Consider the following 55,249-nt stretch of genomic DNA (forward strand, 5'->3'; position numbering starts at 1 on the left):
GTGGACGGCGCTCCGGATTCCGTAGCGACCGACGACCGTTCTCCCGACTGGACCGCCACCGGCCAACCGCCCGCCGCGGCAGGCAAGGCCGGCGCAGGCTCCTCGATTTCCTGAGAGGCAAAGGTAAGCGCATGAGTTTGATCCCCAAGAAGGGCACGGTCTATGTGGTGGACGACGACGAGGCCGTCCGCGACTCGCTCCAGTGGCTGCTCGAAGGCAAGGACTACCGGGTCCGCTGCTTCGAATCCGCCGAGTCCTTCCTGGCCCGCTACGACCCGCGCGAAGTGGCCTGCCTGATCGTCGACATCCGCATGGCCGGCATGTCGGGCCTGGAACTGCAGGACAAGCTCATCGAGCGCAAGTCGCCGCTGCCCATCGTGGTCATCACCGGCCACGGCGACGTGCCGATGGCGGTGGATTCGATGAAGAAGGGCGCGATGGACTTCATCCAGAAGCCCTTCAACGAAGAGGCACTGGTGTCGCTGGTCGAGCGCATGCTCGAACATGCCCGCACCGCCTTCGCGCAGTACCAGCAATCGGCCAGCCGCGACGCGCTGCTGTCCAAGCTCACCGGCCGCGAATCGCAGGTGCTCGAGCGCATCGTCGCCGGCCGCCTCAACAAGCAGATCGCCGACGATCTGGGCATCAGCATCAAGACGGTGGAGGCGCACCGCGCCAACATCATGGAAAAGCTCAACGCCAACACGGTGGCCGATCTGCTGAAGATCGCCCTGGGCCAGACCGCGAAGGCCTGACGCCGCCGCAACGTTCCGCCGCTCCCTCACCACGCCCGCTCGGCCTTGGCCGCGGGCGTTTTTCATTCCACTTTCCAGCACATCCCATGACCGCACAACTCATCGACGGCAATGCCGTGGCCCGCACGATCCGCGCCGAAGTGGCCGAGCGCACCGCCGCCCTCAAGGCCCGCGGCATCACGCCGGGCCTGGCGGTGATCCTGGTCGGCGAAGACCCGGCCAGCCAGGTGTACGTGGGCAAGAAGGTCGAGGCCTGCCAGCAGGCCGGCATGCACTCGGTGCTGGAGCGCTACGAGGCCACGATGACCGAGGCGGACCTGCTGGAGCGCGTGCGCGCCCTCAATGCCGATCCGGCGATCCACGGCATCCTGGTGCAACTGCCGCTGCCGAAGCACATCGATGCCGACAAGGTCATCGAGACCATCGCGGCCGAGAAGGACGTGGACGGCTTCCATGTGGCCAGCGCCGGCGCGCTGATGACCGGCCTGCCGGGCTTCTGGTCCTGCACGCCGTATGGCTGCATCAAGCTGCTGGAGAGCACCGGCGTGCCCATCAAGGGCAAGCATGCCGTCGTCATCGGCCGCAGCAACAACGTGGGCAAGCCGATGGCGCTGATGCTGCTGGCCAAGAACGCCACCGTCACCATCTGCCACAGCGCCACGGCCGACCTGGCCCACCATGTGCGCCAGGCCGACATCGTGGTCGCCGCAGTGGGCCGCCGCAACACGGTGACGGCCGACATGGTCAAGCCCGGCGCCATCGTCATCGACGTGGGCATGAACCGCAACGAGCAGGGCAAGCTCTGCGGCGACGTGGACTTCGCCGCCGTCAAGGAAGTCGCCGGCTGGATCACGCCAGTGCCCGGTGGCGTGGGTCCGATGACGGTGACCATGCTGCTGGTCAACACGCTCGAATCGGCCGAGCGCGTCGCCGCAGCCTGACAGGACGCTGAGGCCGGCGCTCAATAGCCGGCCTGCATCGCGGCCATGGCGGCGTCTGGCGCTTGAAGGCGCGGCCTTTGCCTCAAAATCGGCAGCATGACCTCCAATCCGCTGCTCGACTTCTCCGATCTGCCCCTGTTCGACCGCATCCAGCCCGAACATGTGGCGCCCGCCATCGACGCCCTGTTGAAGCAGGCCGAAGCGGCCCTGGAGCAGGTCACGGCGCCCGACTTTCCCTCCGAATGGACGGCCATCGCCCGTGTGCTCGACGTCGCCACCGAGCGCCTGGGCCGCGCCTGGGGCGCGGTCGGTCACCTCAACGCCGTGGCCGACACGCCCGCGCTGCGCGCCGCCTACAACGAGGCCATGCCGCGCGTCACCGCCTTCTGGACGCGCCTGGGTGCCGACGAGCGCCTTTATGCCAAGTACAAGGGCATCGACGTGGCCACGCTCAATGCCGAGCAGCGCAAGGCCCACGCCAATGCGATGCGCAACTTCGTGCTCGGTGGCGCCGAGTTGCAAGGGGCCGCGCGCGAGCGCTATGCCGAGATCCAGGAGCGCCAGGCCGAGTTGAGCCAGAAGTTCAGCGAGCACGCGCTGGACGCCACCGACGCCTTCGCGCACTACGCCGAGCTGTCGGAACTGGACGGCGTCCCTCCTGACGTGGTCGCCGCCGCCCGCGCCGCAGCCGAAGCTGAGGGCAAGGCCGGCTACAAGCTCACGCTCAAGATGCCCTGCTATCTGCCGGTGATGCAGTTCGCCCGCAGCAGCGCATTGCGCGAGCGCCTGTACCGCGCCTACGTCACCCGTGCCAGCGAATTCGGCGACCCGACCTTCGACAACACACCCCTCATCCTCGAGATCCTGAAGCTGCGCCAGGAAGAGGCGCAACTGCTGGGCTATCGCAACTTCGGCGAACTGTCGGTCGTGCCCAAGATGGCCGAATCGCCCGAGCAGGTGATCGGCTTCCTGCGCGACCTGGCGGCCAAGGCCAAGCCCTACGGCCAGCGTGACGTGGTGCAGCTGCGCGACTTCGCCAGCCGCGAACTCGGCATCGCCGATCCGCAACCCTGGGACTGGAGCTACATCGGCGAAAAGCTCAAGGAAGCCCGCTACGCCTTCAGCGAGCAGGAGGTCAAGCCCTACTTCCCGGCGCCCAAGGTGCTCGACGGGCTGTTCAAGATCGTGCAGAACCTGTTCGAGGTACAGATCCGCCGCGACGAGGCGCCGGTGTGGCATCCCAGCGTGGTCTTCTACCGCATCGAGCGCCAGACGCCCGAGGGCGTGCAGAAGGTGGGCCAGTTCTACCTGGATCCGTCGGCCCGTGCGGCCAAGCGCGGGGGCGCCTGGATGGACGACGTGCGCGCGCGCTGGCTGCGCCCTGACGACCAACGGCTGCAGACGCCGGTGGCGCACCTGGTCTGCAACTTCGCCGAGGGCGTGGATGGCAAGCCGCCACTGCTCACGCACGACGACGTCATCACGCTCTTCCACGAGTTCGGCCACGGCCTGCACCACATGCTGACGCAGGTGAACGAGCACGATGTCTCGGGCATCAGCGGCGTGGAATGGGACGCCGTGGAACTGCCCAGCCAGTTCATGGAGAACTTCTGCTGGGAATGGGACGTGCTGCAGAACATGACGGCCCATGTCGATACCGGGGCGCCGCTGCCCCGCGCGCTCTACGACAAGATGATCGCGGCCAAGAACTTCCAGAGCGGCATGCAGACGCTGCGCCAGATCGAGTTCGCGCTGTTCGACATGCTGCTGCACACCCAGCTGGATGCGAGCGCGGCCCAACCCGGCGCCGTGATGGCGCTGTTGAACGAAGTGCGCACCGAGGTGGCCGTGCTGCCCTCGCCGGAATTCAGCCGCACGCCCATGACCTTCACCCACATCTTCTCGGGCGGCTATGCAGCCGGGTACTACAGCTACAAGTGGGCCGAGGTTCTGTCGGCGGACGCCTATGCGGCCTTCGAGGAGACGGTCGATGCCCAGGGCCTGCCCAGCGTGGAAACCGGCCGCCGCTACCGCGAAGCGATCCTGGAAGCGGGCGGCAGCCGCAGCGCGATGGAATCGTTCAAGGCCTTCCGTGGCCGCGAGCCGAGCATCGATGCCCTGCTGCGCCATCAGGGCATGAGCGAGCCGCTCGCAGAAGAAGCGTTGGCGTGAGCGCCGTGCCCGCCGCCCCCACCCCGCGCCGGACTGCGTGGCTGCTCGCCGTGGGCCTGGCTGCCGCCGGGCTGTGGGGCACGGCGTGCGCCCAGCCCCTGTACCGCTCCGTCGACGCGCAGGGCCGGGTCACGTTCTCGGACCGTGCGCCCTCGGCGGCCGCCCGCCCGGTCGAAGCCCCCAGCGGCAACGACATCGACATGGGCGCGGCCGCCCTGCCCTTCGAGCTGCGGCAGCTTGTGCAACGCTACCCGGTCACGCTCTACACCCAGCGGGACTGCGCGCCCTGCGATGAAGGGCGCTCCATGCTCCGCAGCCGCGGCATCCCCTTCCAGGAGCGCACGGTCAATACCAATGCGGAGATCGAGGCGCTGCAGCGCCTCAGCGGCCAGACCGGCCTGCCGCTGCTGGCCATCGGCAGCCAGCAACTGCGCGGCTATGCCGATGCACAGTGGTCGCAGTATCTCGATGCGGCCGGCTATCCGGGCCGCAACAGTCTCCCGCCGGGGTACACCCCGCCCCAGGCCCGCCCGCTCATTGCGCCCGTGCCCGCACCGGCCGCGCCGCCAGCCCCCGAGGCGCCGGCGCTCATCATCCAGCCACCCACCGGGCCGACGCCCGCCAATCCGGCAGGCATCCGCTTTTAAGCACCGAGGCGGGAGTGCCCCGGCTGGCGGTCAGTAGCGCAGGGTCTCCACGCCTTCCGGCGTGGCCAGCAGGCACAGGCTGGCCTTCTGGTGCGCAAAGACGCCCACGGTGACCACGCCCGGCCACTGGTTGACCTCCGACTCGAAAGCCAGGGGCTCACGGATCGACAGGCCGGTCACGTCCAGGATGTGCTGGCCGTTGTCCGTCACCAGCGGCTGGCCGTCCTTCATGCGCAGCATGGCCGTGCCGCCCTGGGCCGCAAACTGGCGCGCCACCCGGCGGGCCGCCATCGGGATCACCTCCACCGGCAACGGAAAGCGGCCCAGCACCTCCACTCGCTTGGAGGCGTCCGCGATGCAGACAAAGCGGCGCGACTGGGCCGCGACGATCTTCTCGCGGGTCAGCGCCGCGCCGCCGCCCTTGACCATGTAGCCCCGGCCGTCGATCTCGTCCGCACCGTCGATGTAGACCGCCAGTTCATCGACCTCGTTGCTGTCGAACACGGGAATGCCCAGGGCCTTCAGGCGCTGCGTCGAGGCTTCCGAACTGGACACGGCGCCCTTGATCTGGTCGCGGATCGTGGCGAGCGCCTCGATGAACTTGTTGACCGTGGAGCCCGTGCCGATGCCCACGATCTCGCCCCGGACCACGTGGTCGAGGGCGGCGCGGCCCACCTGGGCCTTGAGTTCATCCTGGGTCATGGCGGCGTTGGGCATCGGGGAGAATCCTGGGTTGTCCGAAAAAACGCGAATTATCAGATGCCCGCTCCCGCCACCGGCCTCTACGGCCTTGCCCGTCCCTTCCTGTTCCGCATGGATGCGGAAGCGGCCCACGAGCTGACGCTGGCGCAACTGGCAAGGACGCAGAACACGCCCCTGGCCGCGCTGTACACGGCCAAGCGGGTGGAAGACCCTATCGAACTGGCGGGCCTGCGCCTGCCCAACCGCGTGGGGCTGGCCGCGGGCCTGGACAAGAATGCCCGCTGCATCGACGCCTTTGCGGCGATGGGCTTCGGCTTCGTGGAGGTGGGCACGGTCACCCCCCGGGCACAGCCGGGCAATGTGCGCCCCCGCATGTTCCGGCTGCCCGCGGCCGAGGCCCTGATCAACCGGCTCGGCTTCAACAACGAAGGCCTGGACAGCTTCGTGACCAACGTGAAGCGCGCGCGCTTCCGCCAGCGCCGCGGCAGCCTGCCGATGCTGCTCGGACTCAACATCGGCAAGAACGCGAGCACGCCGATCGAGCGGGCCGCCGACGACTACCTCGCCTGCCTGGACGGCGTCTATGCCCACGCGGACTACGTGACCGTCAACATCTCGAGCCCCAACACGGCCAACCTGCGCAGCCTGCAGAGCGACGAGGCGCTCGACGCCTTGCTGGGCGCGATGGCCGACCGGCGGGCGCAGTTGCACGAGCGCACCGGCAAGCGCACGCCCATCTTCCTGAAGATCGCCCCTGACCTGGAAGACGCCCAGGTGGCCGTCATTGCCGGCGCGCTGCGTCGCCAGGGGATGGACGGCGTGATCGCCACCAACACCACGCTTGCGCGCGATGCGGTGCAAGGGCTGCCGCATGGGCAGGAAGCCGGCGGGCTTTCCGGGGCACCGGTGCGCGACGCGAGCAACCGGGTGATCCGGCAGCTGCGGGAAGCGCTTGGAGCGGATTTCCCGATCATCGGCGTCGGCGGCATCCTGAGCGGTGCCGATGCGCAGGCCAAGATCGCCGCGGGCGCCGATGCGGTGCAGATCTACACGGGTCTGATCTACCGCGGTCCGGGCCTGGTGACCGAGGTGGCCAAGGCACTGCGCCGCGCCCACTGACCTGCACGGTAGCCGGAAAAAGCGCGAGGCCGGCACTGGGGCCGGCCTCGGCGGCGTTCAGCGCAGTTTCCAGAGGATCGGCAATGCCCAGCCGGCCCAGCGGACCAGCCGCCGCGGGCCCAGCACCGCCACCACGGCAGCGGCTGCGGCACCGGTCGCGATGGGATGCTCACGCGCCATGCGCATGGCAGTGGCCGACAGAGGCTGCGTTGGCGGTTGCGCTGCAGCACGGGCAGCAGCCTCGGCCTCGGCGGCCGCCCGGCGCTCCTGCAGGAGCGCCCGCCGCGCGCGCTGCTCGGCGATCCTGGCCAGGACCTCTTCACGCATCGCCGCGACCTGAACGGGATCGGGCCGCGCCGGGGCGGCATCGGGCTCTGCACCGCCGGACAGGTCGCGCCGCAGTTCCTCCGCCAGCGGATGGACGGCCTGCGAGGCCTGCCTCACCCGCGCCAACAGCAACGCCAGCAGCACGACCCAGACGACGGCCCACGCCAGAGCCACCCACCAGGCAGCGCGGACCCGGAACGGGCCATCCCAGTAGTGGACGACCACGGCTGCCGAAAGAACGACACCCACCACGACACTGACCAAGGCCAGCAGCGCCGACAGCAGTGCCGAGTGCGCCAGCGGCGCACGGGCATCCTGCCAGGCGAGGCCGGCCAGCTGCGCGCGGTCATGGACCCCCAGTGCGGCCTCCGCACCGGCCGCCTTCCAGCGCCGCAGCCGCGGACCGAGGCCCAGCATGTCGAGCAGTCGGCTCATGTCCGACGTCCTTCGCAGGGGCGCCGGTGGCGAGTCAGGATGGCCGCCATCAACGGCGGCTGCCGATCAGCAGGCCCACCAGCACGCCGACGGCCAAGGCCGCACCGGCGATCTGCCAAGGCTCATCGTGCGCATAGGCATTGGCGGTCTGGGCGGCCTCCTTGGCCTTCTTGGCCGCTACCTTGCTCTTCTCTGCGGCCAGTTCACGGGCGATCGCGAGCTTGGTGTCGACGCGCTGCTTCAGCGCCTTGAGCTGGGGAACGCCTTCGAGGTCCTTGTTGGACAGAACGCCGCGGACATCGCTGGCAAGGTCTTCGACCACGGCGTTGGCGGCGGCTTCGAGATTCTGGGTGACGGACATGGAATACCTTCCCTCGTATTCAGGACATCGGCGACGCGCCGACAACGAAAGCCACCTGAAGGCGGCATGGGAAGGATATTAATGCCCGCATCGCATCACATTGCCCACGGACAGGCGCACGGTCGGCATTAGCGACCCGGCTTGCGTCGGCATGCACCACCTGTTAGGCCAGCACAAAGCCGGCCCGCCGATGGCGCCAGCGCTCAGAGGGTGCGCCACCTGAAGGCGGCGGCACGCATGAAGGAGTGATGCACCCGCATGCGCAGCGACACCTTGCCTCGCATGGCTGGCACGACTGGCGACGGGGGCTGCTGCCCCGGCGTCGGTGGCGTGCCGCGGTCGGGCTGGACCGGCAATTCGGCCGGGTCGGCCGGCGGCGTGCTCATCGTGGACAAGCGGGCGGAGACTTGCAGCATCACGGTCGAACTCCTTCAATGGTCGGCTCTGGACAAGGCGGTCACAGCGGACTTTCTTGTGGGGTGTTCGCACTGTTTCCTCTCGCCGGCGCTTACAGGCCGGGTATTGCGCGCCAAGACGTGTCAGCGGGCGAAGCCATCGCCTGAGGCAGGGTCGCCCACGGGCATGAAGGTCATTTCTGGCATGGCGTGCCTTTGGGGTGCAAGTCGTGGATTTCCCGGATTGCAATCCGTAAATTTTCTTCAGAGGCGAAGGCATTCGGCGCACTTCTTGCGTAGCATCCCCCCATGGACATCTCCGGTCGCCCTCCCTTGCCGTCGCTGCGCCATTCCCGTTTCGAGGATATCCAGGCCCTGTGCGCCGGCACGCTGTTCGTGGCCATGGCGCTGGTGCTCTTCGGCCAGGCGGGTCTGCTCACGGGCGGCACCGCCGGGGCGGCCTTCCTGCTGCACTACGCCACGGGGATCGGGCTCGGACAGGGGTTTTTCCTGCTGAATCTGCCTTTCTACGGCTTTGCCTGGAAGCAGATGGGCGGCGAATTCACCGTCAAGACCTTTGCGGCGGTACTGCTGCTGTCCGTGTTGACGGAGCTGGCGCCCCGGTTCATCTCGATCCAGGCGCTGCACCCGGCCTTCGCCGCCGTGTTCGGCGGCCTGATGCTGGGCACGGGTTGCCTGTTCCTGGCCCGCCACCGGGCCAGCCTGGGCGGCGCCACGGTCATCTCGCTCTATCTGCAGGAGCGCCGCGGCTGGCGGGCCGGCAAGGTGCAACTGGCCATCGACTGCGCCGTGCTGCTGGCCGCCCTGTTCGTGGTGGAGCCGGCACGGGTCGGCTGGTCGATCCTCGGCGCCGTGGTGATGGGCGGGTTCCTCTGGATCAACCACCGGCCGGGCCGCTACGTCGGCAGCTGAACGCCCGATTTCTGCGACGTTCAAGGACGCGCGCGCCCCTTTCACCTCCCGATCCGCGACTTGTGCCGCGCGGCGCCACTGCCGCAGCCGCCCGCGCGCCCTCGCGTCAGGACCCGCTGCTATATTGCGGCGCAGCGAAACTTGCGCCTCCCGACCCCATGCTGTATCACCTCTATGAAGCCCAGCGCTCGTTGATGGAGCCCTTTGCGGACTTCGCACGGGCCGTCTCCAAGCTCTACGGCAACGGCTCCATGTTCAGCCAGTTGCCGATGGCCCAGCGGGTGGCCGCCGGCTACGACCTGCTCTACCGGCTGGGCAAGGACTACGAGAAGCCCGAGTTCGGCATCCAGTCCGTCGAGGTGGACGGCGCCGACGTGGTCATCCACGAGATCGTGGAGGTGGACAAACCCTTCTGCCAGCTGCGTCGCTTCAAGCGCTACACCGACGACCCGGAGGTCCTGGCCACGCTCAAGAGCCAGCCCGTCGTCCTGATCGTGGCGCCCCTGTCGGGCCACTATGCCACGCTGCTGCGCGACACGGTGCGCACCATGCTGCAGGGCCACAAGGTCTACATCACCGACTGGAAGAACGCCCGCACGGTGCCCCTGTCCGACGGCGAGTTCCACCTGGACAACTACATCAACTACGTGGAAGACTTCATCCGCCACGTGCAGGCCGAGTACGGCAACTGCCATGTGATGAGCGTCTGCCAACCGACGGTGCCCGTGCTGGCGGCCATCTCGCTGATGGCCAGCCGCGGCGAGGCCACGCCGCTCACGATGACGATGATGGGCGGCCCCATCGACGCGCGCCGCTCACCGACCTCCGTCAACAACCTGGCGACGAACAAGAGCTTCGAGTGGTTCGAGAACAACGTCATCTACCGGGTGCCGCAGGGCTTTCCGGGCGAGGGCCGACGCGTCTACCCCGGCTTCCTGCAGCACACCGGCTTCGTGGCGATGAACCCCGACCGGCATGCCACCAGCCATTACGACTACTTCAAGGACCTGGTGAAGGGTGACGACGCCAGTGCCGAGGCCCACCGCAAGTTCTACGACGAGTACAACGCCGTTCTCGACATGGACGCGGATTACTACCTGGAGACGATCAGCACCGTCTTCCAGGAGTTCAAGCTGGTGCATGGCACCTGGGAAGTGCGCAACGAGGCCGGTCAGATCGAGCGCGTGCGGCCGCAGGACATCAGCCAGTCGGCGCTGCTGACCGTGGAAGGCGAGCTGGACGACATCTCCGGCTCGGGCCAGACCCGTGCCGCGCACGACCTGTGCACGCAGATCCCGGCGGAGCACCGCGAGCACTACGAAGTCGCCGGTGCCGGCCACTACGGCATCTTCAGCGGCCGCCGCTGGCGCGAGATGGTCTATCCGAAGGTGCGCGCCTTCATCGCCGCGCATGACCAGCCCCAGACGCGCGATGACACGCCGCTCGCCGCAGAGGATGTGCGCCGCGGCGCGCGTGCGGCCAAGCCTGCCGCTGTGCCGGCCGAGCAAGCAGCGCCCGCCCCTTCTGCAGCGGCCCCGGCGCCCCGCAAGGCGGCCGTCCGCAAGACGTCGCAGCCCGCCCGCAAGGTGGCCGAGCCGCCGCCTGTGGCAACCGCCTCGCCATCGGCAGCTGACGCTGCCCCCCGCAAGTCACCTGCACGCCGGCGCACCCGCGCCTGAGCAACGCACATGCGAAGCCCATGACCCGCATGCAGAGGGACCGCCTGCTCGACGCCCTGCCCCAGACGCAGTGCACCCGATGCGGCTACCCGGACTGTGCCGGTTATGCGGCGGCAATGGCCGATGGCAGCGCGGACATCGACCGCTGCCCGCCGGGCGGCGCCGAGGGCGTGCGGCGGCTGGCGCAACTGCTCGGCCGGGACGAACGCCCGCTCGACCCCGGATGCGGCAGCGAGGGCCCCCGAACCCTGGCCGTGATCGATGAAGCCTGGTGCATCGGCTGCACACGCTGCCTGGAGGTCTGCCCCACGGACGCCATCCTGGGGTTCCACAAGCGCATGCACACCGTGATCGAAGCCCACTGCACGGGCTGCGAACTGTGCGTGCCGGTGTGCCCGGTGGATTGCATCGGCCTGGAAGTGGTCACACCTGGCCTGAGCGGCTGGGCCGCCTGGTCACAGAAGCAGGCGGACCATGCCCGCCAGCGATACGCTGCCCGTCGCCGCCGGCTGCAGGCGGCCGGCGCAGAACCGTCCCCCGAGAACACGCCGACGCAGGCTCCGGTGCCGGCCGACGCGGATGCGGACGCTGCGCGCAAACGCCGCATCGTCGAGGCGGCATTGGCCCGCGCGCGCGCCGCGCGCCAACCGGCAACGCCGGACTGACGGAGCACGCGCGGAGCCCGATCCGCGCCTGCGCCACGTTCAGCCGGCCGCGCTCGCCGCCAGCGCGCCGAAGGCCTTCACCACCTCGGGCGGTGCCTGCACCAGCTCGATCAGCACGCCCTCGCCGGAGATGGGGAATTCCTCGTTGCCCTTGGGGTGCAGGAAGCAGATGTCGAAGCCCGCCGCGCCGCGGCGGATGCCGCCCGGCGCGAAGCGCACGCCATGCGCTGTCAGCCATTCCACGGCGCGCGGCAGGTCGTCGATCCACAGGCCCACGTGGTTCAGCGGCGTGGTGTGCACGGCGGGCTTCTTCTCGGGGTCCAACGGCTGCATCAGGTCGACTTCCACCTTGAAGGGACCGCTGCCGATGGCGCAGATGTCCTCGTCGACGTTCTCGCGGTCGCTCTTGAAGGTGCCGGTCATCTCCAGCCCCAGCATGTCGACCCACAGCGTGGCCAGGCGTTGCTTGTCGGCACCGCCGATGGCGATCTGCTGGACGCCCAGGACCTTGAACGGACGTTGGGTGCTCATTCGCATGCTCCTTCATTGGCAGCCACGTCATGGCCGCGCAGACCCAGCCTGGCCAGCAACTGCCGGTCGGCCTCTACATCGGGATTGCCGGTGACCAGCAGCTTGTCGCCGTAGAAGATCGAGTTGGCGCCAGCCAGGAAGCACAGCGCCTGCACCGCGTCGCCCAGCTGCTGTCGGCCGGCCGAGAGCCGCACGCGGGCCTTGGGCATCAGGATGCGCGCGACAGCGATCACGCGCACGAAGTCCAGCGGGTCGATGGGATCGCTGTCGGCCAGCGGCGTACCCGGCACACGCACCAGACTGTTGATGGGTACCGACTCCGGATAGGGCTCGAGGTTGGCCAGCTGCGCCAGCAGGCCGGCGCGGTGCACCGGCGCCTCGCCCATGCCGACGATGCCGCCGCAGCAGACGCTGATGCCGGCGGCGCGCACATGGGCCAGGGTGTCGAGCCGGTCCTGGTAGGTGCGGGTGTCGACGACGTCGCCGTAGTACTCCGGCGCGGTGTCGAGGTTGTGGTTGTAGTAGTCCAGGCCGGCGTCGCGCAACGCCTGGGCCTGGTGCGCCTCCAGCATGCCGAGTGTGGCGCAGGACTGCAGGCCCAGGCCCTTCACGGCCTGCACCAGTTCGGCCACCTTCTCGATGTCGCGGTCCTTGGGCGCACGCCAGGCGGCGCCCATGCAGAAGCGCGTCGCACCGGCCTCCTTCGCAGCCTGGGCGGCGGCGGTGACCTCTTCGACGCTCATCAGCTTCTCCGCCTTGACGCCGGTGTCGAACTCGGAGGACTGCGGGCAATAGCCGCAGTTCTCCGGGCAGCCCCCGGTCTTCACGGAGAGCAGCGTCGCCAGCTCGATGTCGCCGGCTGGCCAATGTTCACGGTGCACGGTCTGCGCGCGGAACAGCAGCGCGTTGAAGGGCAGGTCCAGCAGGGCCTGCACCTCCTCGACGCGCCACCGCGGGGCGGTGGCTCCGGCGGCCGCAGGTGCCGCACGGCGCAGCGCCACGGGATGTTCGAGGGTGGTTTCCATGCGCTCGATCGTAGGCACGCCCATTCAGTTGAACTCCAGGATCACCTGATCGACCGCCAGCGATTCGCCCTTGCCGGCGGTGATCTTGCCCACCACGCCGTCCTGTGCGGCGAAGAGCACGTTCTCCATCTTCATGGCCTCGATGACGGCCAGCTTCTCGCCGGCCTGCACCTGCTGGCCTTCCTTGACGGCAACGTCCACCAGCAGCCCGGGCATCGGCGACAGCAGGAACTTGCTCATGTCCGGCGGCGCCTTGTAGGGCATCAGCGACTGCAGGCGGGCTCCCAGCGGCGACAGCACCATGGCCTCGATCTGCGTGCCGTTGTGCTGCACGCTCAGGGCCAGCGGGTTCTTGCCCGCGCCGCGCTCGACCTGCGCGGTGAACGGCTGGCCGTTCACGCGCCCTTCGATGCGGATCCCGCCCAGCGGCGAGCGGCTTTCGAGCTGGTAGCTGCGGCTGCCGACCTGCACCGCGCTCGCGCCCGTGGCGCCCTGGAAGTCGGTGACGCTCACCGGCGTGTGGCGATGCTCGCCATCCGCCCCCAGCGTGACGACCACGAACTGCTCGCCCACCTTCACGCCATGGCCCGCCAGTTGGCCGCTGATGCCCGAGGCACGCGCACGGTAGCGCCGGTGCGCGTAGGCCGCCAGCGCGACCAGGAAGTCGGGGTCGTCATGCGGCACGTCCTCGGCCCGGAAGCCATGGCCGTAGTGCTCGGCGATGAAGCCGGTGTTGAAGTCGCCGCTGACGAACTTGGGGTGCGCCAGCAGCGCCGCCTGGAAGGGAATGTTGCTGTGGATGCCGCGGATCGCGAAGCCGTTGAGCGCCTCGCGCATCAGCGCGATGGCATGCGCCCGGTCCCGCCCGTGCACGATGAGCTTGGCGATCATCGAGTCGTAGTACATGGGGATCTCGCCGCCCTCGTACACGCCCGTGTCCACGCGCACGCCGTAGGCATCGGGCGCATTGGGCTCGGCGGCCGACAGCGACTCGGCCGGCGGCTGGAACTTCACCAGCCGGCCCGTGGAGGGCAGGAAGTTGCGGAACGGGTCTTCCGCATTGATGCGGCATTCGATGGCCCAGCCGTCGCGCTTCACGTCGGCCTGCGTCAGCGGCAGCGACTCGCCGGCCGCGACGCGGATCATCAGCTCCACCAGGTCCAGCCCGGTGATGCATTCGGTGACCGGATGCTCCACCTGCAGGCGGGTGTTCATCTCCAGGAAGTAGAAGTCCTGGTCCTTGCCGACCACGAACTCCACCGTGCCGGCCGACTGGTAGTTGACCGCCTTGGCCAGCGCCACCGCCTGCTCGCCCATGGCCTTGCGCGTGGCATCGCTGATGAAGGGCGACGGCGCCTCCTCGATCACCTTCTGGTGGCGCCGCTGGATCGAGCATTCGCGCTCGTTCAGGTAGATCACATGGCCCTGGCTGTCGCCCAGCACCTGGATCTCGATGTGCCGCGGCTGCTCCACGAACTTCTCGATGAAGATGCGGTCGTCGCCGAAGGAATTGCGCGCCTCGTTGCGGCAGGAGGTGAAGCCCTCCAGCGCCTCCTTGTCGTTGAAGGCGACGCGCAGCCCCTTGCCGCCGCCACCGGCACTGGCCTTGATCATCACCGGATACCCGATGCCCTTTGCGATCTCCACGGCCTGCTCGGGCGTGTCGATGGCGTCGTTGTAGCCGGGGATGGTGTTGACCTTGGCCTCGTTCGCCAGCTTCTTGGAGGCGATCTTGTCGCCCATGGCCGCGATCGAATGGTGCTTCGGGCCGATGAAGACGATGCCCTCCTCTTCCACGCGCCTGGCGAAGGCCTCGTTCTCCGACAGGAAGCCATAGCCCGGGTGCACCGCCTCGGCACCGGTCTTCTTGCAGGCCTCGATGATGCGGTCGGCCATCAGGTAGGACTCGCGCGAGGGCGCGGCGCCGATGTGCACGGCCTCGTCGGCCAGCTCGACATGGCGGGCGTCGCGGTCCGCGTCCGAGTACACGGCCACGGTCTTGATGCCCATCTTGCGGGCGGTCTTGATGACGCGGCAGGCGATTTCGCCGCGGTTGGCGATCAGGATCTTCTTGAACATGTGCAGCTCTCCCTGGCTCATCAAAGTGGAATGTTTCCGTGCTTGCGCCACGGGTTTTCCAGCTTCTTCTCGCGCAGCATCACGAGACTGCGGCAGATGCGCTTGCGCGTCTCGTGCGGCAGGATCACGTCGTCGATGTAGCCGCGTGCACTGGCGACGAAGGGGTTGGCGAAGCGGGCCTTGTACTCGGCCTCGCGGGCGGCGAGCTTCTCCGGGTCCTTCTTCTCCTCGCGGAAGATGATCTCCACCGCGCCCTTGGCGCCCATCACCGCGATCTCGGCGCGCGGCCAGGCCAGGTTGACGTCGCCGCGCAGGTGCTTGGAGGCCATCACGTCGTAGGCACCGCCGTAGGCCTTGCGCGTGATGACGGTGATCTTCGGCACCGTGCATTCGGCGTAGGCGTACAGCAGCTTGGCGCCGTGCTTGATGATGCCGCCGTACTCCTGGCTGGTGCCGGGCATGAAACCGGGCACATCCACGAAGGTGACGACCGGGATGTTGAAGGCATCGCAGAAGCGCACGAAGCGCGCGGCCTTGATCGAGCTCTTGATGTCCAGGCAGCCGGCCAGCACCAGCGGCTGGTTGGCGACGATGCCCACGCTCTGGCCTTCCATGCGGGCGAAGCCGATCACGATGTTCTTCGCGTAGTCGGGCTGCAGCTCGAAGAAGTCGCCGTCGTCCACGACCTTGAGGATCAGCTCCTTCATGTCGTAGGGCTTGTTGGGGTTGTCGGGCACCAGCGTGTCCAGCGACAGGTCGGCGCGGTCGGCCGGATCGCCGCTGGGGCGCACCGGCGGCTTCTCGCGGTTGGACAGCGGCAGGTAGTTGTACAGGCGGCGCAGCATCATCAGCGCCTCCACGTCGTTCTCGAAGGCCAGGTCGGCCACGCCGCTCTTGGTGGTGTGGGTGATGGCGCCGCCCAGTTCCTCGGCCGTGACGCTCTCGTGCGTCACGGTCTTCACCACCTCGGGGCCAGTGACGAACATGTAGCTGGAGTCCTTCACCATGAAGATGAAGTCGGTCATGGCCGGCGAGTACACGGCGCCGCCCGCGCAGGGGCCCATGACCAGGCTGATCTGCGGCACCACGCCCGAGGCCATCACGTTGCGCTGGAACACGTCGGCATAGCCACCGAGCGAGGCCACGCCTTCCTGGATGCGCGCGCCGCCCGAGTCGTTCAGGCCGATGACCGGCGCGCCCACCTTCATGGCCTGGTCCATCACCTTGCAGATCTTCTCGGCGTGGGCCTCGGAGAGCGCGCCGCCGAAGACGGTGAAGTCCTGGCTGAAGACGAACACGAGGCGGCCATTGATCATGCCGTAGCCCGTGACCACGCCATCGCCCGGGATCTTGTTGTCCGCCATGCCGAAGTCGGTGCAGCGGTGCTCGACGAACATGTCCCATTCTTCGAAGGTGCCGTCGTCCAGCAGCAGTTCGATGCGCTCGCGCGCCGTGAGCTTGCCCTTGGCATGTTGCGCGTCGATGCGCTTCTGGCCGCCGCCCTGGTGCGCCTGCGCACGGCGGCGTTCGAGTTCTTCGAGGATGTCCTTCATGGTGTCCTGTCGGTTGGGGATGAGGCGGGCGGCGCATCGGTCGCCGTCCGGGATGGGGGGGATGGGGGCTCAGCTGCCAGAGCCAGAAGCTGGCGCGCGGCGGTCGACGCGGCCACGTGGCCAGCGGCCACCTCGGCGGACACGCCGGCCAACTTTTCGCGCACCTGCGGATGCTGGCGGAAAGCCTGGCGCAAGCCGGCCTCGATGCGCTCCCACATCCAGGCCAGGGCCTGCTTCTCGCGGCGGGCGGCCATTCGGCCGTTGGCGGCCTGCAGCTGGCGGAACTCGGTCACGGCAGCCCAGAAGCGGTCGACACCCACGCCGGTCAGCGCGCTGAGCTGCATCACGCGCGGCAGCCAGTGGCGCACTTCGGCGCCGCTGTGGGCGTCGTGCATGGCCTGCGCATGCTGCGGATTGCCATGGTGCCCGAAGAGCCGCAGGGCCGAGGTGATCTGCGCCTGGGCCCGGGTGGCGGCATCGGCGTCGATGTCGGCCTTGTTGATGACGACCAGGTCGGCGATTTCCATCACGCCCTTCTTGATGGCCTGCAGGTCGTCGCCGGCGTTGGGCAGTTGGAGCAGCACGAACATGTCGGTCATGCCGGCCACGGCCGTCTCGCTCTGGCCCACGCCGACGGTCTCGACGATCACCACGTCGTAGCCGGCGGCTTCGCAGACCAGCATGGCCTCGCGCGTCTTCTCCGCCACGCCGCCGAGCGTGCCCGACGAGGGGCTGGGGCGGATGTACGCCTGCTCGTGCACCGAGAGGCGCTCCATGCGCGTCTTGTCGCCCAGGATCGAGCCGCCGGAGACGGTAGACGACGGGTCGATGGTGAGCACCGCCACGCGGTGGCCGTGCTCGATCAGGTGCAGGCCCAGGGCCTCGATGAAGGTGGATTTGCCGACGCCCGGGACGCCGGAGATGCCGAGGCGGAAACTGTGGCCGGTGTGCGGAAGCAGCGCCGTGAGCAGCTCGTCGGCCTGGGCGCGGTGGTCGGCGCGGGTCGATTCGAGCAGCGTGATGGCCTTGGCCATGGCGCGGCGCTGGGCCATCGGCGTGGCGCCGTGCAGGATGGCGTCGAAGTGGGAAGAAGGCGCCTGGGTCATGGGGCTGCCCCGGCTGACGGGTTTGTCGGATGCGTGACCGCATCGGCGTCCCCAGTCCGTGCGGGCTGTGCTTGTCGTGACTGGTCGTCCCCAGTCCGTTCGGGCTGAGCCTGTCGAAGCCAGGACACGACCTCCGCCAGCGCGCTGTTCTGCCCTTCGACAAGCTCAGGGCGAACGGATTGAGGGCTCGGGCCGAGTCTCGGGTTTGCCGTCTGAAACGAACCGCCATCAGCACCTCCTTGCGTCCGCGAGCGCGCCAACTGTTGAACCGCGATCCAATCTCCGCGCACCAGCGCCTCCTTCTTCGCCCGCGACCATCCCTTGATCCGCAGCTCGAAGGCCAGCGCCGCTTCACGCGTCTCGAACTCGCCCTGCCACGACACCGTGAACGGCTTGCGCGTGGCGGTGTAGCCGATCCGGCCCGACACATGCTGCTGCAGGCGCGCATCCAAGTCATCGGTATGGCCCGCGTAATAGGAGCCGTCCGCGCAGTGGAGCAGGTAGACGAAGAAGGGCTTCACACGATTGGGAGAAAAGGCTTCGACAAGCTCAGCCCGAACGGTGGAAAGGGCAGCGATGGATCCACGGTAGAGCTACGACCGCACAGGCACAGGCACAGGCATAGGCATAGACCAGCCTCAAGCGGCGACGGCCGCCCGGATCTGCTCCAGCACATCTTTCGCACTGGCCGGAATCGGCGTCCCGGGCCCGTAGATGCCCTTCACGCCCGCCTCGTACAGGAACTCGTAGTCCTGCCGCGGAATGACACCGCCCACGAACACGATGATGTCGTCCGCGCCCTGCTTCTTCAGTTCTTCGATGATCGCCGGCACCAGCGTTTTGTGGCCCGCCGCGAGCGTGCTCACGCCCACGGCATGCACGTCGTTCTCGATGGCCTGGCGGGCGCATTCCTCCGGCGTCTGGAAGAGCGGGCCCATGTCCACGTCGAAGCCCAGGTCGGCGAAGGCCGTGGCCACCACCTTGGCGCCGCGGTCGTGGCCGTCCTGGCCCAGCTTGGAGATCATCACGCGCGGCCGGCGGCCCTGGTCCTCGGCGAAGGCGTCGATTTCCTTCTTGAGCGCTTCCCAGCCTTCGGCCGAGTCGTAGGCGGCGGCGTAGACGCCCGTCACCTTCTGCGTGTCCGCGCGGTGGCGGCCGAAGGCCTTTTCCAGCGCGTCCGACACTTCGCCCACCGTGGCGCGCAGGCGGATGGCCTGGATGCTCAGGTCGAGCAGGTTGCCCTCGTTCTTCTCGGCCGCGGCCGTGAGCGCATCGAGCGCGGCCTGCACCTTGGCGCCGTCGCGCGCGGCGCGGATGTTCTGCAGGCGCGCCACCTGCTGGTCGCGCACCTTCATGTTGTCGATGGCGAGGATCTCGACCGGGTCCTCGTTCTTGAGCTTGTACTTGTTGACGCCGACGATGACGTCGCGGCCCGAGTCGATGCGCGCCTGCTTCTCGGCCGCCGCGGCCTCGATCTTGAGCTTGGCCCAGCCGCTGTCGACCGCCTTGGTCATGCCACCCATGGCCTCGACCTCCTCGATGATGGCCCAGGCGGCATCGGCCATGTCCTGGGTGAGCTTCTCCATCATGTAGCTGCCGGCCCAGGGGTCGATGACGTTGGTGATGTGCGTCTCTTCCTGAATGATCAGTTGCGTGTTGCGGGCGATGCGGGCGCTGAACTCGGTCGGCAGCGCGATGGCCTCGTCCAGCGCGTTGGTGTGCAGCGACTGCGTGCCGCCGAACACCGCGGCCATGGCCTCGATGGTGGTGCGCACGACGTTGTTGTACGGGTCCTGCTCGGTGAGCGACCAGCCCGAGGTCTGGCAGTGCGTGCGCAGCATCAGGCTCTTGGGGTTCTTGGCGCCCGTGGCCTTCATGATCCGGCACCAAAGCAGGCGCGCGGCGCGCATCTTGGCGACTTCGAGGTAGAAGTTCATGCCGATGGCCCAGAAGAAGCTCAGGCGCCCGGCGAAGTCGTCCACGTCCATGCCCTTGGCGATGGCGGTCTTCACGTACTCCTTGCCGTCCGCCAGGGTGAAGGCCAGTTCCAGCGCCTGGTTGGCGCCGGCTTCCTGCATGTGGTAGCCGGAGATCGAGATCGAGTTGAACTTCGGCATGTTCTTCGCCGTGTACTCGATGATGTCGCCGATGATCCGCATGCTCGGCTCGGGCGGATAGATGTACGTGTTGCGGACCATGAACTCCTTGAGGATGTCGTTCTGGATGGTCCCGCTGAGCTTGTCCTGCGACACGCCCTGCTCTTCCGCCGCCACCACGTAGCCGGCCAGCACGGGCAGCACGGCGCCGTTCATGGTCATCGACACACTGACCTTGTCCAGCGGGATGCCGTCGAACAGGATCTTCATGTCCTCCACCGAATCGATGGCCACACCGGCCTTGCCGACGTCGCCGGTCACGCGCGGATGGTCACTGTCGTAGCCGCGGTGGGTGGCCAGGTCGAAGGCCACCGACACGCCCTGCCCGCCCGCGGCCAGCGCCTTGCGGTAGAAGGCATTCGATTCCTCCGCGGTGGAAAAGCCGGCGTACTGGCGGATGGTCCAGGGTCGCACGGCGTACATCGTCGCCTGCGGGCCGCGGATGTAGGGCTCGAAGCCGGGCAGCGTGTCGCTGTAGCGCAGGCCCTGCAGGTCGGCGGCCGTGTAGAGCGGCTTGACGGTGATGCCGTCGGGCGTCACCCAGTTGAGCGCCGAGACGTCGCCGCCGGGGGCCGACTTGGCCGCGGCGCGCGTCCAGTCTTCGAGGGTGGAGGGCTTGAATTCGGAATCCGCCATGCTTCGTCTCTCTCGCTTGACCTCTGGTGCCGGAAGTACGGCCACGCTGGCCGACCCCGGGGAATCCCGCAAGTCTAGCCGTCTGTAATTATTAATTCAATTATGAATTAGGGGCTTCTTCTGCGATACAGTCGCCGCCATGTCTGCCCTGACCCTCACCCCGCGCGCCCTCTATGAAGAGGTGGCGGAGCTGCTGCGCCAGCGCATCTTCCGCCGCGAACTGGAGCCCGGCAGCTGGATCGACGAGCTGCGCATCGCGGAAGAACTGGGCATCAGCCGCACACCATTGCGCGAGGCGCTGAAGGTGCTGGCCGCCGAGGGGCTGGTGACGATGAAGCTGCGCCGCGGCGCCTATGTGACCGAAGTGTCCGATCGCGACCTGGCCGACGTGTACCACCTGCTCGCCCTGCTGGAGAGCGACGCGGCCGGCGTGGTCGCCACGCGCGCCGCCGAGGCCCAGATCGCGGAGCTGCGCGCCCTGCACCAAGAGCTGGAGGCCGCCGCCCGCCCCGGCCAGGTGGACCGGGAGCACTTCTTCGCCGTCAACGAGCGCTTCCACATGCGGCTGCTGGCCATCGCCGACAACCGCTGGCGCGACCAGATGGTGGCCGACCTGCGAAAGGTGATGAAGCTCAACCGCCACAACTCGCTGCTGAAGGCGGGGCGCATCGAGGAATCGCTGGCGGAGCACCGCGCCCTGGTGGCCGCCATCGAAGCGCGGGACGCGCAGGCGGCCGAGGCGCGCATGCGCGAGCATTTCGCGAACGGGCTCGAAGCGGCGTCCTGAGTCGCCGCTCGGTCCTGGTGAGCCGCGGCCTGTTGCCGGGCCGTCAGCTGCTCGCCGCCCGTGTAACGAGCAGCCCGGCGCCCTGTGCGGCCTGTGCGCTCAGGCCTCGGCCGTGGCGCTGGCGTGCGCGCGCGCCATGACCTCGTGCGGATCCAGCTCGCGCAGGCGATGGTCGCTCCACACCTGCCGCCAGCGGCGCGCGCCCGGCAGGCCATTGCGCAACCCCAGCATGTGCCGCGCGATCGACTGCCACGACGTGCCGTGCGCCTGCTTCTCTCGGCGCATGTAGTCGCACATCTGCGCCTCCACCTCCTCGCGCGTCACCTCACGCGGCGCGTCCCCGAAGAAGGCGCTGTCCCACTGCGAAAGCCACCACGGGTTGTGGTACGCCTCGCGGCCCACCATCACGCCGTCGAGCAGGCGCAGTTGCGCGTGCACCTGTTCGTCGGTCTGGATGCCGCCGTTGATCGCGATGAACAGCTGAGGAAAGTCGTGCTTGATCCGGTGCACCAGCTCGTAGCGCAGCGGCGGAATCTCCCGGTTCTGCTTGGGGCTCAGGCCCTTGAGCCACGCGTTGCGCGCATGCACGATGAAGTGGCGGCAGCCGGCGTCGGCCACGGTTCCGACGAAGTCGCGCACGAAGTCGTAGCTCTCCACCCGGTCGATGCCGATGCGGTGCTTGACGGTCACGGGCACGCTCACCACGTCCAGCATCGCCTTCACGCCATCGGCCACCAGCGCCGGCTCCGCCATCAGGCAGGCGCCGAAGGCACCGCGCTGCACCCGCTCGCTGGGGCAGCCGCAGTTCAGGTTGATCTCGTCGTAACCCCACTGCTCTCCCAGCCGCGCGCTGGCCGCCAGATCGGCGGGCTCGCTGCCGCCCAGTTGCAGCGCGACCGGGTGTTCGGTCTCGTCGAAGCGCAGATGCCGCGCCGCATCGCCGTGCAGGATGGCGCCGGTGTTCACCATCTCGGTGTACAGCAGCGCCTGGCGGCTCAGGAGGCGGTGGAAGTAGCGGCAGCCCCTGTCTGTCCAGTCGAGCATCGGGGCCACAGAGAGCCGGCCGACGGGCAGCGACGCCTGCGGCGATGAGGAAAGGTCCTTGTCGTTCATGAGTTGGGCAGGGGCGCCGGTCGAGAGAGAGGCCGGCGAACAGCGCAGCGTGGACGCTCGTTCCGCGGGAAAGAAAACATGAAGCCGCGCCACGGAGGGTGTGCACGGGGCGGCGAGAGGTCGGCATTTTCCCAGGTCTCAGCGACACGCGCGGCACAGCACGCGCCAAGGACAGCGGCCAACCGCGAGCCAGCTCCTGTCTCAAGCAGTCAGGCTCATTTAATAAACATGCTTACGATATAGATGTTTATGAAAATCGACCCCTCCAAGCGCTTCAGCTTTCTGGTCAACCAGGTGGCCAAGCTGCACGGCGCTCACTTCGACCGGCTGGCCCGTGAACGGATGGGTCTGTCCCTGGCGCAATGCCGATTGCTCTGGGCGCTGGCACATCCCGAACAGCCCGAACCGTTGTCGCAGGCCGCCCTGGCCCAGCGACTGGAGACCAGCGCCATGGCCGTCGCCACGCTCTGCGACCGCATGGAGGCCGGCGGCTGGATCCGGCGCGAGCCCTCGCCCAGTGACCGCCGCGTCAAGCTCATTCATGCCACCCCCCGCGCTCTCGATGCCATGGACCAGGCCCTCGCCATCAGCGACGAGGTGCTGGCCCACGGCCTCGTCAACCTGAGTGCCGACGAGCAGGCCCAGCTCATGGCATTGCTGGCCAAAGCCCGGGAGGGCCTGCTGGCCTGGCAACCCGATGCGGCGCCGGCTTCGCTGCACGACGGCGGCGCGACCCGTGGCCCCGAGGAGACCGCCCCATGACCCCCACCCCCCAGAACCCCGTGCCCCACCGCGGCATGATCACCGTCTCGATCATGCTGGCGACGATCATGCAGGCGCTGGACACCACCATCGCCAACGTCGCCCTGCCCCACATGCAGGGCAGCCTGCAAGCCTCGCAGGACCAGATCACCTGGGTGCTGACCTCTTACATCGTCGCGGCAGCCATCACCCTGCCGCTGACCGGCTGGTTCTGCGGCCGGTGGGGCCGGCGGCGCGTCTTCCTGGTGTCGGTGGTGGGCTTCACGGTGGCGTCGGCGCTGTGCGGCATCGCGGGCTCGCTGGTCGAGATCGTCGGCGCTCGGCTGCTGCAGGGCGTCTTCGGGGCGGCGCTGGTGCCGCTGTCGCAGGCCGTGCTGCTCGACATCAACCCGCGGGAGAAGGTGGGCCAGGCCATGGCCATCTGGGGTGCGGGCATCATGATCGGCCCCATCCTGGGCCCGCTGCTGGGCGGATGGCTGACGGATCAGCTCGACTGGCGCTGGGTGTTCTTCATCAACCTGCCGGTGGGCATCGTGGCCTTCTGGGGCATCGCACGGTACCTGCCCGAGAGCCGTCCGAAGTCCGAGAAGCTCGACGTGTTCGGCTTCGCGACGCTCAGCCTGGGCATCGGCCTGCTGCAGCTCTTCCTGGACCGCGGCGAACAGCTGGACTGGTTCGACTCGTGGGAGATCCGTCTGGAGGCAATCGGCGCCGTGGTCGCCCTCGCCCTCTTCGCCGTCCACACCTGGACCGTGCAGGGCGTGAGCTTTCTCAACCGCGATCTGCTGAAGGACCGCAACTTCGTCACCGGCCAGTTCTTCGCGTTCGTCGTCGGCATCATCCTGTTCGCGACCACCTCGCTGCTGCCCAACTTCCTGCAGGGGCTGATGGGCTATCCGGTCGTCTATACCGGTGCGGTCACGGCGCCCCGCGGCGTGGGAACGATGATCGCCATGATCGTCGTCGGGCGACTGGTCCACCGGATCGACGTGCGCGCCATCATGGCGGCCGGCTTCGGCCTGACGGCTTTCTCGCTGTGGCAGATGACGCGCTTCACGCCGGACATGGACAGCACACTGATCGTCACCTCGGGCTTCATCCAGGGCCTGGGCATCGGCTTCACCTTCGTGCCGCTGTCGACCGCCACCTTTGCCACGCTGCCGGCGCGGCTGCGCAACCAGGGCACGCCGATCTTCAGCCTCCTGCGCAACATCGGCAGCAGCGTCGGCATCTCGGTGGTGCAGACGCTGCTGACGGAAGGCTCCGGCCGGGCGCATGCCAATCTGGCCGCGCTGGTGTCGCCGGGCAACCAGGGGCTGCTGGCGCTGCCACCGGCCATGGACCTGGGCACCCAGACCGGCCTGGCCGTGCTGAACGCCGAGGTCACGCGTCAGGCCACCATGGTGGCCTACCTCGACGACTTCTGGATCATGATGGTGCTGACCGCGGTGACCATCCCGCTGCTCCTGCTCATCCGCAGGCCGCCCAAGGCCGCGGGCGGCCCGGCCGAGATTCCGCACTGACCGTGCGGGACCGCCGCGCTCAGCCGAACTGCCCGAACGAGGTACGCAGCCCCTGGTAGTCGGTCGGCCCGCTGTTCTCTGGCGGATGGCCGTACAGCGCCAGCCAGCCGGCAATGCTGGGCAAGCGCTTCTCGAAGTAGCGATGCAACTGGTGCCAGTCGCCCTGCGGGGTGTGGCTGGCCACCATCTCCAGGCCTTCCACCGCCATGGCCCGCAGGCTGGTCACCATGGCCAGGCCCGAGCCGTCGATCTGCTGCAGGCTCACTTCGCGGCCCTGCGCCAGCACCTCCTGCAGAACACGGCGATGCACGGCAAAGTCGGCCCAGGCGCGCTTGATGCAGGCGTCGCTGAGCTCACGGAACACCCAATGCATGTTGGCGGCAAAGAGCGTCGCCACCTGCTCCGCCTGGCGCGCGGCCTGCCGACCCGCCACATACTGCAGGCGCAGCGCCAGACACAACGCCACCAGTACCGACGCCGCCTGGACCCACGCCGCCCATTCCCCGGAGGTTCGCGGCGGCGCGATCCACAACGCCGCCGTCGCACCGGCCAGAAGGCCGCCGATCCCGACGCAAGGAAGCCAACGAAACGCTACACCGCTTTTCATGCCGCCAATCCTAGGCGCCGAAGTCACTTCAAAGGTAGCGAAAACTTCACAATTAGAAACACGTTTCGCAACCAAACTGCAGTTATTAACAAATCCGGGCGTCCCGCAAGGGCCCCTTCCTACAGGACGACGGGATCTGGCTCCCTACGTTCACAAGTCCAGCCGACTTGCCGCACCTTTCCGTGCAGGGCCGGCGCACGACCTCTGGAGACCCCATGAAGCCTTTCGCCCTGACCCCGGACATGCTGTCGACCCTCGGCAAGACCTTCTATCCGACCGGGCACGCCCTGCTGATGTTCCGGGATGCCGAGGCGGCACGGGCTGCGGCAGAGGCCCTCGCCCAGGGCGGCGTGGCCAGCGACGACATCGCCTTCGTTCCTGCCGAGGCCATCACCGGCCCGATCGGCGCCACGGCATCGGACGCCGACGATCCGCTGCCCTCCCCCGGCACCGAAGGCGCCACCGTTCGCGCCTACGTGCGCCTGGCGCGCGAGGGCCATGCCGGCCTGCTGGTGCGCACCGAGGACGACGAGGACGTCGAGCGGATCCGCAGCCTGCTGCGCGAGAACCCCTTCGTGATGGGACAGCGTTACCGCGCGCTGGTCATCGAGGACCTATGACGCCGCCGCCGGCACTGGTGTCCGCGCCCGGCTGAGCACGTCGCCCGCCATGGCCTGGGCGAGTTCGTGCTCTCCCAGATAGACCGTCGCCGCCAGTTCCTGCCGCAGCAGTTGCGCCTCGTCCTCGTTGTGGCTGCGCAGGACGACCTCCACCTCGGGGTTGAGCGCGCGGGCCGTGTCGATCATCTGCCGCACGTTCAGCGGATCGGCGATGGCCACCACGAGCACCCGCGCCCGGGCGATGTGGGCCTGGATGAGCACGGACGGCTCCGCCGCATCGCCCCAGACCGCCGCACCGCCTTCCTCGCGCAGCCGCTCGATCAGCTCGCGGTTCTGGTCCGCCACCACGAAGGGGATGTCGTGGGCGCGAAGCTGCGCCGCAATGCGCCGGCCGACCCGGCCATAGCCCACCAGCACCACCTGCCGTGACAGGTAGCGCGCCGCCGTGGTCGCAGGCAGTTCCGCCAGCGGGTCGTCGCGCGCCTCCAGCCGCCGGGCCAGCGAGGAATGCAGCCGCAACCAGCTCAGGATCGGCTGGATGGCGCTGAACCACAGCGGATTGGTCGCGATGGACACCAGCGCACCCGCCAGCACCAGGCTCTGCGCCTCCGGCGGCAGCAGTTCCATGCGCAGGCCCAGCGCCAGCAGGATGAATGAGAACTCACCGATCTGCGCCAGGCTGGCGCTTACCGTCAGCGCGGTCGCCAGCGGATAGCGGAAGGCGAGCACCAGCAGGCAGGCCGCCACCGACTTGCCCACCACGATCACCAGCACGACGGCCAGCACCTGCAGCGGACGGCTGAGCAGGACGCCGGGATCGAACAGCATGCCCACCGACACGAAGAACAGCACAGCGAAGGCGTCGCGCAGCGGCAGCGATTCTTCCGCCGCCCGGTGGCTGAACTCGGACTCGCGCATCACCATGCCGGCAAAGAAGGCGCCCAGCGCAAAGGAGACGCCGAACAGGGAAGCCGACGCAAACGCGATGCTCACCGCCGCCGCCACCACGCACAGCGTGAACAGCTCGCGCGAGCCGGTGCGCGTGACCTGCCACAGCAACCAGGGGAAGAGACGGCGCCCCACGACCAGCATCAGTGCGACGAAGCCGCCGACCTGCAGCAGCGTGATGCCGAGCGTGCGGCCCAGCGACGCCATGGAGCCATCGCTGCCCTCCTCGGCGCGGCCACCCAGCACCTGCGCCAGAGGTGGCAGCAACACCAGCACCAGCACCATCGCCAGGTCCTCCACCACCAGCCAGCCAACGGCGATGCGGCCGGTGTGGGTGTCCAGGATGCCCAGGCTCTCGAGCGCCCGTAGCAGCACCACCGTGCTGGCCACCGACAGCGCCAGCCCGAAGACCAGCGCCGCCCCGAGGCTCCAGCCCCACCACAGCGCCAGCAGCCCACCCATGCAGGTGGCGGCCACGATCTGCACCAGCGCGCCCGGCAGCGCGATGCGCCGCACCTGCAGCAGGTCGTCCAACGAGAAATGCAGGCCCACCCCGAACATCAGCAGCATCACGCCGATCTCGGCCAGTTGCGAGGCGATGTCGGCATCGGCCACGAAGCCGGGGGTGAAGGGCCCGATGATCACGCCGGCGAGCAGGTAGCCCACCAGCGCCGGCAACCTCAGACGGGCGGCGATGAATCCGAGGGCAAGGGCCAGCCCCAGGGCGGCTGCGATCGTGCTGATGAGGGAGGCGCCATGGTGCATCGACCCATTTTGCAGGACGCCGCCGGGCGCACCGCGACGCCGGGGTTTGCCCGGCCCCGGAAGCGCGAAGCCCGCGCATGGCGGGCTCCGAGATGCCCCGACGAAGCCGGGGCGAAGGGGGACGCGCTCCCGTTCAATGCATGTGCAGGCCGCCGTTGACCGGGAAGTCGGCGCCCGTCGAATAGCCGCCTTCGCTGGAGGCCAGCCAGGAGATGATCGAGGCGATTTCGCTCGGCTCGCCCAGGCGCTTGACGGGGATGGTGCCGACGATCTTGTCCAGCACTTCCTGGCGGATGGCCTTGACCATGTCGGTGCCGATATAGCCCGGGCTCACGGTGTTGACCGTCACGCCCTTGGTGGCCAGCTCCTGCGCCAGCGCCATGGTGAAGCCGTGCATGCCGGCCTTGGCGGCCGAGTAGTTGGTCTGCCCGGCCTGGCCCTTGGCGCCGTTGACCGAGCTGATGTTGATGATGCGGCCCCAGCCCTTCTCGACCATGTCACCCACCACCTGCTTGGTGACGTTGAACATGCTGTTGAGGTTGGTCTCGATGACGGCGTTCCAGTCGTCCGGCGTCATCTTCACGAACATGCGGTCGCGGGTGATGCCGGCGTTGTTGACCAGCACATCGATGCTGCCGTGCTCGGCCTTGGCCTTGGAGAAGGCCTCCACCGTCGACTCCCAGTTGCCGACGTTGCCGACGGAAGCGTGGAACTCGAAGCCTTCTTCCTTCTGCTCTGCAAGCCACTTGCTGAAATCGCGGGTCGGCCCGCAACCGGCGATCACCGTGAATCCATCCTGATGCAGACGGCGGCAGATTGCGGTTCCGATGCCTCCCATGCCTCCGGTGACGTAAGCGACTTTCTTGCTCATTCCTGTGCTTTCCTTGGGTTGATCCGGCTTCCTTGCCGGCTCGGTCACTTTAGCGACATTTCTTGAGGTTTCAGTGGCATGGCCCCTCTAAAGAGATGAGGACAAACCGCAGGTCAAACCCAGGCAAGGAACGGCGTGCACACCGTCCGTGCATGCAAAAGCCCCGCCGGGCGCAGCGTGCACCACGGCGGGGCCTTGGGGAGAGAGAACGATGTCTGGGCGCGCCGGTCAACGGCGGCGCTGACGCTGGAAGAGCAGCGCCAGAAACACCAGCCCGAAGGCGACGAAGCACAGGAAGGACCAGTTGGCGATCGACAGGCCCAAGAAGGTCCAGTCGATCTGCGAGCAGTCGCCGCTGCCGCGGAAGATCATGGGCACGACGCGCTGCAGCGGGAAGGTCTCGATCATTCCGTAGATGTCGCGGCCGCAGCTCGCGAACTCCGGCGGATGCCACTGCAGCCAGCTCTGCCGCGCGGCGGTGAAGGCGCCACCGGCCGCGAAGGCCAGGGCAACGAAGCCCCAGAACTTGCGCAATCCGCTGCCGCGGGTGGCAGCCGCCAGGGCGCTGAATACCGCCACCAGGATCAGCGCATAGCGCTGGACGATGCACATGGGACAGGGCTCGAGCCCCACCACATGCTGCAGGTACATCCCAAAAGCCAGCATGGCCACGCAGGCCGCGGCGATGAGCCCGTGAATGCGCCGGGGCGCGTCGAAGAGTTGGTTCAAATCCCTGATCCTTGGTCAACGAAGACGCGGGCCCGGCGCGGGCTCGCGACCACCGTGTCGCCCTCGCGCAGACCCAACTCGCGGAACTGCTGGGCAGGAATCTGCACCTCGATCACGGTTCCACCTCCGGGATTATCCGGATTCGTTTCCACCGGTTCGAGTTCCATCCGCGCGATCGGACCGACCACGATGGCACGGGTGAGGCGCGCCACGATGCCGTGCGCCTGCGACTGGCCGGCCGCATACGGCGCGATGTCGAAGTCGTGCGGGCGCACGTAGGCCAGCGCCTTGGCGTCCTGAACACGGTCCGCCTCCGTTGCGGCAAAGCGCATGCCCTGCTGCAGCTCGACCTCGCCCTCGTGGGCGCGGCCGTGGAACAGGTTGACGTCGCCCAGGAAGCCATAGACGAAGGGGCTGGCCGGATGGTCCCAGACCTCCTGCGGCGAGCCGACCTGCTCGATGTGGCCGCTGTTCATCAGCACCACGCGGTCGGCCACCTCCAGCGCCTCTTCCTGGTCGTGCGTCACGAAGATGGACGTGACATGCAGCTCGTCGTGCAGCCGGCGCAGCCAGCGGCGCAGTTCCTTGCGCACCTTGGCATCCAGCGCGCCGAAGGGCTCGTCCAGCAGCAGCACCTTGGGCTCCACCGCCAGCGCACGCGCCAGGGCGATGCGCTGGCGCTGGCCGCCCGACAGCTGGGCCGGGTAACGGTCGGCCAGCCAGTCCAGTTGCACCAGCTTGAGCAGGTCCAGCACCTTGGCCTTGATCTGCGCCTCGCTGGGCCGCTCCCGGCGGGGACGGATGCGCAGGCCGAAGGCGACGTTGTCGAACACCGTCATGTGACGGAACAGCGCGTAGTGCTGGAAGACGAAGCCCACCTGCCGCTCGCGCACATGCACGTCGGTGGTGTCCTCGCCGCTGAACAGGATGCTGCCGGTGTCGGCCGTTTCCAGGCCCGCGATGATGCGCAGCAAAGTGGTCTTGCCGCAGCCCGAGGGGCCCAGCAGCGCGAACAGCTCGCCCGAATCGATGTTCAGGCTGACGTCGCGCAGCGCATGGAAGTCGCCGAAGCGCTTGCTGACGTTGCGGATTTCGATGCTCATGGTTTGGCTAACTCTTGTTCTGTTCGGGCGCCCCGCCACGCGGGCGGCCGGGCCACTCTGGAAGGCCGTCTCAGGCTGCGGGCGCGGGCCGCTCGGGCGGCAGTTCGGCCAGGGCCTTCATCTCCCGCTCGTGGCGCCATTCGGCCACCGTCTTGATCACCAGCGTGACCAGGGCCAGCACCGCCAGCAGCGAGGCGACGGCAAAGGCGGCGACGGACTGGTACTCGTTGTAGAGCACCTCCACATGCAGCGGCATGGTGTTGGTCTGGCCGCGGATGTGGCCCGAGACCACCGACACCGCGCCGAACTCGCCCATGGCCCGCGCATTGCACAGGATCACGCCGTACAGCAGGCCCCACTTGATGTTGGGCAGCGTCACGTGCCAGAAGGTCTGCCAGCCACTCGCGCCCAGCACGATGGCGGCCTGCTCCTCCTCGGTGCCCTGCGCCTGCATCAGCGGGATCAGCTCCCGCGCGATGAAGGGGAAGGTCACGAACACGGTCGCCAGCACGATGCCGGGCACGGCGAAGATGATCTTGATGTTGTGCTCCGACAGCCACGGCCCCAGCCAGCCCTGCGCGCCGAACACCAGCACGTAGATCAGGCCGGCCACCACGGGCGAGACGGCAAACGGCAGGTCCACCAGCGTCGTGAGGAAGGCCTTGCCCTTGAACTCGTACTTGGCGATGGCCCAGGCCGCCGCCACACCGAACACCAGGTTCAGCGGCACCGAGATGGCCGCCACGATCAGCGTCAGCTCGATGGCGGACCAGGCGTCCGGCTCCTTCAGTGCCTCCACATAGGCGCCCCAGCCCTTGCGCAGCGCCTCGGTGGCGACGGCGGCCAGCGGCAGCACCAGGAAGAAGAACATGAAGACCAGCGCCAGGCCGATCAGCGTCCAGCGCACGGCGGGCGATTCGGTCGTGCCCGCGCGCACCCGACCGCTGCCGGCGCGCATTCCGGTCGCACCGCTCATGCCGACACCCCCCGCTTGCGCTGCCAGGCCTGGAGCGCGTTGATGACCAGCAGCATCAGGAAGGAGAAGACCAGCATGACCAGCGCCACGGCGGTGGCGCCCTGGTAGTCGTACTGCTCCAGCTTGCCGATGATGATGAGCGGCGTGATCTCGGAAATCATGGGCATGTTGCCGGCGATGAAGATGACGGAGCCGTATTCGCCGATGGCGCGGGCGAAGGCCATGGCGAAGCCGGTGAGCAGCGCCGGCGTGATCGAGGGCAGGATCACCAGCCGGAAGGTCTGCCAGCGCGTGGCGCCGAGCGAAGTCGCCGCCTCTTCCAGCTCCTTCTCGGTGTCTTCCAGCACCGGCTGCACCGTGCGCACCACGAAGGGCAGGCCGATGAAGATCAGCGCGATCACCACGCCCGCCGGCGTGAAGGCCAGCTTGATGCCCAGCGGCTCGAGGTACTGGCCGATCCAGCCATTGCCCGCCAGCAGCGCCGTGAGCGAGATGCCGGCGACGGCGGTGGGCAGCGCGAACGGCAGGTCCACCAGCGCGTCGACGAGCTTCTTGCCCGGGAACTTGTAGCGCACCAGCACCCAGGCCACCAGCAGGCCGGCGAACAGGTTGACCAGCGCGGCCAGGAAGGAAGCGCCGAAGGTGAGCCGGTACGAAGCCAGCACACGCGGGGCAGTGACGGCGACCCAGAACTGATCCCAGCTCATGGTGAAGGTCTTGAAGACCAGCGTGCTGAGCGGAATCAGCACGATCAGGCACAGATAGAAGATCGTGTACCCGAGCGTCAGATGAAAGCCCGGCAGCACGCGCTTGGCGCCGCCGACCCTTGAACGTGAAACCGGCGCTGCCGGGGTCGGCAGCGCCGGTGAGGTCACACCAGCCATGGAATCAGCGCGTGCCGGGGGTGTAGAGCTTGTCGAACTGGCCGCCGTCGTTGAAGTGCACCTTCTGCGCTTCACCCAGGCTGCCGAAGAGCTCCTGCACCGTGAACAGCTGCAGCGGCTTGAAGGTGTCGGCATGCTTCTTCAGCACGGCCGGCGAGCGCGGACGCAGCGCATGCTTGGCGGCAATTTCCTGCGCCTCGTCCGAGTACAGGTAGTTCAGGTAGGCCTTGGCCAGTTCGCCGGTGCCCTTCTTGGCGACCGTGCGCTCGACCACCGCCACCGGGTTCTCGGCCAGGATGCTGATGCTCGGGTAGACGGCATCGACCTTGCCGGTGCCGAAGTCGCGGTCGATGGAGACCACCTCGGATTCGAAGGTGATCAGCACGTCGCCGATGCTGCGCTGCAGGAAGGCCGTGGTGGCATCGCGGCCGCCGCGGGCCAGCACCGGCACGTTCTTGAACAGCTTGCCGACGAATTCGGCAGCCTGGGCGTCGGTGCCGCCCTTCTTCTTCACGTAGCCCCAGGCGGCCAGATAGGCATAGCGGCCGTTGCCGCCCGTCTTGGGGTTGACGACCACGACCTGAACGCCAGGCTTGACCAGGTCGTCCCAGTCCTTGATGCCCTTGGGGTTGCCGTTGCGCACCAGGAACAGCATGGTCGAGGTGGTGGGCGAGGCGTTGTCGGGGAATTTCTTGGTCCAGTCCTTGGCCACCACGCCCTTGTCGGCGAGGAAGTCGATGTCGGTGCTGGTGTTCATCGTCACCACGTCCGCGTCGAGGCCGTCGGCCACCGAACGGGCCTGGGCGCTGGAGCCGCCGTGCGACTGGTCGATCTTGACGTCCTTGCCGGTGGTCTTCTTGTAGTGGGCGACGAAGGCGGCGTTGTAGTCCTTGTAGAACTCGCGGGCCACGTCGTACGACGCGTTCAGCAGCTGGTTCTGGGCGAAGGCATTGCCGGCGAAGGCCGAGGCGGCCACCGTCAGGGCCGCGGCGAAGGTCTTGATCTTGGAATTCATAAGGTCGCGGAGTGTTGCACGGAAGACCGGTCCCCGGCCGTCAGACGGCTGGGGGCATCGGTCAGGGATTCGAGCAGCGCCAGCCCGAGCGGCCAGTCGCCATGGCCCGAATCCACGTTGATGTGGCCCGCATTCTGGATGCGGACGAATTCGCTGCCCCAGGCCCGGGCATAGGCACCGGCCAGGCGCACCGGGCAGAAGGGATCGGTGGTGCTGGCCACGACGATGCTACGGTAGGGCAGGCGCGCGTAAGGAACGGGGGCGAAGTCGACCAGCGCGGCACGGCGTTCCGGATCGGCCGGCGCCACCAGCAGCGCGCCCTCGACGCGGGCCGCGGCCTCGGCGCCCAGGTGGCTGGTCGCGATGCAGCCCAGGCTGTGCGCCGCGATCACCACCGGCTCGGGCCGCGACAGGATCAGCCGCTCCAGCGTGCCGACCCAGGCCTCGCGCCGGGGCGACACCCAGTCGTCCTGCACCACGCGCTCGGCGTCCTGCAGGCGCTCGGCCCACAGGCTCTGCCAGTGGCCAGGACCGGAGTCGCGCCAGCCCGGCACGATGATGATGCGCTGCGTCATGGCCGCGGGCGGCTCACTTGTTGGGCTGCGGCGTCACGCGCAGGTAGGGGCGCACCGCGTTCCAGCCCTTGGGGAAACGGGCTTTCAGCTCTTCCGGGTCCTGGATGCTGGGCACGATCACCACGTCGTCGCCGTCCTTCCAGTTGGCGGGCGTCGCCACCTTGTGGCTATCGGTAAGCTGCAGCGAGTCGATCACGCGCAGGATCTCGTCGAAGTTGCGGCCGGTGCTCGCCGGGTAGGTGATGGTGGCGCGCACCACCTTCTTGGGGTCGATGATGAACACACTGCGCACCGTGGCGGTGGCCGAGGCGTTGGGGTGGATCAGGTCGTACAACTCGGCCACCTTGCGGTCGGCGTCGGCCAGGATCGGGAAGTTGACCGTGGTGTTCTGCGTCTCGTTGATGTCGCCGATCCATTCCTTGTGCTTGTCGGCCGGATCGACGCTGATGGCGATGGGCTTGACCCCGCGCTTGGCGAATTCGCCGCCCAGCGCTGCGGTCTTGCCCAGCTCGGTGGTGCACACCGGCGTGAAGTCGGCCGGGTGCGAGAACAGCACCACCCACGAATCGCCCGCCCAGTCGTAGAAATGGAGCGCGCCCTCGGAGGAATCCTGGGTGAAGTCGGGGGCGGTGTCACCGAGTCGCAGCGTGGCCATGGCGTGATCCTCTGTCAGGTGGAAGCAAGGGAGTCTGGATTCTGAAGACAAGCGCTTCAATCCCAAACGAATATCTCCTTGTTTGGTTATGCGATCTCGACCATAAGCCTCACTCCGGCGCTGGAAGATCCGGGCCAGCCCTGCGCAGCCCGCGTCATGCCAGCGGACTGCGCTCGGGCGGCTCGGCCAGCACCTCGCCGAGGAAGTCCAGCACCGCCCGGACCGCCGGGACCAGGGCGCGACGCGGCGTGAACATGGCATGCACGAGCCCCGGCGGCGGCTGCCAGTCGGGCAACACCGACTGCAGCCGGCCCGCCTGCAGGGCTTCGCGGCAGAGATAGTCGGGCAGGAAGCCGATGCCCACGCCCTGCTCCACCGCGAAGCTGAGCGTCAGCAGGTCGTTCGCCAGGTAGCGCGGTGTCTGCATCAGCAGATGGGTGGCGCCGCCCGGGCCCTGCAGCAGCGTGCCGGCGCGGGCATCCGCGGCCGACATCGCGACGCATTCCACCTGCTCCAGCGATTCGGGATGCGTCAGCGGCCCGTGCCGCGCCAGCAAGGCTGGCGTGCCGACCAAGAGCAACTGGCTGCGGCCGAACACGCGGGATGCGAGCGTGGCGCTGTTCTCGACCTCGTTGCGCACGCGCAGCGCGACGTCCACACCCTCTTCCACCGGGTCCACCGGCCGGTTCACCACCCGCATCTCCAGCTGCACGCCGGGATGGCGACTAAAGAATTCCGGCAGCGCGGGGCCCACGTTGCTCTGCGCCAGCGTGACCGGGCAGCTCAGTCGCACCAGGCCGCGCGGCTCCTTGCGCACCTGCGCCACTTCGGCAGCGCCCGCCTCGGCGGCCTCGCGCACGGCGACGCAGTGGCGGAGATAGACCTCGCCCGCGGGCGTGAGCGACAGCCGGCGGGTGCTGCGCTGGAGCAATTGGACGCCCAGCGAGGCCTCCAGCTGCGCAATGCGGCGCGACAGGCGTGACTTGGGCACGTCCAGCGCACGGCTGGCGGCGCTGAAGCCGCCGCGCTCCACCACTTCGGCAAAGAAAACCAGGTCGTTGAGGTCCTGTACTGGGCTCATTGTTCCATCCAAAGAACGAATGGTCCCGATTTTGGCGTCTTATCGCCCTGTTGTCCCAGTTTTAGACTTCTTCCATCGCTCGAATCCGTCGGGCCCGTCTCTCTCAGGAGTGAAGAACATGAAACTGCTGCACATCGATTCCAGCGTCCTCGGCGCCAATTCCGTCTCCCGTCTGCTCACGGCCGAAGTGGTCCGCGACTGGGTGGCCGCCCATCCCAGCACCGAGGTGGACTATCTGGACTTGGCGGCCAACGCCCCGGCCCACTTCGGTGCCGACGCCCTGGGCGTGAAGGTGGGCGCCGAGGCCACCACCGAGGCGCAGAAGCAGGAAAACGCCGTCTCCGAAGCGCTGGTCAGCCAGTTCCTGACTGCCGACGTGATCGTCGTGGGCGCACCGCTGTACAACTTCTCGATCCCCAGCCAGCTCAAGGCCTGGATCGACCGCCTCGCCCAACCCGGCCGCACCTTCACGTACACCGAGAAGGGCCCGCAGGGCCTGGCCACCGGCAAGACGGCGATCGTCGTTTCCACCCGCGGCGGCCAGTACTCCACCTCCGAAGCCGGCCAGGCGGCCGAGCATCAGGAAAGCTACCTGAAGGTGGTGTTCGGCTTCTTCGGCATCACCGACGTGCGCTTCGTGCGCGCCGAAGGCCTGGCCATGGGCGAAGCGGCACGCGCCGCAGCACTGGAGGCCGCCCGCGCCTCGATCCCGGCCGCGGCCGGGGCTGCGGTCGCCGCCTGAGGCCAACGCTGCGCGAACGGCGCGGCGCCAACCAGCAACAAGAGGGTCCTGCGGGACCCTCTTTTCATGGGGCCGGCAGCCGGCCCGCCTCAGGCTTCGGCCAGTTCGGCGCCCCCGGTTGCCGCGACCTGCGCACCCAGCCCCAGTTCCGCCCGCATCCGCTTCGCGGCGGCGACCATGTTGGCCAGGGCGGCCTCGGTCTCGGGCCAGCCCCGGGTCTTGAGGCCGCAGTCGGGGTTGACCCACAGATGGCCCGGCGGCACCACGTCGGCGGCCTTGCGCAACAGGCGCAGCATCTCCTCGACCGGCGGCACGCGCGGCGAGTGGATGTCGTACACGCCCGGGCCGATCTCGTTGGGATAGCGCATCGCCCCTTCACCGCCGAAGCCGCGCAGCAGTTCCATGTCGGAGCGGCTGGTCTCGATGGTGATCACGTCGGCGTCCAGCGCAGCGATCTCCGCCAGGATGTCGTTGAACTCCGAGTAGCACATGTGGGTGTGGATCTGCGTGTCGTCGCGCACGCCCGAGGCGCACAGGCGGAAGGCGCGGCCGGCCCAGCCCAGGTAGGCCTTCCAACCGGCGCGGCGCAGCGGCAGGCCCTCGCGGAAGGCGGGCTCGTCGATCTGGATCATGCCGATGCCGGCGCGCTCCAGGTCGCCCACCTCGTCACGCAGCGCCCAGGCGATCTGCTCGCAGGTGAGGCTGCGCGGCTGGTCGTCGCGCACGAAGGCCCACTGCAGCATGGTGACCGGGCCGGTGAGCATGCCCTTCATCGGCCGGCGCGTGAGGCTCTGCGCATGGGCGGTCCATTCGACCGTCATGGCCACAGGCCGGGCCACGTCGCCAAAGATGAGCGGCGGCTTGACGCAGCGCGAGCCATAGGACTGCACCCAGCCGTTGGCCGTGAAGGCATAGCCGTCCAGCTGCTCGCCGAAGTACTCGACCATGTCGTTGCGCTCGGGCTCGCCGTGCACCAGCACGTCCAGGTCCAACGACTCCTGGGCCTTCACCACGCGGGCGATCTCATCGCGCATCGCCTGGGCATAGGCCTCCCCCGACAGCGCGCCGCGCCGATGCGCCGCCCGCTGCGCCCGGATGGCACCGGTCTGCGGAAAGGAGCCGATGGTAGTGGTCGGCAGTGGCGGCAGCGCGAAGCGGCGCCGCTGGGTCGCCTGCCGCTGCGCGAAGAGCGAGGCGCGGCGGTCGTCGCCGTCCACCCGGCGCGCGAGGCGCAGAGCGACGTCGGCCCGCCGGACCCGCGGGCTGTGGCGACGGCTGGCGATGGCGGCACGCGCTTCGGCCACGGCGGGCTCGATGTCGGCATCGCCGGCCAGCGCCCGGCGCAGCAGCTGCAGCTCTTCCAGCTTCTCGCAGGCGAAGGCCAGCCAGCTGCGCAGTTCGGCATCCAGCCCCTGCTCCGCCTGCAGCCCGAAGGGCACGTGCAGCAGCGAGCACGAGGGCGCCAGCCACAGCTCGCCCCGGTGCTTGGCGGCCACGGGCTTCAGCCGGCCGAGCGCCGCGTCCAGGTCGGTGCGCCAGATGTTGCGGCCGTCCACGATGCCGACCGACAGCACCTTGTGCGCGGGCAGCCAGTCGGCCACGCCGGTGAGCTCCTCGGGTGCCCGCACGGCGTCCACATGCAGCCCGGCCACCGGCAACTGGCAGGCCAGGCGCAGGTTCTCCTGCAGCGGCGAGAAATAGGTCGCCAGCAGCAGCCGCGGCGCGTTGCGCGCGATCTGCCAGTAGCTGCGCTCGAAGCTCTGCCGCCAGGACTCGGGCAGGTCCAGACCCAGGACGGGCTCGTCGATCTGCACCCAGTCCACGCCCTGCGCCTTCAGCCGCGACAGCACTTGTTCGTAGACCGGCAGCAGCGCGTCGAGCAGGGACAGCCGGTCGAAGCCCGGCGCCTTCTCCTTGCCCAGCCACAGGAAGCTCAGCGGTCCCAGCAGCACCACCTTGACCGGATGGCCCAGCGCCTGCGCCTGGGCCACCTCGTCGAACAGCCTCTCGCTGGCGATGCCGCCGAACGCGGTCGCCGGCCCGAACTCGGGGACGAGGTAGTGGTAGTTGGTGTCGAACCACTTGGTCATCTCCAGCGCATGCGTGCCGGCCGCTTCGCCGGCGCGCACGCCGCGGGCCATGGCGAAGGCGCGCGCCAGCTCCGGCTCGTCGGCGGACAGGCCGAAGCGCCGCGGCTCGCAGCCGAGCAACTGGATATGGTTGAGCACCTGGTCGTAGAAGGCGAAGTCGCCGACGGTGACGAAGTCCAGGCCGGCCTGGCGCTGGAGCGCCCAGTGGCGCGCGCGCAGTTCGGCGCCGACGGCCTCCAGCGCGGCCGCGTCGATGTCGCCGCGCCAGTGGGCTTCGAGGGCGAACTTCAGTTCTCGATGGGCGCCGATGCGCGGGAATCCCAGGATGTGTGTGCGAGTCATGCCGGCATCATCCCGGCGCTCCCGCTATGATTCAAACGAAACTTTTTGCGGTATTGCTTGAATCGATTTCATGACCCAGCCGATCCTGGAAATCCGCCACCTGCGCACTCTGGCCGCCTTGCGCGACACCGGCAGCCTGGTCCGGGCGTCGCAACTGCTCAATCTCACGCAGTCCGCCCTGTCGCACCAGCTCAAGGCGCTGGAGGCGCATTACGGCTGCGCGCTGTTCGAACGGAAGTCCCTGCCACCCCAGTTCACCGCCAGCGGCCTGCGTCTGCTTCAACTGGCCGACAGCGTGCTGCCGCAGATGGAAGCCGCCGACCGCGACGTGGCCCGGCTGGTCAGCAGCGGCGGCGGGCAGTTGCGCATCGCCGTCGAATGCCACACCTGCTTCGACTGGCTGATGCCGGCGATGGACGCCTTCCGCCAGGCCTGGCCGGAGATCGAGCTGGACATCGTCTCCGGCTTCCATCCCGACCCCGTCGCGCTGCTGCTGCAGGACAAGGCCGAGGTGGCCATCGTCTCCGAACAGGACGCCACGGAGCCGGTCGACCATCATGCGCTGTTCCGCTTCGAGATCGTCGCGCTGATGGCCAACGGGCACGGGCTGGCCGAAAAGCCGTACCTCACGGCCGAGGATTTCGCCGATCAGACACTGATCACCTACCCGGTGCCGGACGAGATGCTGGATGTGCTGCGCCAGGTGCTGCAACCGGCTGGCCTGCAGCCCCGGCAGCGTCGGACGACCGAGTTGACCGTCGCCATGCTGCAGCTGGTGGCCAGCGGCCGGGGCATCGCCGCGCTGCCGTGGTGGGCGGTGCAGAGCTACCTGGAACGCGGCTATGTGAGCGCCCGGCCCATCGGGCCCGCCGGCCTGCGCGGCGAGCTGCACATGGCCTGCCGGCCGGGGCTATCGGCCCAGGCCTGGCTGTCGGACTTCGTGCGGATCACGCGCGACAGCTGCTTCAAGCGGCTGCCGGGGATCGAGCTGCTCTGACAAGGTGAACCCTCAGACGCTGGCGTGTCGCTTGACCCAGGCGACGTACTTGTCCATCCAGCCCTGCAGGAACTGGCGCGCCCCCTCGTTGCCGATGTGGCCCTTCTCATCGAACAGGTCGTCCTTGTTCTGGATGAAGGCCTCGGGCTGGCCCAGCGTGGGCACGTCCAGGTAGGCCAGCACGTTGCGCAGGTGCTGCTGCGCCAGCGCCGTGCCGATGGCGCCGGGCGAGATGCCGATCACCCCGGCCGGCTTGCCGCCCCAGGCGTTCTGGCCGTAGGGCCGCGAGCCGTGGTCCAGCGCGTTCTTCAGCACGCCGGGAATCGAGCGGTTGTACTCGGGCGTGACGATCAGCAGGCCCTGGGCGCGGGCGATCTCGGTCTTGAGCTGCTGAACCTCGGCCGACTGCTTGCCGTCGAGGTCCTGGTTGTAGAGCGGCAGGTTGTCGATGCGCAGGTGCTCGAAGGTGAAATCCTCCGGCGCCAGCGCGGCCAGCGCCAGGGCCAGCTTGCGGTTGAGGGAATCCTGGCGAATGCTGCCGACCAGGACGGCGATGCGGTATTGGCTCATCGAAGACGCTCCTCTTGCGGGATGGACACGAAAAACCTCGATGCTGGCGGCCCCTCGTCCGCGCGTCTGTCAGTCGCAGGCGCACGCACCGGCGGTTACACCCCGCCGGGCCCGCGATGCCCGGCGTTCAGCAATCGCCGGGGCGCGATCCGCGGTTCTTCTGCAGGCTGGCCTGCGTGACCGAGGCGCCCGGCATCACGTCGTCCGTCACCCACACATTGCCGCCGATGGTGGCGCCCTTGCCGATGGTCACGCGGCCCAGGATGGTGGCACCGGCGTAGATCACCACGTCGTCTTCCACCACCGGGTGACGCGGCAGGCCCTTCTGCGGATGGCCGTTCTCGTCGGTGGGAAAGCGCTTGGCGCCGAGGGTGACCTGCTGGTACAGGCGCACATGCTGGCCGATCACCGCCGTCTCGCCGATCACGATGCCGGTGCCGTGGTCCATGAAGAAGCCGGCGCCGATGGTCGCACCCGGATGGATGTCGATGCCCGTCTGCGCATGGGCGCGCTCGGCCACCATGCGCGCCAGCAGCGACAGCCCCAGCCGGTAGAGCGGATGCGCGATGCGGTGGTGGATCATGGCCGTCACGCCCGGGTAGCACAGCAGCACCTCGTCCACGCTCTGCGCCGCGGGGTCGCCCTGGTAGGCGGCCATGACGTCGGTGTCGAGCAACGCACGGATGGCGGGCAGCTGCAGGGCGAATTCGCGGATCCGCTGCTCGGCGTCGGCCCGAAGCTCGGCCGGGGTCACGGCGTCGAGCCGGCGCACGTGCCGCAGTTCCTGCACCGCCTGCTCCTGCAGCTGGCGCAGGGCCTGGTCGATGGTGTGGGCGACGTAGAAGTCCTCGCCCTCCTCGCGCAGGTGGGCCGGCCCCAGTCGCATGGGAAAGAGCGCGCCGATCAGGCTTTCGACCACCTCGTCGACGGCGGCACGCGAGGGCAGCTGCCGCTCGCCGCCGGCCACGCGCTGCTGCGCGCTGCGCCATTCGTTGCGCACTTGGCGCAGGGACGAGACGATTTCATCGATGGGGAAGGCGGACATAGGCGTGGACGCGGCAGTGACACAGGGCCCCGCCCGGAAAGGCGGGGCGCCTATTCTGCGCGACTGGCCGTGGGCCCGCCTTGTCCCTCGCGCGGTGGGTGAATCCGCCCACCCTGCACCGCGGCGACGCAGTCCGTGGCAGGGGCGCGCGGCGTGCCCTGCCCCTTGGCGCCTCACTTCTGCTTGTTCGTGTAGATCTGGTCGAAGGAGCCGCCGTCGGCAAAGTGCGCCTTGTCCGCCTTGGCCCAGCCGCCGAAGGCCTCGTCGATGGTGAACAGCGCCAGCTTGGGGAACTGCGCGGCGTACTTGGCCTTGGCCTTGTCGCCCGTGGGGCGGTAGTAGTTGCGGCCCGCGATGTCCTGGCCTTCGTCCGAGTAGAGGTACTTGAGGTATTCCTCGGCCACCGCGCGGGTGCCCTTCTTGTCGACCACCTTGTCGACCACGGCCACCGAGGGCTCGGCCAGGATCGAGATGGACGGCACCACGATGTCGAACTTGTCCGGGCCGAACTCCTTCACGGCCAGGAAGGCCTCGTTCTCCCAGGCCAGCAGCACGTCGCCCACGCCGCGCTGCACGAAGGTGATCGTGGCGCCGCGCGCGCCCGTGTCGAGCACCGGCACGTTCTTGAAGAGATTGCCGATGTATTCCTTGGCCTTGGCGTCGCTGCCGTACTTGCGCTTGGCGTACTCCCAGGCCGCGAGGTAGTTCCAGCGGGCGCCGCCTGAGGTCTTGGGGTTGGGCGTGATCACCTGCACGCCGGGCTTGACCAGGTCGTCCCAGTCCTTGAGGCCCTTGGGATTGCCCTTCTTCACCAGGAAGACGATGGTGGAGTTGTAGGGCGCCGAGTTGTGCGGCAGGCGCTTCTGCCAGTCGGCCTTGACCAGACCGCCATGCTCGACCAGCGCGTCGATGTCGCCGCCCAGGGCCAGCGTGGCCACGTCGGCGTCGATGCCGTCGATGATCGAGCGGGCCTGCTTTCCCGATCCGCCATGCGACTGCTTGATCACCACGTCCTGGCCGGTCTTGCCCTTCCAGTACTTGGCGAAGGCCTTGTTGTAGTCCACGTACAGCTCGCGCGTGGGGTCGTACGAGACGTTGAGGAGCGTCACGGTCTGTGCCCAGGCGGGCAGGGACAAGGCTGCCGCGGCACCGGCCGCGAGGGAAAGCTTGATAAAGTCACGGCGGAAATTCATGTTCATGCCTTGTTGTGCATAAGGTCGATGAATTGAATTCTGGATATCGCATAAGGAAAGGGGAACGACGGAGTTCTCAGTTCTAAATAGCGAAATCAGCTAAGCCGGTCGTCACCCCCGCACCGCACCCTTCCCACCGTTCTCTCTACAAGAAAGCCCCCCCATGGCACGCATGGTTCAATGCATCAAGCTCGGCAAGGAAGCCGAGGGCCTCGACTTCCCGCCCTACCCCGGCGAACTCGGCAAGCGCATCTGGGAGAACGTCAGCAAGGAGGCCTGGGCCGCCTGGCTCAAGCACCAGACCATGCTGGTCAACGAGAACCGCCTGAACCTGGCCGATGCGCGCGCCCGCCAGTACCTGGCGCGCCAGATGGAAAAGCATTTCTTCGGCGACGGCGCCGACGCGGCCCAGGGCTACGTGCCCCCGGCGCCCTGACCACCGCGCCCAGCCCGCCCCTTCCCGGCCGCGCCCAGGGTGCGCGGCACGGTCTTCGACATGAGCGACATCCTCACCTGGACCGATGAAGGCCAGCCCTTCAGCCCCCGCTTCCAGGACGTCTATCACACCATCACCGGCGCGCTCGCCCAGGCACGGCATGTGTTCCTGGGAGGTTGCGGCCTGCCCGGCGCCTGGGCGGATGCGCCGCAGTGGCGCGTGCTGGAGACGGGCTTCGGCCTGGGCCTGAACTTCCTGGCCACCTGGCATGCCTGGCGCGAGGATGCGCGGCGGCCGCAGATCCTGCATTTCGTCTCGGTGGAGGCCTATCCGGTGTCTGCGGCGGACATCCACCGCGCCGCAGCCCTTCATCCCGAGTTGCAAGAGCTGGGCGCACAACTGGCCGACCAGTGGCATGGCCTGCTGCCGGGCTTCCACCGCCTGGCCTTCGACGGCGGCCGCGTGCTGCTGACGCTGTGCATCGGCGACGCCCGATCCATGTTGCGGGCACACCAGCCCTTCGAGGCCGACAGCCTCTTCCTCGACGGCTTCGGTCCCGCCGTGAATGCCGACATGTGGTCGCCCGAGGTGTTCAAGGCCCTCGCGCGCTTCTGCCGGCCCGGCACCGCCGTGGCCACCTGGACCGTGGCGCGGACCGTGCGCGATGCGCTCGTGCCCCTGGGCTTCGTGGTCGAGAAGGCACCCGGCCTGCCGCCCAAGCGCGACTGCCTGCGCGGACGCTATGCGCCGGCCTGGCCGGTGCGGCGCCGACCGCAGGCCGAGGACGCCGAGCGCGCGCCGTCGCCCGGGCACTGCGCCGTGGTCGGTGCGGGCCTCGCTGGCGCAGCCGTGGCCCATGCGCTGGCCCTGCGCGGCTGGCGGGTGACCGTGCTGGATGCCGCGGACCATCCCGCCGCTGGCGCCTCGGCCTTGCCCTTCGGCCTGATGGCGCCGCATGTCTCGCCCGACGATGCGCTGCTCTCGCGCCTGACCCGCGCGGGCATCCGCGCGACCTGGGCGCAACTGACCGCCTTCGACTTGGTGGAAGGTATCGACTGGGCGCCCACGGGCGCGGTCGAGCGCCGCGAGGCGGCCTCGCTGCGGCTGCCGCCGTCCTGGGCGCAGACGGAGGGCTGGAACGAGACCACGCGCGCCACGGCCGCGATGCTCGCCGACGCGGGGCTGCCGGACGACACGCCCGCCCTGTTCCACGCCCGTGCCGGCTGGGTGAAGCCGCACCGCCTGGTGGCCGCCTGGCTGGACCATCCCGCCATCGCCTTCCGCGGCGGCGCGCGCGTGGAAGACATCGAGGCCGTGCCGAGCGGCGGCTGGCGACTCCGGGACGCCGGCGGCCAAGTGCTGGCAGATGCGGACCGCGTCGTCATCGCCGCCGGCCCGGCCACGCGCCGGCTGGCGCCGGCGCTGACCCTGCAGCCGGTGCGCGGCCAGATCGTGTGGGGCGAGATGCCGGCGGCCATGGCCGCACGGAGCCATCGCATCCCGGTCAACGGCGACGGGCACCTGATCGCAGGCGTCGGCGCGCCAGCGGACGCCGCGCGCCCGCTGCAGTGGATGACCGGCTCCACCTACGACCCCGGCGACACCGACACCGCCACCAGGCCGGCGGACCGCGCGCACAACCTCGCGCGTCTGGCCCGGCTGCATCCGGTGCTGGCCCCTTTCGCGCAGGATCCGCAGACCGTCCTGCACGACTGGGCCGGCGTACGCTGCGCCTCGGCCGACCGCCGGCCGCTGGTCGGTCCGATCGACCCCGCCGACCCTTCCGGTCCCTGGGCCTGCACCGCGCTGGGCTCGCGCGGGCTGAGCTTTGCCGCCCTGTGCGCCGAGCTGCTGGCCGCGCGCTGGCACGGCGAGCCCTTGCCCGTGCCAGCGGCCCAGGCCCGGGCGCTCGACACACGTCGCCTCTGGCGCTGAACGGGCCGCTGCGGCCCGCCACTTGCGCCGCCCTGCCCATCGCCCTGGTTTCATCGCGCCTGCCTACCATCGCCCCATGGCCACCCGCTACGACATCCTCCACACCACCACCTATCGCTACAACGAGGCGGTGAACTTCGGCCTGCACCGGGTGATGTTCCGCCCGCGCGACAGCCACGACCTGCGCGTGCTGGCCACCGACCTGCAGGTCAGCCCCGAAGCGCATGTGCGGCTGATCCAGGACCCGCATTCCAACTCGGTCGCGCTGGTCCAGCCGAAGGAGCCGGCGGCCGAGCTGACCATCGCCTGCGCCTTCACCATCGAGCATGTGCCGGCGCCCGAGGACGAGCTGCAGCTGGAGCCCAGTGCGGAATTCCTGCCCTTCGCCTATTCGCTGCAGGAACGGCTGGACCTGGAGCACTACCTGCGCCCCCACCACGACGACCCGGACGGCACGCTGATCCGCTGGGCGCATCAGTTCCTTCACACCGATGCGCCCAACAGCACACGCGAGACGCTCACGCGCATGAATGCCCACATCAGCCAGAGCCTGAGCTACCAGGCCCGCGAGGAGGAAGGCACCCAGACACCGCTGGAGACGCTGGCCATCGGTGGCGGCAGCTGCCGCGACTACGCCCTGCTCATGATGGAAGCCGCGCGGCGGCTGGGCATCGCCACCCGCTTCGTGTCGGGCTACCTCTACGACCCCATGCTCGACGACGGCAACGACGCGCAGGAGGACCAGGAGGGCCCCGCCGAGCGCATCGTCGGTGCCGGCAGCACGCATGCCTGGCTGCAGGCCTACCTGCCCGGCGCGGGCTGGGTTGCCTTCGACCCCACCAACAACATCATGGGCAGCGGCCGCCTGATCCGCGTGGGCGTGGCGCGGGACCCGGCCCAGGCACCGCCCATCGCCGGCAGCTGGTTCGGCGAACCCGAGGCCTATGCGGGCATGGAGGTGGTCGTGAAGGTCACCAAGCGCCGCGACTGAGCAGCCTCGTTCCGAAATCGCGTCGGACTGTAGGACCCGTCCCCGACATGACACCGGCGGGGGCAAATCCCGAGCCCCCCGGCGCGACGCCGCGCTAGGCTGGCGCGCCGCTCGAGGGCGGAACGAATCACAAGTCTTGGAGACATTTCCCATGGATGCATTTCAGCGCCAGCCCCTGCGGCTGATCACGGCTGCGGCCGTCCTTGCCCTGAGCGCCTGCGGCGGCGGGGGCGGCTCGAACGTCGCCTTTGCGCCCCTGCCGGCACCGGCACCAAGCCCTGCGCCGTCCCCGGCGCCCACGCCTGCCCCGGCCCCCGTTCCCGAAGAAACCCGCCTGCAGGACGGCCGCAACAGCTTCGTGCCCGCCGAACCGACGGCCACCACCTTCACGGCACTGGCCGCCGCCCCGGGCGACACGGTCGACGTCAGCACCACCAGCCGCTGGGCCGGCGTGATGGGCGGCGCCGCCTACCGCGTCGAGGTGCCCGCCAACTGGAACGGCAAGCTGGTCATGTACGCCCATGGCTATGCCGGCACCGGCAACACGCTGGCGGTGACCAACCCGTCCATCCGCCGCTACCTGATCCAGAACGGCTATGCGTGGGCGGCCTCCAGCTACACCAAGAACTACTACGACGTGCGCGCCGGCGTGGAGGACACCAACGCCCTGGCCCTGGCCTTCACCGACATTGCCAAGGCCCGCGGCCGCGCACTGGCCACGCCCTCGCGGGTCTACATCACGGGCCATTCGATGGGCGGCCACATCACGGCGTCGGCCATCGAGGCCGAGACGCAGGCCACCGCCGTGCACAAGGTGAGCTACGCCGGCGCGGTGCCCATGTGCGGCGTGCTGGGCGACACCGAACTCTTCGACTACTTCTCTGCCGCCCAGCTCACGGCCCAGGCCCTGGCCGGCGTGCCCAAGTACCCCCTGACGAACTGGAGCGACATCCAGAACCTAGTGCTCGGAAAGCTGTTCTCCTCGGTGGGCCAGACCACGTTGACGCCCACCTCGCCGCTGGGCCTGCAATACGCCTCCGTCATCAAGAACCTGACCGGCGGCCAGCGGCCCCTGTTCGACTTCGGCTTCACCCAGGGCGGCTCCTTCCAGGCACCGCTGGGCCTGTTCGGCAGCGATGGCACGGTCGCGGGCATCCTGAACAAGAACGTGACGGACACCAACCGCTTCACCTACGCCATCGACGGCGACGCGACCGCCTCGGCGGCACTGAATGCGTCGGTGCAGAAGCTCACCGCCGACACCGACGCCAACCGCCTGCGCCGCGACGGCCTGCGCTGGATCCCGCGCAACAACGGTGACATCAAGATCCCGGTGGTCACGCTGCACACGCTGGGCGACCTGTTCGTGCCCTTCAGCATGGAGCAGATCTACCGCCAGCGCGTGGTGGCCAAGGGCAACGGCAACTGGCTGGTGCAGCGGGCGATCCGCGGCATCACGCACTGCGACTTCACGGTCGCCGAGCAGGAGGCCGCCTTCGACGCCATGATCAAGTGGGAGCGCGACGGGGTGAAGCCCTCCGGCGACGACGTGCTGACCGCGGGCACGGTGGCCAACACCAGCTATGGCTGCGTGTTCACCAACAACACCCTGGGCCAGGACGACAGCCAGCAGGTGGCCGCCATCCGGACCGTCCTGGCCGGCGCCGCCCCCTGCCCCCAGTGAAGTGAAGTCCCGCGGTAGCCAGCGCGGGCAGCCGCGTCGACGGCTGCGATGACATGACAGCAGAACGCCGGCCCTGGGGCCGGCGTTCTGCATCTGGGGCGTCGCTCGGGGCCCCGCTCAGGTGTGCCGCGGCTCAGGCGGGCTGCACGCCGGCCGACCGCGGCCGTTGAAGCGCCTGGCGGGCGCCGGCATAGCGGTCCACCGCCAAGCCGTCGGTGCTGATCTCCGGCCGCTGGCCTGTCACCAGGTCCGCGGTCAGCTTGCCGGAGCCACAGGCCATGGTCCAGCCCAGGGTGCCGTGGCCGGTGTTGAGGAACAGATTGCCCCAGCGCGTGCCGCCGATGATGGGCGTGCTGTCTGGCGTCATCGGGCGCAGCCCGGTCCAGAAGCTCGCGGCCGGCAGGTCGCCGCCCGGGAACAGCTCGCCCACCACCTTCTCCAGTGTGGCGCGGCGCGCCGGCTTGAGGCTCAGGTCGAAGCCCGACAGCTCGGCCATGCCACCGACGCGGATGCGGCCGGCGAAACGGGTGACGGCAATCTTGTAGGTCTCGTCCAGCACTGTGGACTGCGGCGCCAGCGATTCGTCCAGCAGCGGCACGGTCAGCGAATAGCCCTTGACGGGATAGACCGGCAGGTCCAGGCCCAGCGGTTCCATCAGGGCGCGCGAGTAGCTGCCGAAGGCCAGCACATAGCGGTCGGCTTCGAGCCACTGGCCGTCGACCTGCACGCCACTGATGCGGCCACCGTCGGTGCCCAGCGCCTGCACCTGGCTGCCGTAGCGGAACTCCACGCCCAGGCCCTTGGCCAGTTCGGCCAGGCGGGTGGTGAAGAGATGGCAGTCGCCGGTTTCGTCGTTGGGCAGGCGCAGACCGCCGACCAGGCCGCTGCCCGTGCGGGCCAGCGCAGGCTCCACGCGCGCCAGGCCTTCGCGGTCCAGCAGTTCATAGGGCACGCCGCATTCCTGCAGCACGGCGATGTCGCGCTGCACGGCGTCGAGCTGCTGCTGCTTGCGGAAGAGCTGCAGCGTGCCGCCGGTGCGCTGCTCGTAGTCGATGCCGGTGTCGGCGCGCAGGCTGCGCAGGCAATCGCGGCTGTACTCGGCCACGCGCATCATCCGTTCCTTGTTCACGGCATAGCGCTCGGCCGAGCAGTTGCGCAGCATCTGGGCCATCCAGCGCAGCTGAAACAGGCTGCCATCGGCGCGGATGGCCAGCGGCGCATGCTTCTGGAACATCCACTTGAGCGCCTTGAACGGAATGCCGGGCGCGGCCCAGGGCGTGGAATAGCCCGGCGACACCTGGCCGGCATTGCCGAAGCTGGTCTCCAGTGCGGCGCCGGGCTGGCGCTCCAGCACCGTCACCTGCGCGCCCGCACGGGCCAGGTAGTAGGCCGTGGTCGTGCCGATCACACCGCCGCCGAGAACAATGACTTTCATGGCCAATCCCGCTGAGAAAGAAGACTCCAGGAGTCGATTGCAGGACTTTATTCAGGCCGCACCCGAAGATTTGATGGTTCTTCTGGTGATCTGCAGCAAAATCCGCTGACCATCCCTGTGCATCGGCCCGCCGGCCCGACGACATGCCCGACTTCGCCACCCTGGACCGCATCGACCGCAAGATCCTGGACATCCTCCAGCGTGAGGGCCGCATCGCCATCACCGACCTCGCGCAGCGCGTGGGCCTGTCGACCTCGCCCTGCTCCGAGCGGGTCAAGCGACTGGAGCGCACGGGCGTGATCAGCGGCTACCACGCCCGCGTGGCGCCCGAGGCGCTGAGCAAGATGCTGCTGGTGTTCGTGGAGATCAAGCTCTCGTCCAAGTCGGCCGATGTCTTCGACAAGGTCCGCAACGAGCTGCTGCACATGCCCGAGGTGCTGGAATGCCACCTGGTCTCGGGCGGCTTCGACTACCTGGTCAAGGCCCGGCTGCGCGGCATGGGCGAATACCGGCACCTGCTGGGCGACATCCTCAAGAAGCTGCCCGTGCCGGCCGAGTCGCACAGCTACGTGGTGATGGAAGAGGTCAAGGAGACGCTGGTCCTGCCGGTGGACCGTTGAACGCTGCAGCCCGCCCGCGGCGGCTCACTGCGAGGCTTCTGCCTTCATCGCCAGCTGCACCCGGCCGCCGGCCGTGTGGAAGCTGATGGTCGGTGCGGTGAAGTCCGACAGCGGCGCGCCCAGGCTGATCTCGCCGCTGCCATGCAGCATGCACTCGTCCCGGCGCAGCGCGACCTCGCTGCTGCTGCCGTCGGCATCGCGGAAGCGCACCCAGGTGCCGTAGCTGCTCACGTCGGTCAGGATGCAGCTGCCGTTGCGGGCCTCGATGCGGGCATGCAGACGCGACACGCGCGGATCGTTGACCACGAAATCGGCCTCGTTCACCCGGCCCAGGTGGATGGGCAGGTCGCGCGCGCCGAAGGCGGCATGCACGTCCAACCACGACAGCTCAATCTGGCCGAAGGCCGTGTCGATGCCGGGGCGGGCCAGCGTCGACAGCGCTGCCGGCAGCGTCAGCAGGTCCACCACCTCGTCCTGCCAGTCGATGCGGTGGACGGTCGGCGTCTCCTGCCGGCCGCGGATGCTGATCGGGCCCAGGCTGCGATGCCGCACCTCGGGGCCGATGCGCTGGTCCACCACCGATTCGGTCGCCCAGATCTGGCCCGGACCCGCGAGGTCGCTCAGCCGCGAGGCCACGTTGACAGCATCGCCATAGAAGTCGCCATCGACCTCGACCACCTCGCCGCTGGCGATGCCGATCTGCAGGTCCATGCGCAAGGCCTCGGGCCACTTGAGCAGGCGCTTGTGGTGGCTGCGCTGAACCTCGAGCATGGCGGAGATCGCCGGTGCGCCGGCCGGGAAGAGCGCGAAGATGCCGTCGCCCAGCTTCTTGATCACCCGGCCGCCATGGGCTTCGCACACATCTCCGACCCATTGCACCAGCCGCGTGACGGTGTCGGTGGCCCGGGCGTTGCCCATCGCCTCGAAAACCCGCGTGCTGCCGGTCAGGTCCGCGAAAACGACCGTGGTTGCCATCGTCAAAGTTCAACGAATTGTTTCCAGCAATTATCTCCAGACGTACGAAATCGCGCGAGTGCGGGGCCGGAATTGACTTAAGTCAACTGCTTTGGATGTTGCTTTGTCCACAATGCCACCTTGATCCCCCGCTTGGGGGCGCGAAGTTTCCCCTGGATCCGCGTGGAATGCCCGCGCCTGATCCAGAGCCCCATGGAAAGGCAAATTTGTGGAAACTTTTATCTACGTTGCAGTGGACTGCGCGGCTGCGTAAGGTGTTCGTCAGGCGACCTCGCATCACTCCATGAAGTCCTTGAACGCGATCTCCCGCTGGCTCCGGGCCCCGGCCCAGATGGCTACGCAGACAGGCACCGAGCGCACGCTCCAGCAGGTGCGTGCCGCCATGCTTGCCGCCCTCGAACGGCATGGCCTCCTGGCGCAGTGGCGCCGCCTGGCGGACCGGGTGACCTACGCCAGCGAGCTCGAAGCACTCTGGTATCTGCGGCAGGATCTGCTGGCGGCGCTGATGGCCGCCTGCGGCGAAGTGCGCGCACGGCAGGAGATGCAGCCGATCAACGCCCTCTTCGGCCGTTCCGAGGCCTTCCGGCCCCGCTTGCGCGCCGGGCTGCGGATGCCCTGAGCGGCCTCGGCCGGGGTCGACGGCCGGCCTCAGACCGGCGCCGCCCTTCAATGCGCGTGACCGTGATGGTCGTGCGTTGCGGCATGGCGGCTGCCACCCACGCCGTGCCCCCAGACGACGAAGGCTTCCTTGCCCTCCACCGCCAGATCGACGGCGGCCCCCACCGGCAGCAGCACCTTGGTCGGCACATGGCCGAAGGGCAGGCCTGTGAGCACCGGCGCCTTGATCTGGCTGCGCAGCCGCTCCACCACCGTCTGCAGCTTGAAGCCCCGGTCGTGCGGCGCGGCGCGGTAGCCGGTGAACTGGCCCAGCACCACGGCCTTCTGGCGGGCCAGCACGCCGGCGAGGCGCAGCTGCTCCAGCATGCGCTCGATGCGGTAGGGGTGCTCGCCCACGTCCTCCAGGAAGAGCACGCCCTTGTCCACCTGCGGGAAGTACGGCGTGCCCAGCAGGCTGCACAGCACGGCCAGGTTGCCGCCCCACAGCGTCGCGCCGCGAATGGGCTTGAAGCCCGGCACCTCGTCGCGTGCCGGCAGGCGCCAGCCGGTGCCTTCGCCGTAACCCTCGACCAGGTCGTCGAAGCAGGCGGCGGTGATCTCATCGATGCCTTCCTCGGCACCGAAATCACCGCACAGGGTCGGGCCGGACCAGGTGGCGGCGCCCGTGCGCGCCAGCACCGCGAGCTGGAAGGCCGTGAAGTCGCTCATGCCCACGAAGGCCGTGCCGCGCTCGATGGCCTTGGCCACGGCCTTGTAGGGAAGGCCGTCGAGGATCCGGGTGAGGCCATAGCCGCCGCGCGAGGCCAGTGCCACGTCCGCGCCGCTCGCTGCGGCCCGTGCGATGGCGGCGATGCGGGTGGCGTCGTCGCCGGCGAATCGCTGCTGCGCGGACAGCGCGGCCTCGTCGATCTCCACCTCATGGCCCTGGGCCCGCAGCCAGGCCACGCCGCGGCGGAAGGCCGGCTTCTCGCGCACGGCGCTGGAGGGGGAGTAGATGTAGATGTGCTTCTTGTTCACCCGCGGGAGTATCCCATCGGCCCTTCGAGGGCCTGCCACTGCGCGGCCAGCGCGCAGGCCGCGTCGGCGGACAGGTCCTGCACGGGGCGGCGGCGCGCGGCCCACGCGCGCAGGGCGGCCTCGTGGCCCTTGTCGGGGAAGGGTGCTGCCCACGCACGCGCCGCGTCCTCGGCGGCCGCACCCCGCACCACCAGCGCCGCGGGCGGAATGACGAGGCGCGGGCCAGCGATCGCGCCCCGCCCGGCCAACAGGTCGGACAGCCCGCTCATGTCGGGATGCACGATCAGTCCGACCTCGCCGATGCCGAGCGCCGCCAGCCACTGCAGCAGCACTTCCGCATGCCATTCGCGCGTGTGCAGGGCCTCCTTCTTGGGCTTGTCGCTGCGGCCGAAACCGATCAGGTCGGGAATCAACACGCGATGGCTGGGCAGCAGGTCCGGCAGGTGCCGGAACAGATGCCCCCATTGGGCCGCGCCGTGCAGGCAGAGCAGCACGGGGCGCCGGTCCTGCGTGCCATCGCCTGCAACGTCGCCCCGGTCGGCATAGGCCAGCCGCAGGCCACCCAGCGCCGGCAGTTCGCTGACGAAGACATGCGGCCCGTCGAAGCCGGCAAAGCGCGCCTCGGGCGTGCGCAGCGCGTCGTCGCGCACCGGCTGCGCCTGCGCCCGTGCCTGGGCACGCCGCCCGCGGAAGAAGTCCTGCAACAGCGCCCCGCACTCCTCGCCCATCACGCCGCCTTGCACCGCGGTGTGGTGGTTGAGCTGGCCGATGCCGAAGAGGTCGAGCACCGATCCCGCCGCGCCGGTGCGCGCATCGGCGGCACCGAAGACCACACGGTCCAGCCGCGCATGCAGCATGGCGCCGGCGCACATGGCGCAGGGCTCCAGCGTCACGTAGAGGGTGCAGCCGTCGAGCCGGTAGTTGCCCAGCGCCTGCCCGCCCGCCCGCAGCGCCGCCATCTCGGCATGGGCGCTGGGATCGTGGGTGGCGACCGGCGCATTGCGGCCAGCGGCCACGAGACGGCCGTCGCGCACCAGCACGGCGCCCACCGGCACTTCGCCGGCGGCGGCGGCGGCGCGGGCCTCGTCCAGCGCAAGCGCCATCCAGCGGGCGTCCTCATCCTGCAGCGCACCGTCCGCGGACAGCTCGCCCGAGGTCTGGGACAACGGCTCGACCATCGGCATCAGCGTCCGACGCCGGCACGGTCCATCCAGGCCTCCAGCCCCGCGGCCTCGCCGCCCTGCGCGGCATGCAGCCGCCGCATCGCCGCATGGGCTTCGGGCCGATGCTGGTTGAGCTTGAGCTTGCATTGCCAGCCGACGACCTTCAGCTCGAAGGCGACGATGCCGGCCAGCATGCGGCGCTGGTAGTCCTCGCCCAGATCGCGCCATTGCTGTGCATAGGGCGGCTCGTGCTGGCCGATGAGCTGCTTGAGCAGGGCGTCCTTCGTGTGGGCCTCCGGCAGCAGGGTGGCGCGCACACGGCAATGGACGGCGACGTAGTTCCAGGTCGGCACCCGCTGGCGGTCCGGGTAGACCGTCGGCGAGACGTAGCCATGCGACCCCAGGAAGACGACCAGCGCCTCGGGCCGCGCCTGCAGTTGCTTCCACTGCGGATTGGCGCGCGCCACATGGCCCAACAGCGTCCACTCGCCCGTGTCATTCGACGTCAGCACCAGCGGCAGGTGGGTGACGAAGGGAAAGCCGTCGTCGTCGTTGGTCACGAGGCTGGCGAAGGGATGCTCGCGCATCAGCTGCTCGGCGAGCGCGGGATCCTCGGCGTCAAAATGGGCGGGCAGGTACATGGCGGACCTCGAAAGGCGAAGCGGGCGATTGTCCAGCCTGCCATGCCCGCGCCTCGCACCCGCCCTCTCTCTTCGCATGCAGGACTCACTTTTCGGCGACGACCTTCCCCTTCCCGCGCCCCCGCGCCCGGCACCGGCCGACGCGGGGCCATCCGCCGCGCCGCCAGCCGCGGACGAGGCGGCCCCACCCAGGCGCCGTGCCAAGGCCGGCACGCCCAAGGTGGAGCCGGCCGATGTCGACGAGCGCCTGCGCGAGAAGGCCGCGCGCCTGCCGCCGTTGCTGCGCCTGGGAAGCTCGTCCTGGCACTTCCCGGGCTGGGCCGGCCTGGTGTGGAACGGCGACTACGAAGGCTCGGTGCTGTCGCGCCACGGCCTCGCGGCCTATGCGCAGCATCCGCTGCTGCGCACCGTGAGCCTGGATCGCAACTTCTACCGCGCGCTCACCGCCTCGCAGTTCGCCGCCTATGCGGCGCAGGTGCCGGAGGACTTCCGCTTCGTGGTCAAGGCGCCGTCGGCCGTCAGCGATGCCCTGGTGCGCGCCGAGGACGGGCGCGGTCAACGCCCCAACCCGGCCTTCCTCAACCCCCAACTGGCGGTGCAGGACTTCGTGGAGCCGGCCCTGCAGGGCCTGGGCACCAAGCTGGGGGCGCTGGTCTTCCAGCTCAGCCCGCTGCCGGGCACGATGCTGGCGCACATGCCCGAGGTGCTCGCGCGGCTCGACGCCATGCTGGCCGCCCTGCCCCCGCTGCGGCCTGCCGCGCCGGATGCGGTGGTGGCCGTGGAAGTGCGCAACCCCGAGTTCCTGACGCCCGACTTCGCACGCGTGCTCAAGGCCCACGGCGCCACCTACTGCCTGGGCCTGCATCCGAAGCTGCCGCCCATCGAGGACCAGTTGCCGCTCCTGCGGGCCCTGTGGCCCGGTCCGCTGGTCTGCCGCTGGAACCTCAACCGCCTGCACGGTGCCTACGGCTACGAAGAGGCCAAGGGCCTGTACGAGCCCTTCAACCGCCTGGTCGATCCCGACCCGCATACCCGCGGCCTGCTGGCCCGCGTGATCGCCGGCACCACCGGCGCGGGCCATGCGGCCTACGTGACCATCAACAACAAGGCCGAGGGCAGCGCCCCGCTGTCGGTGCAGGCGCTGGTGGACGCGGTGCTGGGCGAGACGTCCTGACCGCCTGACGGTCTCACCCCCTGGCAGCCCGATCGCATGGCCGCCTGGGAGTTTGGGCGATCAGCCCGGCGCCGCCGGACATGTCGCCGGCTGACCCGCCTGCAATGCCGCGATGTGCCGGGCGATGGCGTCGGACACCTTCGACACGATCCGTTGGCCCGCCTGCGCCACGCCGTCGATGCCGCCGGGCGCCGCTTCGCTGCCGCGCCAGCTGCAGGTGCTGCGCTGGCTGCTGTCGGCCCGGCGCACCGTCCAGCTCAGGGCCGCCTCGACCTGGCCGCCCTGCGCGGCATCGAAGCGCTGGACCTGCACCGCGATCCGCCAGGGCAGGACGCCGGCCACGCCGGGGC

General features: G+C 68.9%; 55 protein-coding genes (2 of these 55 cut by a window edge). 22 read left to right on the plus strand and 33 right to left on the minus strand.

Features of this window, described 5'->3' with window-relative positions:
• The 5 genes from L0984_RS01995 to L0984_RS02015 form a co-directional block, all read left to right on the plus strand.
• On the plus strand, positions 1 to 114 hold the 3' portion of the coding sequence (locus L0984_RS01995; RefSeq protein ID WP_234192098.1) for a PAS domain-containing sensor histidine kinase. The gene continues 2,481 nt to the left of window position 1, outside the view; only the last 114 of its 2,595 coding nucleotides appear in the window; its start codon lies off the left edge, out of view; it ends in the stop codon at positions 112 to 114.
• A gap of 17 nt (positions 115 to 131) precedes the next feature.
• The gene (locus L0984_RS02000; RefSeq protein ID WP_043115575.1) at positions 132 to 755 is read left to right on the plus strand and encodes a response regulator transcription factor; all 624 of its coding nucleotides are present in this window, start codon (positions 132 to 134) and stop codon (positions 753 to 755) included.
• A gap of 86 nt (positions 756 to 841) precedes the next feature.
• Positions 842 to 1,696 carry a bifunctional methylenetetrahydrofolate dehydrogenase/methenyltetrahydrofolate cyclohydrolase FolD gene (gene folD / locus L0984_RS02005; RefSeq protein ID WP_234192099.1) on the plus strand — a complete coding sequence of 285 codons (855 nt, stop codon included), beginning with the start codon at positions 842 to 844 and terminating at the stop codon, positions 1,694 to 1,696.
• 96 nt (positions 1,697 to 1,792) lie between these two features.
• Positions 1,793 to 3,868 carry a M3 family metallopeptidase gene (locus L0984_RS02010; RefSeq protein ID WP_234192100.1) on the plus strand — a complete coding sequence of 692 codons (2,076 nt, stop codon included), beginning with the start codon at positions 1,793 to 1,795 and terminating at the stop codon, positions 3,866 to 3,868.
• Positions 3,865 to 4,515, plus strand: a complete 651-nt coding sequence (locus L0984_RS02015; protein WP_370645869.1) for a glutaredoxin domain-containing protein — start codon at positions 3,865 to 3,867, stop codon at positions 4,513 to 4,515. The genes L0984_RS02010 and L0984_RS02015 overlap by 4 nt, the downstream gene beginning before the upstream one ends.
• 30 nt (positions 4,516 to 4,545) lie before the next feature.
• On the opposite strand, the gene rpiA is transcribed toward L0984_RS02015, so the two are convergent.
• Positions 4,546 to 5,232, minus strand: a complete 687-nt coding sequence (gene rpiA / locus L0984_RS02020; protein ID WP_234192101.1) for a ribose-5-phosphate isomerase RpiA — start codon at positions 5,230 to 5,232, stop codon at positions 4,546 to 4,548.
• A gap of 42 nt (positions 5,233 to 5,274) precedes the next feature.
• Here rpiA and L0984_RS02025 point away from each other — a divergent pair, with 42 nt between their 5' ends.
• Positions 5,275 to 6,336 (plus strand): quinone-dependent dihydroorotate dehydrogenase, encoded by a 1,062-nt coding sequence (locus L0984_RS02025; protein ID WP_234192102.1) that lies wholly within the window; start codon positions 5,275 to 5,277, stop codon positions 6,334 to 6,336.
• 57 nt (positions 6,337 to 6,393) lie between these two features.
• Here the strand turns inward: L0984_RS02025 and L0984_RS02030 are convergent, their stop codons facing one another.
• From L0984_RS02030 to L0984_RS02040, 3 genes are all read right to left on the minus strand, one after another.
• A complete protein-coding gene (locus L0984_RS02030; RefSeq protein ID WP_234192103.1) occupies positions 6,394 to 7,098 on the minus strand; it encodes a phage holin family protein in 705 nt (234 codons plus the stop codon).
• A 49-nt stretch (positions 7,099 to 7,147) separates the two neighbouring features.
• Positions 7,148 to 7,459, minus strand: a complete 312-nt coding sequence (locus L0984_RS02035) for a glycine zipper domain-containing protein (RefSeq protein ID WP_017760725.1) — start codon at positions 7,457 to 7,459, stop codon at positions 7,148 to 7,150.
• A gap of 203 nt (positions 7,460 to 7,662) precedes the next feature.
• A complete protein-coding gene (locus tag L0984_RS02040) occupies positions 7,663 to 7,878 on the minus strand; it encodes a hypothetical protein (RefSeq protein ID WP_234192104.1) in 216 nt (71 codons plus the stop codon).
• 285 nt (positions 7,879 to 8,163) lie between these two features.
• On the opposite strand from L0984_RS02040, the gene L0984_RS02045 reads away from it, so the two are divergent.
• The 3 genes from L0984_RS02045 (at position 8,164) to L0984_RS02055 (ending at position 11,131) form a co-directional block, all read left to right on the plus strand.
• A complete protein-coding gene (locus L0984_RS02045; RefSeq protein ID WP_234192105.1) occupies positions 8,164 to 8,787 on the plus strand; it encodes a YitT family protein in 624 nt (207 codons plus the stop codon).
• Positions 8,788 to 8,945: 158 nt separating this feature from the next.
• Positions 8,946 to 10,466 carry a polyhydroxyalkanoate depolymerase gene (locus L0984_RS02050; protein WP_234192106.1) on the plus strand — a complete coding sequence of 507 codons (1,521 nt, stop codon included), beginning with the start codon at positions 8,946 to 8,948 and terminating at the stop codon, positions 10,464 to 10,466.
• A gap of 20 nt (positions 10,467 to 10,486) precedes the next feature.
• Entirely contained in the window at positions 10,487 to 11,131 is a 645-nt protein-coding gene (locus L0984_RS02055) for an RnfABCDGE type electron transport complex subunit B (RefSeq protein ID WP_234192107.1), read from the plus strand.
• A 39-nt stretch (positions 11,132 to 11,170) separates the two neighbouring features.
• Here L0984_RS02055 and L0984_RS02060 read toward each other — a convergent pair whose 3' ends face one another.
• The 7 genes from L0984_RS02060 to scpA all read right to left on the minus strand — a co-directional run bounded on the left by L0984_RS02060 (position 11,171) and on the right by scpA (position 20,217).
• A complete protein-coding gene (locus L0984_RS02060) occupies positions 11,171 to 11,662 on the minus strand; it encodes a VOC family protein (protein WP_234192108.1) in 492 nt (163 codons plus the stop codon).
• The gene (bioB, locus tag L0984_RS02065; protein ID WP_234192109.1) at positions 11,659 to 12,687 is read right to left on the minus strand and encodes a biotin synthase BioB; all 1,029 of its coding nucleotides are present in this window, start codon (positions 12,685 to 12,687) and stop codon (positions 11,659 to 11,661) included. Before bioB ends, L0984_RS02060 begins: the two co-directional genes overlap by 4 nt.
• Before the next feature lie 24 nt (positions 12,688 to 12,711).
• A complete protein-coding gene (locus tag L0984_RS02070; RefSeq protein WP_234192110.1) occupies positions 12,712 to 14,766 on the minus strand; it encodes an acetyl-CoA carboxylase biotin carboxylase subunit in 2,055 nt (684 codons plus the stop codon).
• 20 nt (positions 14,767 to 14,786) lie between these two features.
• Positions 14,787 to 16,319: an acyl-CoA carboxylase subunit beta gene (locus L0984_RS02075; RefSeq protein ID WP_234192111.1), complete on the minus strand. Its 1,533-nt coding sequence runs from the start codon at positions 16,317 to 16,319 to the stop codon at positions 14,787 to 14,789.
• Positions 16,316 to 17,425, minus strand: coding sequence for a methylmalonyl Co-A mutase-associated GTPase MeaB (gene meaB / locus L0984_RS02080; RefSeq protein ID WP_234192112.1), 1,110 nt, complete (start codon positions 17,423 to 17,425; stop codon positions 16,316 to 16,318). The genes L0984_RS02075 and meaB overlap by 4 nt, the downstream gene beginning before the upstream one ends.
• Positions 17,422 to 17,946: a GIY-YIG nuclease family protein gene (locus L0984_RS02085; RefSeq protein ID WP_234192113.1), complete on the minus strand. Its 525-nt coding sequence runs from the start codon at positions 17,944 to 17,946 to the stop codon at positions 17,422 to 17,424. The genes meaB and L0984_RS02085 overlap by 4 nt, the downstream gene beginning before the upstream one ends.
• A 117-nt stretch (positions 17,947 to 18,063) precedes the next feature.
• Positions 18,064 to 20,217, minus strand: a complete 2,154-nt coding sequence (gene scpA, locus L0984_RS02090) for a methylmalonyl-CoA mutase (protein WP_234192114.1) — start codon at positions 20,215 to 20,217, stop codon at positions 18,064 to 18,066.
• A 139-nt stretch (positions 20,218 to 20,356) separates the two neighbouring features.
• On the opposite strand from scpA, the gene L0984_RS02095 reads away from it, so the two are divergent.
• Complete coding sequence (locus L0984_RS02095) at positions 20,357 to 21,004, plus strand: GntR family transcriptional regulator (protein ID WP_234192115.1); 648 nt, start codon at positions 20,357 to 20,359, stop codon at positions 21,002 to 21,004.
• Positions 21,005 to 21,103: 99 nt separating this feature from the next.
• Here the strand turns inward: L0984_RS02095 and dusA are convergent, their stop codons facing one another.
• Complete coding sequence (gene dusA, locus L0984_RS02100; protein WP_234192116.1) at positions 21,104 to 22,117, minus strand: tRNA dihydrouridine(20/20a) synthase DusA; 1,014 nt, start codon at positions 22,115 to 22,117, stop codon at positions 21,104 to 21,106.
• A gap of 249 nt (positions 22,118 to 22,366) precedes the next feature.
• On the opposite strand from dusA, the gene L0984_RS02105 reads away from it, so the two are divergent.
• A complete protein-coding gene (locus tag L0984_RS02105) occupies positions 22,367 to 22,879 on the plus strand; it encodes a MarR family winged helix-turn-helix transcriptional regulator (protein ID WP_234192117.1) in 513 nt (170 codons plus the stop codon).
• Positions 22,876 to 24,402: an MDR family MFS transporter gene (locus L0984_RS02110; RefSeq protein ID WP_234192118.1), complete on the plus strand. Its 1,527-nt coding sequence runs from the start codon at positions 22,876 to 22,878 to the stop codon at positions 24,400 to 24,402. The genes L0984_RS02105 and L0984_RS02110 overlap by 4 nt, the downstream gene beginning before the upstream one ends.
• Positions 24,403 to 24,421: 19 nt before the next feature.
• Here the strand turns inward: L0984_RS02110 and L0984_RS29880 are convergent, their stop codons facing one another.
• Complete coding sequence (locus tag L0984_RS29880) at positions 24,422 to 24,868, minus strand: hypothetical protein (protein ID WP_295373352.1); 447 nt, start codon at positions 24,866 to 24,868, stop codon at positions 24,422 to 24,424.
• A gap of 356 nt (positions 24,869 to 25,224) precedes the next feature.
• Here L0984_RS29880 and L0984_RS02120 point away from each other — a divergent pair, with 356 nt between their 5' ends.
• Positions 25,225 to 25,629 (plus strand): hypothetical protein, encoded by a 405-nt coding sequence (locus L0984_RS02120; protein WP_234192119.1) that lies wholly within the window; start codon positions 25,225 to 25,227, stop codon positions 25,627 to 25,629.
• Here L0984_RS02120 and ybaL read toward each other — a convergent pair.
• The 10 genes from ybaL to L0984_RS02170 all read right to left on the minus strand — a co-directional run bounded on the left by ybaL (position 25,624) and on the right by L0984_RS02170 (position 35,231).
• The gene (ybaL, locus tag L0984_RS02125; RefSeq protein WP_234192120.1) at positions 25,624 to 27,342 is read right to left on the minus strand and encodes a YbaL family putative K(+) efflux transporter; all 1,719 of its coding nucleotides are present in this window, start codon (positions 27,340 to 27,342) and stop codon (positions 25,624 to 25,626) included. The genes L0984_RS02120 and ybaL overlap by 6 nt on opposite strands.
• 133 nt (positions 27,343 to 27,475) lie before the next feature.
• Positions 27,476 to 28,213: an acetoacetyl-CoA reductase gene (phbB, locus tag L0984_RS02130; protein ID WP_017758534.1), complete on the minus strand. Its 738-nt coding sequence runs from the start codon at positions 28,211 to 28,213 to the stop codon at positions 27,476 to 27,478.
• A 228-nt stretch (positions 28,214 to 28,441) separates the two neighbouring features.
• The gene (locus L0984_RS02135; RefSeq protein ID WP_234192121.1) at positions 28,442 to 28,942 is read right to left on the minus strand and encodes a disulfide bond formation protein B; all 501 of its coding nucleotides are present in this window, start codon (positions 28,940 to 28,942) and stop codon (positions 28,442 to 28,444) included.
• A complete protein-coding gene (locus L0984_RS02140) occupies positions 28,939 to 30,045 on the minus strand; it encodes a sulfate/molybdate ABC transporter ATP-binding protein (RefSeq protein ID WP_234192122.1) in 1,107 nt (368 codons plus the stop codon). The genes L0984_RS02135 and L0984_RS02140 overlap by 4 nt, the downstream gene beginning before the upstream one ends.
• 70 nt (positions 30,046 to 30,115) lie before the next feature.
• On the minus strand, positions 30,116 to 31,021 hold the full coding sequence (gene cysW / locus L0984_RS02145; protein WP_234192123.1) for a sulfate ABC transporter permease subunit CysW: 906 nt from the start codon (positions 31,019 to 31,021) through the stop codon (positions 30,116 to 30,118).
• Positions 31,018 to 31,905 carry a sulfate ABC transporter permease subunit CysT gene (cysT, locus tag L0984_RS02150; protein WP_234192124.1) on the minus strand — a complete coding sequence of 296 codons (888 nt, stop codon included), beginning with the start codon at positions 31,903 to 31,905 and terminating at the stop codon, positions 31,018 to 31,020. Before cysT ends, cysW begins: the two co-directional genes overlap by 4 nt.
• Positions 31,906 to 31,909: 4 nt before the next feature.
• Complete coding sequence (locus L0984_RS02155) at positions 31,910 to 32,920, minus strand: sulfate ABC transporter substrate-binding protein (RefSeq protein WP_234192125.1); 1,011 nt, start codon at positions 32,918 to 32,920, stop codon at positions 31,910 to 31,912.
• Positions 32,917 to 33,495: an RBBP9/YdeN family alpha/beta hydrolase gene (locus L0984_RS02160; RefSeq protein ID WP_234192126.1), complete on the minus strand. Its 579-nt coding sequence runs from the start codon at positions 33,493 to 33,495 to the stop codon at positions 32,917 to 32,919. The genes L0984_RS02155 and L0984_RS02160 overlap by 4 nt, the downstream gene beginning before the upstream one ends.
• A gap of 13 nt (positions 33,496 to 33,508) precedes the next feature.
• On the minus strand, positions 33,509 to 34,150 hold the full coding sequence (locus L0984_RS02165) for a peroxiredoxin (RefSeq protein WP_017761948.1): 642 nt from the start codon (positions 34,148 to 34,150) through the stop codon (positions 33,509 to 33,511).
• Positions 34,151 to 34,304: 154 nt separating this feature from the next.
• Complete coding sequence (locus L0984_RS02170; RefSeq protein WP_017761949.1) at positions 34,305 to 35,231, minus strand: LysR family transcriptional regulator; 927 nt, start codon at positions 35,229 to 35,231, stop codon at positions 34,305 to 34,307.
• A 118-nt stretch (positions 35,232 to 35,349) separates the two neighbouring features.
• On the opposite strand from L0984_RS02170, the gene L0984_RS02175 reads away from it, so the two are divergent.
• Entirely contained in the window at positions 35,350 to 35,973 is a 624-nt protein-coding gene (locus tag L0984_RS02175) for an FMN-dependent NADH-azoreductase (protein WP_234192127.1), read from the plus strand.
• A gap of 89 nt (positions 35,974 to 36,062) precedes the next feature.
• Here the strand turns inward: L0984_RS02175 and metE are convergent, their stop codons facing one another.
• The gene (metE, locus tag L0984_RS02180) at positions 36,063 to 38,405 is read right to left on the minus strand and encodes a 5-methyltetrahydropteroyltriglutamate--homocysteine S-methyltransferase (protein ID WP_234192128.1); all 2,343 of its coding nucleotides are present in this window, start codon (positions 38,403 to 38,405) and stop codon (positions 36,063 to 36,065) included.
• Between the two features lie 70 nt (positions 38,406 to 38,475).
• Between metE and L0984_RS02185 the strand changes: the two genes are divergently transcribed.
• Positions 38,476 to 39,402, plus strand: a complete 927-nt coding sequence (locus tag L0984_RS02185) for a LysR family transcriptional regulator (RefSeq protein WP_234192129.1) — start codon at positions 38,476 to 38,478, stop codon at positions 39,400 to 39,402.
• A gap of 12 nt (positions 39,403 to 39,414) precedes the next feature.
• On the opposite strand, the gene L0984_RS02190 is transcribed toward L0984_RS02185, so the two are convergent.
• The 3 genes from L0984_RS02190 to L0984_RS02200 form a co-directional block, all read right to left on the minus strand.
• A complete protein-coding gene (locus L0984_RS02190; RefSeq protein ID WP_234192130.1) occupies positions 39,415 to 39,972 on the minus strand; it encodes an NADPH-dependent FMN reductase in 558 nt (185 codons plus the stop codon).
• Between the two features lie 127 nt (positions 39,973 to 40,099).
• A complete protein-coding gene (gene epsC, locus L0984_RS02195; protein ID WP_234192131.1) occupies positions 40,100 to 41,017 on the minus strand; it encodes a serine O-acetyltransferase EpsC in 918 nt (305 codons plus the stop codon).
• Positions 41,018 to 41,190: 173 nt separating this feature from the next.
• Entirely contained in the window at positions 41,191 to 42,210 is a 1,020-nt protein-coding gene (locus L0984_RS02200; protein WP_234192760.1) for a sulfate ABC transporter substrate-binding protein, read from the minus strand.
• 163 nt (positions 42,211 to 42,373) lie between these two features.
• Here L0984_RS02200 and L0984_RS02205 point away from each other — a divergent pair, with 163 nt between their 5' ends.
• The 4 genes from L0984_RS02205 (at position 42,374) to L0984_RS02220 (ending at position 47,256) form a co-directional block, all read left to right on the plus strand.
• Complete coding sequence (locus tag L0984_RS02205; RefSeq protein ID WP_234192132.1) at positions 42,374 to 42,646, plus strand: oxidative damage protection protein; 273 nt, start codon at positions 42,374 to 42,376, stop codon at positions 42,644 to 42,646.
• Between the two features lie 60 nt (positions 42,647 to 42,706).
• The gene (mnmC, locus tag L0984_RS02210) at positions 42,707 to 44,581 is read left to right on the plus strand and encodes an FAD-dependent 5-carboxymethylaminomethyl-2-thiouridine(34) oxidoreductase MnmC (RefSeq protein ID WP_234192133.1); all 1,875 of its coding nucleotides are present in this window, start codon (positions 42,707 to 42,709) and stop codon (positions 44,579 to 44,581) included.
• Between the two features lie 76 nt (positions 44,582 to 44,657).
• Positions 44,658 to 45,572 (plus strand): transglutaminase family protein, encoded by a 915-nt coding sequence (locus L0984_RS02215; protein ID WP_234192134.1) that lies wholly within the window; start codon positions 44,658 to 44,660, stop codon positions 45,570 to 45,572.
• 151 nt (positions 45,573 to 45,723) lie between these two features.
• Positions 45,724 to 47,256, plus strand: coding sequence for an alpha/beta hydrolase (locus tag L0984_RS02220; RefSeq protein WP_234192135.1), 1,533 nt, complete (start codon positions 45,724 to 45,726; stop codon positions 47,254 to 47,256).
• Between the two features lie 133 nt (positions 47,257 to 47,389).
• Here the strand turns inward: L0984_RS02220 and L0984_RS02225 are convergent, their stop codons facing one another.
• On the minus strand, positions 47,390 to 48,691 hold the full coding sequence (locus L0984_RS02225) for a D-amino acid dehydrogenase (protein ID WP_234192136.1): 1,302 nt from the start codon (positions 48,689 to 48,691) through the stop codon (positions 47,390 to 47,392).
• Positions 48,692 to 48,834: 143 nt separating this feature from the next.
• On the opposite strand from L0984_RS02225, the gene L0984_RS02230 reads away from it, so the two are divergent.
• The gene (locus L0984_RS02230; protein ID WP_234192137.1) at positions 48,835 to 49,311 is read left to right on the plus strand and encodes a winged helix-turn-helix transcriptional regulator; all 477 of its coding nucleotides are present in this window, start codon (positions 48,835 to 48,837) and stop codon (positions 49,309 to 49,311) included.
• A gap of 24 nt (positions 49,312 to 49,335) precedes the next feature.
• Here L0984_RS02230 and L0984_RS02235 read toward each other — a convergent pair whose 3' ends face one another.
• On the minus strand, positions 49,336 to 50,286 hold the full coding sequence (locus tag L0984_RS02235) for an adenylate/guanylate cyclase domain-containing protein (RefSeq protein WP_370645870.1): 951 nt from the start codon (positions 50,284 to 50,286) through the stop codon (positions 49,336 to 49,338).
• A gap of 292 nt (positions 50,287 to 50,578) precedes the next feature.
• Between L0984_RS02235 and L0984_RS02240 the strand changes: the two genes are divergently transcribed.
• Positions 50,579 to 50,905 (plus strand): hypothetical protein, encoded by a 327-nt coding sequence (locus L0984_RS02240; protein ID WP_155947375.1) that lies wholly within the window; start codon positions 50,579 to 50,581, stop codon positions 50,903 to 50,905.
• Positions 50,906 to 50,952: 47 nt separating this feature from the next.
• Here L0984_RS02240 and L0984_RS02245 read toward each other — a convergent pair whose 3' ends face one another.
• The 3 genes from L0984_RS02245 to L0984_RS02255 form a co-directional block, all read right to left on the minus strand.
• Positions 50,953 to 51,921 (minus strand): LD-carboxypeptidase, encoded by a 969-nt coding sequence (locus tag L0984_RS02245; RefSeq protein ID WP_234192139.1) that lies wholly within the window; start codon positions 51,919 to 51,921, stop codon positions 50,953 to 50,955.
• The gene (tadA, locus tag L0984_RS02250) at positions 51,918 to 53,024 is read right to left on the minus strand and encodes a tRNA adenosine(34) deaminase TadA (protein ID WP_234192761.1); all 1,107 of its coding nucleotides are present in this window, start codon (positions 53,022 to 53,024) and stop codon (positions 51,918 to 51,920) included. The genes L0984_RS02245 and tadA overlap by 4 nt, the downstream gene beginning before the upstream one ends.
• An 80-nt stretch (positions 53,025 to 53,104) precedes the next feature.
• Entirely contained in the window at positions 53,105 to 53,725 is a 621-nt protein-coding gene (locus L0984_RS02255) for an FMN-binding negative transcriptional regulator (protein ID WP_234192140.1), read from the minus strand.
• Between the two features lie 76 nt (positions 53,726 to 53,801).
• Here L0984_RS02255 and L0984_RS02260 point away from each other — a divergent pair, with 76 nt between their 5' ends.
• A complete protein-coding gene (locus tag L0984_RS02260; RefSeq protein ID WP_234192141.1) occupies positions 53,802 to 54,899 on the plus strand; it encodes a DUF72 domain-containing protein in 1,098 nt (365 codons plus the stop codon).
• 60 nt (positions 54,900 to 54,959) lie between these two features.
• On the opposite strand, the gene L0984_RS02265 is transcribed toward L0984_RS02260, so the two are convergent.
• A protein-coding gene (locus tag L0984_RS02265; protein ID WP_234192142.1) for a PqiC family protein crosses the window boundary here: on the minus strand, positions 54,960 to 55,249 show its final stretch. Its footprint extends 346 nt past the window's final position; the window shows 290 of its 636 coding nt (coding positions 347–636); the start codon falls outside the window, past its right edge; it ends in the stop codon at positions 54,960 to 54,962.

Origin of the sequence: Pseudacidovorax sp. NFM-22, assembly GCF_021401245.1 — a bacterium.
Lineage (GTDB): Bacteria > Pseudomonadota > Gammaproteobacteria > Burkholderiales > Burkholderiaceae_C > Xenophilus.

Bases quoted from the DNA above. Each gene is read 5' to 3' on its own strand.
- L0984_RS02255 (WP_234192140.1), bottom strand. From the start codon at position 53,725: ATGTACCTGCCCGCCCATTTTGACGCCGAGGATCCCGCGCTCGCCGAG.
- L0984_RS02215 (WP_234192134.1), top strand. From the start codon at position 44,658: ATGGCCACCCGCTACGACATCCTCCACACCACCACCTATCGCTACAAC.
- L0984_RS02165 (WP_017761948.1), bottom strand. From the start codon at position 34,150: ATGGCCACGCTGCGACTCGGTGACACCGCCCCCGACTTCACCCAGGAT.
- bioB (WP_234192109.1), bottom strand. From the start codon at position 12,687: ATGGAAACCACCCTCGAACATCCCGTGGCGCTGCGCCGTGCGGCACCT.
- L0984_RS02160 (WP_234192126.1), bottom strand. From the start codon at position 33,495: ATGACGCAGCGCATCATCATCGTGCCGGGCTGGCGCGACTCCGGTCCT.
- L0984_RS02260 (WP_234192141.1), top strand. From the start codon at position 53,802: ATGCAGGACTCACTTTTCGGCGACGACCTTCCCCTTCCCGCGCCCCCG.
- L0984_RS02060 (WP_234192108.1), bottom strand. From the start codon at position 11,662: ATGAGCACCCAACGTCCGTTCAAGGTCCTGGGCGTCCAGCAGATCGCC.
- L0984_RS02025 (WP_234192102.1), top strand. From the start codon at position 5,275: ATGCCCGCTCCCGCCACCGGCCTCTACGGCCTTGCCCGTCCCTTCCTG.
- L0984_RS02110 (WP_234192118.1), top strand. From the start codon at position 22,876: ATGACCCCCACCCCCCAGAACCCCGTGCCCCACCGCGGCATGATCACC.
- L0984_RS02235 (WP_370645870.1), bottom strand. From the start codon at position 50,286: ATGGCAACCACGGTCGTTTTCGCGGACCTGACCGGCAGCACGCGGGTT.
- L0984_RS02095 (WP_234192115.1), top strand. From the start codon at position 20,357: ATGTCTGCCCTGACCCTCACCCCGCGCGCCCTCTATGAAGAGGTGGCG.
- L0984_RS02070 (WP_234192110.1), bottom strand. From the start codon at position 14,766: ATGTTCAAGAAGATCCTGATCGCCAACCGCGGCGAAATCGCCTGCCGC.
- L0984_RS02010 (WP_234192100.1), top strand. From the start codon at position 1,793: ATGACCTCCAATCCGCTGCTCGACTTCTCCGATCTGCCCCTGTTCGAC.
- L0984_RS02205 (WP_234192132.1), top strand. From the start codon at position 42,374: ATGGCACGCATGGTTCAATGCATCAAGCTCGGCAAGGAAGCCGAGGGC.
- mnmC (WP_234192133.1), top strand. From the start codon at position 42,707: ATGAGCGACATCCTCACCTGGACCGATGAAGGCCAGCCCTTCAGCCCC.
- L0984_RS02075 (WP_234192111.1), bottom strand. From the start codon at position 16,319: ATGAAGGACATCCTCGAAGAACTCGAACGCCGCCGTGCGCAGGCGCAC.
- metE (WP_234192128.1), bottom strand. From the start codon at position 38,405: ATGACTCGCACACACATCCTGGGATTCCCGCGCATCGGCGCCCATCGA.
- L0984_RS02170 (WP_017761949.1), bottom strand. From the start codon at position 35,231: ATGAGCCCAGTACAGGACCTCAACGACCTGGTTTTCTTTGCCGAAGTG.
- L0984_RS02230 (WP_234192137.1), top strand. From the start codon at position 48,835: ATGCCCGACTTCGCCACCCTGGACCGCATCGACCGCAAGATCCTGGAC.
- L0984_RS02055 (WP_234192107.1), top strand. From the start codon at position 10,487: ATGACCCGCATGCAGAGGGACCGCCTGCTCGACGCCCTGCCCCAGACG.
- tadA (WP_234192761.1), bottom strand. From the start codon at position 53,024: ATGGCGCTTGCGCTGGACGAGGCCCGCGCCGCCGCCGCCGCCGGCGAA.
- L0984_RS02190 (WP_234192130.1), bottom strand. From the start codon at position 39,972: ATGAGCCAATACCGCATCGCCGTCCTGGTCGGCAGCATTCGCCAGGAT.
- folD (WP_234192099.1), top strand. From the start codon at position 842: ATGACCGCACAACTCATCGACGGCAATGCCGTGGCCCGCACGATCCGC.
- phbB (WP_017758534.1), bottom strand. From the start codon at position 28,213: ATGAGCAAGAAAGTCGCTTACGTCACCGGAGGCATGGGAGGCATCGGA.
- L0984_RS02000 (WP_043115575.1), top strand. From the start codon at position 132: ATGAGTTTGATCCCCAAGAAGGGCACGGTCTATGTGGTGGACGACGAC.
- L0984_RS02200 (WP_234192760.1), bottom strand. From the start codon at position 42,210: ATGAATTTCCGCCGTGACTTTATCAAGCTTTCCCTCGCGGCCGGTGCC.
- L0984_RS02175 (WP_234192127.1), top strand. From the start codon at position 35,350: ATGAAACTGCTGCACATCGATTCCAGCGTCCTCGGCGCCAATTCCGTC.
- L0984_RS02030 (WP_234192103.1), bottom strand. From the start codon at position 7,098: ATGAGCCGACTGCTCGACATGCTGGGCCTCGGTCCGCGGCTGCGGCGC.
- dusA (WP_234192116.1), bottom strand. From the start codon at position 22,117: ATGAACGACAAGGACCTTTCCTCATCGCCGCAGGCGTCGCTGCCCGTC.
- epsC (WP_234192131.1), bottom strand. From the start codon at position 41,017: ATGTCCGCCTTCCCCATCGATGAAATCGTCTCGTCCCTGCGCCAAGTG.
- cysT (WP_234192124.1), bottom strand. From the start codon at position 31,905: ATGGCTGGTGTGACCTCACCGGCGCTGCCGACCCCGGCAGCGCCGGTT.
- L0984_RS02220 (WP_234192135.1), top strand. From the start codon at position 45,724: ATGGATGCATTTCAGCGCCAGCCCCTGCGGCTGATCACGGCTGCGGCC.
- meaB (WP_234192112.1), bottom strand. From the start codon at position 17,425: ATGACCCAGGCGCCTTCTTCCCACTTCGACGCCATCCTGCACGGCGCC.
- cysW (WP_234192123.1), bottom strand. From the start codon at position 31,021: ATGAGCGGTGCGACCGGAATGCGCGCCGGCAGCGGTCGGGTGCGCGCG.
- L0984_RS02035 (WP_017760725.1), bottom strand. From the start codon at position 7,459: ATGTCCGTCACCCAGAATCTCGAAGCCGCCGCCAACGCCGTGGTCGAA.
- scpA (WP_234192114.1), bottom strand. From the start codon at position 20,217: ATGGCGGATTCCGAATTCAAGCCCTCCACCCTCGAAGACTGGACGCGC.
- L0984_RS02050 (WP_234192106.1), top strand. From the start codon at position 8,946: ATGCTGTATCACCTCTATGAAGCCCAGCGCTCGTTGATGGAGCCCTTT.
- L0984_RS02045 (WP_234192105.1), top strand. From the start codon at position 8,164: ATGGACATCTCCGGTCGCCCTCCCTTGCCGTCGCTGCGCCATTCCCGT.
- L0984_RS02155 (WP_234192125.1), bottom strand. From the start codon at position 32,920: ATGAATTCCAAGATCAAGACCTTCGCCGCGGCCCTGACGGTGGCCGCC.
- L0984_RS02120 (WP_234192119.1), top strand. From the start codon at position 25,225: ATGAAGCCTTTCGCCCTGACCCCGGACATGCTGTCGACCCTCGGCAAG.
- ybaL (WP_234192120.1), bottom strand. From the start codon at position 27,342: ATGCACCATGGCGCCTCCCTCATCAGCACGATCGCAGCCGCCCTGGGG.
- L0984_RS02185 (WP_234192129.1), top strand. From the start codon at position 38,476: ATGACCCAGCCGATCCTGGAAATCCGCCACCTGCGCACTCTGGCCGCC.
- rpiA (WP_234192101.1), bottom strand. From the start codon at position 5,232: ATGCCCAACGCCGCCATGACCCAGGATGAACTCAAGGCCCAGGTGGGC.
- L0984_RS02105 (WP_234192117.1), top strand. From the start codon at position 22,367: ATGAAAATCGACCCCTCCAAGCGCTTCAGCTTTCTGGTCAACCAGGTG.
- L0984_RS02140 (WP_234192122.1), bottom strand. From the start codon at position 30,045: ATGAGCATCGAAATCCGCAACGTCAGCAAGCGCTTCGGCGACTTCCAT.
- L0984_RS02225 (WP_234192136.1), bottom strand. From the start codon at position 48,691: ATGAAAGTCATTGTTCTCGGCGGCGGTGTGATCGGCACGACCACGGCC.